Raw genomic sequence first — 57,671 nt, 5'->3', positions numbered from 1 at the left:
AGTTCCTTGGCCGCACGGGCCTTGGGATCGCCGCCGCCGTGGTCGCGACCAACATGCCCGGCCTGCTGACCTCCACCGCAGAAGCCGCCGAGCAAACCAGGCTCGGTGATCGCCTGTCGCTGGCGACCTGGCCGAACTACCACAGCCAGGAAAACCTCGACGCCTTCGGCAAGACCACAGGCGCCCGGGTGTCGATGAGCGTGTTCGGCTCCAACGAGGAAATGCTCGCCAAATTGCAGGCCGGCGGCAGTGGCTGGGACGTGCTGGTGCCGACCAACTACACCATCAGCACCTACGTCGGCCTGGGCCTGATCGAGCCGCTGGACCTATCGCGCATTCCCAACTTCGATGCCTCGGCGTTCCAGCAGAAGTTCATGGCACAGGGCACGGTGGACGGCAAGGTCTACGCGGTACCGAAAAACTGGGGCACCACCGGTATGCTCTACGACGCCGGCAAACTGAAAAACGGCCCAGCCAGCTGGAAGGAATTCTGGGCCGCCGCCCAAGGCCCGGCCAGTGGCCGGACGATGGTCCACGACTACCAGTTGACCGCCATCGGCAACGCGCTGAAAAGCTTTGGCTACAGCTTCAACTCCCTGGACCCGAAAGAACTGGCCGATGCCGAAAAGCTGCTGATCGAGGTCAAGCCACACCTGTTCGCGATCAACTCCGACATCCAGCCGTCGATGCGCAGCGGCGATGCCTGGCTGGCGATGTCCTGGACCGGCGATGCTTCGCAACTGCACCGCGACAATGCGCAAATGCAGTTCGAACTGGGCAAGGAAGGTGGCGAGTTGTGGAGCGACTTCTTCGCGATTCCCAAAAGCTCGGAGCACAAGGATGCCGCCTACGCGTTCATCAACTACTTGCTCGATCCGCAGCACAACAAGCTGGAAGTGCTGAGCCACGGTTACCCGAGCGGCGACAAGCGTGTCGACGCGCTGCTGCCTGTGGCGATGCTCGACGATCCGATCATGTACCCGGCCGCCGAGGCCCTGAGCCCGCTGGAGTTCGGTGCCGCCGCGACGCTGACCAGCCCGGCGCGCGCCGAACTGATGGCGCGATTCAAGTCCGCCTGATCGCTTGACCATGGCCAATGAGGAGTCACCCATGAATGCCGCCGCCCACCCGCAAACGGTGCAGCCGGGCCATGCCCTGTCGGTCGAGGTTCGCCAACGGCGCAGCCTCGGCCGGCGCATTACCCTGCTGATGCTCTTGCCTTCGACCCTGTGGTTCCTGCTGCTGTTGTTGATGCCGCTGGTGATCATCCTGGTCTTCAGTTTCGGCGAGCGCAGCGCCGTGGGCGGTTACGCCGGTGGCTTCACACTGGCCAACTACCTGAACCTCGGTTCTCGCGGTGCGGCCTTCAGCAACACGCTGATGTTGGCGCCGCTGGGCACGCTGGTGTGCCTGGTGGCGGCTTATCCATTGGCGTACTTCCTTGCGGTCAAGGTCACGAGGAACCGCTCGCTGTTGCTGACCCTGGTGATCGTGCCGTTCTGGACCAGTTTCCTGATCCGCACCTACGCGTGGATTTTCATCCTCAGCGGCAAGGGCATCCCGGCGCTGCTGGCCAGCCTGGGTCTTGAGGATATACGGCTGATCAACACGCCGTGGGCGGTGCTGATCGGCATCGTCTACGGCTACCTGCCGCTGATGGTGTTCCCGATCTACGTCAGCCTGGAAAAACTCGACAAACGCCTGCTCGAAGCCTCGGCGGACCTCGGTGCCAGCGCCTTCGAAAGCTTCCGCCGGATCACCCTGCCGCTGTCCGCGCCGGGGATCATCACCGGGGTGATGCTGGTGTTCATCCTGCTGATGGGCGAGTTCCTGATCCCGGCCATTCTCGGTGGCGGCAAGGTGTTCTTTGTCGGCAACGCGCTGGTCGACCTGTTCCTGCAATCGCGCAACTGGCCGTTCGGCAGTGCGCTGGCCATGACGTTGGTAGCGATGATGCTGCTGATCATCGGCGTGTATCTGAAACTGGTGGCGCGCTACGGCAGCCGCCCTGCCGACGGAGGCCTGTGACATGTGGCTGCGCAGCTATTCAACCTCGCTGTACCTGTTTCTCTACGCGCCGATTGCCTTGATCGTGCTGTTCAGCTTCAACGCCGGGCGCAGTGGCCTGGCGTTCCAGTGCTGCTCGGTGCAATGGTTCGGCACCGCATTCGGCAACCCGTTCATCATGGAAGCCCTGGGCAACAGCGCGCTGATCGCCTTCAGTTCGGCGGTGATCGCCACGCTGTTCGGCACCCTGGCGGTGTTCGGCTTGCAGCGCTGCGGCGCCAAGGTACGGATGCTGTTCGATGCGCTGACCTATTGCGCGATCATCGTGCCGGGCATCGTCATCGGCATCTCGACGCTGATTGCCTTCATCAGCCTGTTCGACCTGATCAACCCGTTGCTGGCGAGCTGGTTGCCAACGGTACCGAAGTTGAACATGGGGTTCTTCACCGTGATCGCCGCGCATTCGCTTTTCACCATGGCACTGGTGATGGTGATCGTGCGCAGCCGCGTCGATTCCCTGGACAAGGCCTTGCTGGAAGCCTCCGCGGACCTGTACGCGCCACCGATGGACACCTTCTGGCGGGTGACCCTGCCGCAGATCAGTCCTGCGATCATGGCCGGGTTCCTGTTGGCGTTCACCTTCAGCTTCGACGATTTCATCATCGCGTTCTTCGTTGCCGGTTCCGAAACGACGTTGCCGATCTACATCTTTTCCTCCATCCGCCGTGGCGTGACGCCGGAGATCAACGCAATTTCCACGGTAATCATCTGCGTATCGCTGGCCCTGCTGTTCACTTCCCGCCATCTGCAAAACCGCCGCACCGGCGTCCAGGAGTCGCACCATGCGTGATCAGCTCTATATCAACGGCGAATGGGTCAGCCCGGACCTGGGCGGCTATCTGGACGTGATTGATCCGGCTACCGAACAGGCCTTCCACCGCGTGGCGGCGGGCACCGAAGAAGACGTCGATCATGCCGTGCGTTCGGCCCGGCGTGCCTTCGACAATGGCTGGGGCCAGACCAGCGGCGCCGAGCGCGGGCAATGGCTGGAGGCGCTGGCCGATGAACTGGAAAGTGGCCAGCAGGCGCTGGCGGAACTGGAAGTGCGCGACAACGGCAAACCCTTGCCCGAAGCGCAGTGGGACATTGGTGACGCCATCGCCTGTTTTCGCTACTACGCCGGGTTGGCCCGCGAACTGGATCAGCAACAGGATCAGCCGCTGGCCTTGCCGGACGCGCGTTTCCGCTGCCGCATCCGCCACGAGCCGATTGGCGTGGCCGGGCAGATCATTCCCTGGAACTACCCGCTGCTGATGGCCGCGTGGAAGGTTGCACCGGCTTTGGCAGCCGGGGCCACTGTGGTGTTGAAGCCGTCGGAACTGACGCCGCTGACCGCCCTGGAACTGGCCGCTGCCGCCGATCGTATCGGCTTGCCCGCCGGGGTGTTGAACCTGGTCACCGGCCTCGGCGCCGATGCCGGTAGCCCGCTCACCGAGCATCCGGGGGTGGACAAACTGGCCTTCACCGGCAGCGTGCCCACCGGCGCGAAAATCATGTCGGCGGCGGCCCGCGACATCAAGAACATCAGCCTGGAACTGGGGGGCAAGTCTGCCTTTATCGTGTTCGATGACGCCGATGTCGAAGCTGCCGTGGAGTGGATTTTGTTCGGGATTTTCTGGAACCAGGGCCAGGTGTGCAGCGCCACATCTCGTCTGCTGGTGCAGGAAACCATCGCTGCGCGCCTGATCGAACGGCTGGTGGAGGAAACCCGCAAGATCAGCATTGGCCCAGGCATGCAGCCCGGCGTGCTGCTCGGTCCGCTGGTCAGCCAGGGCCAGTACGACAAGGTGCTCGGCTTCATCGACCAGGGCCTGGCCAGTGGCGCCCGTTTGCTCACGGGCGGACGGCGACCGGCGCACTTGCGCGAAGGTTACTTTGTCGAGCCAGCGATTTTCGACGAGCCTGGTCACAGCAGCATTCTGTGGCGCGAAGAAGTGTTCGGCCCGGTGCTGTGCATCAAGCGCTTCAAGATCGAAGAGCAAGCGCTGCAAATGGCCAACGCCAGTCGCTTCGGCCTGGCCGCTGCCGTGATGAGCGCGGACTTGCAGCGCACCGCCCGGGTCGCCAACCAGTTGCGCGCCGGGATCGTCTGGGTCAACTGCTCGCAACCGACCTTCGTCGAAGCCCCCTGGGGCGGCATGAAACACAGCGGCATCGGCCGCGAACTGGGCCAATGGGGGCTACACAATTACCTGGAGGTCAAACAGGTGACCGAGTACGTCAGCGACCAGCCTTGGGGGTGGTACTTGAAGTAAGCAGGTCAAACTGTGGGAGCCAGCTTGCTCGCTATAGCGGTGGGTCAGTCAATATCTCTGTTAAATGTGCCGGCCTCTTCGCGAGCAAGCCCGCTCCCACAGGGATGGTGACCAACCGCAGGATTGGCGTTCACTGAAAGTCAAAACTGTGGGAGCGAGCTTGCTCGCGATAACGGTGGGTCAGTCAACATCTTTGTTGAATGTGCCGGCCTCTTCGCGGGCAAGCCCGCTCCCACAGGGATTGTGACCAGCCGCAGGATTGGCGTTCACTGAAGATCAAAACTGTGGGAGCGAGCTTGCTCGCGATGGCGGAGGGTCAGCCAACATCTCTGTTGGATGTGCCGGCCTCTTCGCGGGCAAGCCCGCTCCCACAGGGATGGTGACCAGCCGCAGGATTGGCGTTCACTGAAGATCAGAACTGTGGGAGCCAGCTTGCTCGCGATAGAAGTGGGTCAGCCAATATTTCTGTTGGATGTGCCGGCCTCTTCGCGGGCAAGCCCGCTCCCACAGGGATGGTGACCAGCCGCAGGATTGGCGTTCACTGAAGATCAAAACTGTGGGAGCGAGCTTGCTCGCGATAGCGGTGGGTCAGTCAATATCTCTGTTAAATGTGCCGGCCCCTTCGCGGGCAAGCCCGCTCCCACAGGGATGGTGACCAGCCGCAGGATTGGCGTTCACTGAAGATCAAAACTGTGGGAGCGAGCTTGCTCGCGATAGCGGTGGGTCAGCCAACATCTCTGCTGGATGTGCCGGCCTCTTCGCGGGCAAGCCCGCTCCCACAGGGATTGTGAGCAACCGCAGGATTCGCGTTCACTGAAGATCAAAACTGTGGGAGCGAGCTTGCTCGCGATAGCGGTGGGTCAGCCAATATCTCTGTTGGATGTGCCGGCCTCTTCGCGGGCAAGCCCGCTCCCACAGGGATGGTGACCAACCGCAGGATTGGCGTTCACTGAAGATCAAAACTGTGGGAGCGGGCTTGCTCGCGATAGCGGTGGGTCAGCCAATATCTCTGTTGGATGTGCCGGCCTCTTCGCGGGCAAGCCCGCTCCCACAGGGATGGTGACCAGCCGCAGGATTAGCGTTCGCTGAAGATCAAAACTGTGGGAGCGAGCTTGCTCGCGATAGCGGTGGGTCAGCCAACATCTCTGTTGGATGTGCCGGCCTCTTCGCGGGCAAGCCTGCTCCCACAGGGATGGTGACCAGCCGCAGGATTGGCGTTCACTGAAGATCAAAACTGTGGGAGCGAGCTTGCTCGCGATAGAAGTGGGTCAGCCAACATCTTTGTTGGATGTGCCGGCCTCTTCGCGAGCAAGCCCGCTCCCACAGGGATGGTGACCAACCGCAGGATTGGCGCTCACTGAAAGTCTAAACATACAAGCGAGCTTGCTCGCGATAGCGGTGGGTCAGCCAATATCTTTGTTGGATGTGCCGGCCTCTTCGCGGGCAAGCCCGCTCCCACAGTGTCCCGGGATTAACTGACTGGCATTAGCCTCTGGAGAGCCGCTTTTTTTCAGGACTGTCCCGCCCTAAAAACCTTTATCAAAGCGGAATGAGGCGCCGTAGGCAGAGTCCGGTAAATGGCTGGCGCCATCGTCCCGTAACCGCGAACGGAAAGTACCGCTCTGTGGCTGGGTACGATACAAGCCGCGTTTTTGCAGTTCAGGAATGATCAGTTCAACGAAGTCCTCAAGGCTGCCCGGGCTGATCAGCGGGTTGAGCATGTAGCCGCTGGTGCCGGAAATACGGGCGTGTTCTTCGATCCGATCGGCCACTTGTTGCGGCGTTCCCACCAGAATCAGATCACTGCCCCGGGTGACTTTGGCAAAGCGCTGTTTGACATCACCGGCGGTCAAGGGCTTGCCACTGCCATCAGGACGCATCACATAGGAAGTCATGCCTTCGGTGTGAGTGGACAACGCGTCGCTGTCCGCGTAGCGGCTGATGTCGATACCGGTATCACCGGCATAACTCACCAGTTGCGCCTGCAAGTGATAGTTGCTTTGCAGTTCGTCATATTTGCGTTGGGCTTCGATCTCGGTCCTGGCTGTGACGATGCGAAGTACCGTCAGTGATTTGACATCCCCGGCATGACGCCCCCGTGCCCTGGCCTGCGTCCATATATCTTCCAATCCCTGGCGAATCTCCAGCGGGTTGGACTTGGCGATGAAAATCAGTTCGGCGTGCTTGGCCGCAAACTCGCGGCCGCGGCCTGACCAACCGGCCTGGATCAGCAAGGGTGTGCGTTGCGGTGACGGGGATGTCAAATGCGGCCCGGCCACCCGATAATGCTCGCCAACATGATTGATCGGTCGCACGCGATCGCCCTTGGCATAGACCTGGCGAGACTTGTCGGCAACCACGGCATCGTTTGCCCAGCTGCCTTCCCAGAGTTTGTAGACCACATCGAGAAATTCATCTGCGCGTTCATAGCGATCATCGTGCTTGATCATCTGCTCCAGACCGAAGTTGCGAGCGGCGCTGGTCAGGTAGGAGGTGACGATGTTCCAGCCGACCCGGCCATTGGTCAGGTGGTCCAGCGTGCTGAAGCGCCGGGCGTGGGTGAAAGGATGCTCGTAACTGGTGGTGACCGTGACGCCGAAGGCGAGGTTTTCCGTCACGGCGGCCAATGCCGGGATGATCATCAACGGGTCGTTGGCCGGTGCTTCCACCGCCCACTTCATGGCCGCGTCGGCATTACCGCCAAACACATCGTAGAAACCCAGCACATCACCAAAAAACAGCATGTCGAGATGAGCCTGGTCGGCGATGCGTGCCAGGTTCGACCAGTAGCCCAGCGAGTTGATGGTCAGTCGCTCGTCGGCCGGGTGCGTCCAGAGGCTCGGCGCGCCGCCACAGCCAACGCTGGCTTGCTCGTATAACGCAAACAACAGAGGTTTTGGATCGGACATCGTAGTACCTGTAAAAAGTCATTAAACGGACGGGTCAGCGCTGATGCTTGAAACCTTTGCCGTAGTGGCGTTCAAGACGGTTCTGTATCAACTCCAGTCCAATGGACAGGAGCCAATAGATAACGGCTGCGGTGGTGAGCATTTCGATGTAGCGGTAAGACGAGCGACCATACGACTGCGCCAGGAACATCACTTCCCAGACCCCCATCACCGATATCAACGACGAGTCCTTGAGCATTGAAATGAACTGACTGGTTGTCGGGGGAATGATCGTGCGCATGGCTTGCGGCAGGACGATGTGCAGGAACGTTGCCGCCGGCCCCAGCCCCAGAGCCATCGCCGCTTCGCGCTGTCCGGGTGCTACAGCCATGATGCCGGCACGAAAAATCTCGCTGAGGTAGGCACCGTAATTGAGCGACAGCGCAATGATTCCCGCGCTGATGGCGCCCGGCACTACACCCAACTGCGGCAGCCCCAGGTAGATCAGCAGGATCTGGATCAACAGTGGAGTACCGCGAAAGAAAGACGCATAGAAACTGGCAACGCCGAAAGCCACTGCACTGCGAGACAGGCGCGCCAGTGCCGTCACGAAGCCAAGGAGCAACGAAAGCCAGATCGAACAGAAGCACAGGAACAGTGTCAGCGCGGCGCCTTGCAAGAAACCGTCAGGCCCCAAATGCAGGCCGACCAGGTTGGGCAGCTTCTGCACAATGATCGAGAACTTCAGATCGAAGCTCATGAAAAACATGACGCACAGGCCAAACAGCACTACCCAGGTCAAATACAGGCGAGTGCGAAAACCAGGTATCGGGCTGAAACGACGCGTCTCGGTTTCAGGGGCGACAGCCGTCTTGGCCGGGTGTGGATTGAGGGCTGTCATTGGCTGATATCGGCACCGATCCACTTCTGTGAAATCTTGCTTAATGTGCCGTCGGCCTTGAGCTGGGTCACGACCTCAGTGACTTTGGCATTCCATTGCGGATCGCCCTTTTCGATCGCGACCACGTTGGGCTCCGCATACAGCGTGTCGCCGGCAATTTTGAAGCGAGGATCCTGGGCGATGCGTTCGCGAGCGGTGATGAGGTTAGTGACCATGGCATCCAGGCGCACGCCGGTGCCCAGGGCCAGATCCTGGAAGGCGACCGTTTCGTTGTCGTATGGCGCGACCTGGACGCTTTCGAATGGATAGCTCAACGGCTTGTCCTCGGCGCCCTCAATCACCAGATCCTTGTTCAAATAGGCTTCATAGGTCGACGCACTGATCACGCCGACTTTTTTACCTGACAGATCCTTGCCCGTGACAATGTTCTTGTCTTTGGCATTGACCACGATCACCGCCGGTGACTGGTAATACTCCACCGGAAAGTCGAACACTTCGGCCCGTGCCTTGCTCGGGGTCATCGAGCAGACGCAGATGTCATATCGTCCGTTCCAGTGGCCGGCAGCGATGACATCCCAAGACGGAGTCTGCAGCTTCAGCTTCACCCCTAGCCGTTGCGCAACGGCCTTGGCGACATCGACGTCAAACCCGTCCAGTTGGTTCTGTTCATTGAGAAAGGAGAATGGCGGATAGCTTTCCATCAGAACGCCGGTCAGCTCCCCGCTGCTGGTTACGCGATCCAGGGTGGCGCCCGCGAAAGCCGTCGAGCAGGTAGCCAGTAATGCCAAGCCAAATGGTAAAAGCGCCTTAGTGTTCACAGACAAGTGCTCCAATCGATTCAAAATACTGAATAGATTAAAACGCACTATAAAAATAGTTTGTACTAGCTTTATGGAATATACGACTGCGTTCAAGCTATATTGGATCAAGCGGTTCAGGTGCTTGAACCGCTGACTTTTGGTGGCAAGCAACACCCCGACAGATCCGGTCCGGGCGTTGCCCTTTGCTCAGCGATAGCAATCGAGCAGGCGTGCGGCAACTTCCTTCAATTGCGCTTCGGCCAGATGGTTGATCCCGGCAGCACGCTTGCGCCCGCCCCCCGTTGGAAACTGCCGGCAGAAGGCATCCGCCGTCAGCCCGGCCTCTTCCGGTACCCGCAGGCTGAACGCCCAGTCACCGTCCGCCCTGGCGCTGAGCAAGCCGATCGCCTTACGTGGCGCACCGGCCGCCAGCTGGTTGGCCAGCACACCACTGACCCGCCGCGCCCAGGGTTGCACGGGCAGGCGGTACAGCTGCGCGCCCCGTCCCTCGTGCCAGGGTTCAAGGCCTGCGGCTGCAGCCATGTCGGCAGAGTGGCCGGTGCGCAGGGTGGTGAAGCTTGTGCTGTGGCGGATGAAGTCCAGCGGGTCGTGGTAAGGCAGCAGCTCGGCGGCCAGCGCCAGCGGCTCGAAGTGCAGGTCCGACAGGCTGTCGCCATAGGCGTTGTAGTTGAGCAGCAGGCCCAGCTCCTCCAGGGCATGCACCTCATCGTCGGCCAGGCCATGCTGCGCCGCCAGCACCCGGGCCGGGCCGGCCAGGCCGTCACCAAAGGCGGCGGCCACCGCCCAGCGGTGATGACGCCCGTCCAGGTAGGTGTTGACCAGCAGGCTGGTGCACACCTGGGCGGCCGTGTCGATGAAGGACTCGAATGCCGGATGCCGCGGCAGTTCGCCGGCAAAGTGGTGGTCGAAGTAGCGTACCCGGGCGCCGGCGTCGAGCAGGCGCCGGGTGGCCTCGCGGTTCTGCTCGTGGGCCACGTCCAGCACAGTGACCCGCTCGCCGGGCCCGGCCTGGACCCGGCGCAACAACTCGATGTCGCGCTTGACCCCGCTGACCAGGCGCACCTGCGGATCCAGTTCACCCGCCAGACGCAACTGCTGCAGGGCGCACAGACCGTCGGCATCGCCGTTGAAAGCGCAGTGATCGATTGTGTTCATCTGCCCTGCTCCTCAGTACATGACTTCGCCGCCGTTGGCATCGAGTTGCGCGCCATTGATCGCACTGGCGTAGTCCGATGCCAGAAACAACGCAGCGCGGGCGCACTCCTCGTCGCTGCGCATGCGCCCGCCGGGGATACCGGCACTGAACTCAGCGCGCACCTGTTCTTCGCTGACACCCCGGGCGACAGCACTCTGGCGTACCAGGGCCTGCACCGGCTCGCCCCACATCCAGCCACAGGCCAGAGCGTTGACCCGCAAACCGTGGGCCGCCTGCTCGCTGGCCAGGTAGCGCACGCTGGCTGCCAGGGCGCTTTTCGACGCGGCATAGGCCGCCCCACCCTGATACGGTTTGCGCACGCCCAGGGTGTTGATCATGACGATCGCCCCCGCGCCCTGCGCGCGCATTGGCGCCAGCACCGCGCGGCTCATGTTCAGCGAGCCCAGCAGGTTGACCTCCAGGGCCTCGCGCAGCGGGTCGTTGTCCGCCTCGTCCACCGCCTGGAAACCGCCATGGGAAAAGGCGCTGTTGATCAGCGCATCGATACGGCCGAATTGCTCGAGGGTGGCTTCGGCGAAACGATTGCACGCCTGCACATCGGTGATATCGGTGGCCACGCACAGCACTTCGCAATGCCCGGCGACCGCCTTGATGCGCTGTTGTGCCTCAAGCAGGCGGCCCATGTCGCGGGCGCCGATGGCCACGGCCCGCGCCCCTTCGCGCGCGGCCTCCAGGGCCAGTTTGATACCCAGCCCGGGGCCGACGCCCGAGACCATCACGACTTTGTCTTTAAGCAGCATGGGATGAATCCTCTTATTGTTATGGGGCAGGCTCAGGCGCTCAGATGCCGGGCGCGGTACTCGGCGTAGTCACGCTGCAGCAGCGCGTCGCTGAGGCCGAACTGGTCAGGGCTGTAGTGATGGGCAGCGCGTTTTTCCCGGCCATTGACGGACAACCATTGGCCCATCTCTGCCTGAACCTTTGCCGTGCATTCAAGGCCGGCGAAGCGATAGATGCGCTCGACCACGGCCTGGGGCGCGGCCAGGGTGTCTTCGAACTGCACATCGAGAAAGCGCCCGGCCGGCATGCCTTCGCGCACCGCCATGGCATGGCGCAAGGCCCGCGCCATGCGCCGGTTCCACTGCTCGCCGACGGCTTGGGCATCGGCCTGGTCGCTGTACAACTGCCACAGGGTATGGATGAAGCTGGCCAGCGAGGGAATGGTCCTGGCCGGTTCGCGATGGGTGAGCACCACCTGCGCACCGGGGAACACTTCGAACAACAGCTCCAGGGTATGCAGGTGCTGCGGGCTCTTGAGCAGCCAGCGCCGGCCGGGGGCGATGCCACGACGTGCCTGCTGCCATTGCAGGAACTGCAGGGAGCGCTTGAGGTAACGGTAGACCTGGGTCTGGTCCTGACGGTCGAGCCAGGCGGTGTAGCTGGGGACGTTGACGTAGGAGTCCATGGCGCAGAGGAACGAGTGCTCCATCAGCATGAACTCTTCGTCGGGCTGCTCGGCGTCCAGTGGGTGAATGGCCAGCAGTTGCGGAAGGAACTCGACCATCGCCGCGACTTCGGCGCGCGCCCGACCTAGGCGCTGCAACGGCTGCTCCACGGTCTCCCCGTCGAGAGGCGCCGGGTAGCGGGTTTCCCACCACTGCGCCTTGCTGAACTGCGGGTCCACCGCCAGGGTGCGTTGCAGCAGCGTGGTGCCGGTGCGTGGCAGGCCGACGATCACCAGTGGGTCGTTGATTTCCAGCTCGAGGATTTGTGGGTAACGCCGACAGTGATCCTCGATGATCAGACGGTTGACCAGTTGCGCCAACAGTTTCTCACGCAACAGTCCGCGCCCCGACACGGATAGCCGCGCTTCTTTTTCCAGGGCGTCAGCCAGCACCACCAGGCCCTGGCGAAAGTCGCCGGGGCCGAAATCGTCGAGGCCGCCCGCACGTACGCAAGCTTCAGCCAGCAAGGTATCCAGGGCGAAGTCATTGGCACTCATCGCACAAGCTCCTTCAGATCATTGAGTTTGATCACGCGTGTCGTTGGCTGCACCGGCTGCTTTGCTCCCACCCATCGCAGGCAGAGGGTGCCATGGGGATGGCCGGCAGTTTCCAGCCAGTTCGCCAGACCGGGGTCAACGCCGCAGAGGATCATGCGCAAGCGGCCATCCGCCTCCAGTTGCGCCGACTGTTTGTTCAGACAGATGCGGTGGTAGCGGTAGTCGAGCGACTCCATCCAGTAGTTGTTGATCTGCACATTCCAGAAATCGCAGTCGGGCACCTGATCGACCTCGATCAGCAATGCCTCGTCATCAGCCAGAGCCCAGTAAGAGTGGTAATAGAAAATGTTCGGGTCGCCCCCCACCGACTGGCACAGTGCCTGGTCGGCGGCGGGCAGTTGATTGGTGTGCTTCTGATAACCCTGAGCCCAGTCGGCGAATAACCGCGCGGTGTTCTCGACGAAACTTCCCACCCGCTGCAGGCTTTGTTGCAAGCGCGGCGCATTCAGCGGTTCGGGTGTCTGGCGGGCATTGAGGCGTTCAATGCGCAGTTGCGCCGGCTGCTCGCTGCTACGGTCCAGAAAGGTTTGGCGGACAATCAAGGCATTGCTCTGCGGTTCGAGCCGCAGCCAGTTACCGATGCCGGGTGGATGCTGGCTGAGGATGATTTCGAAGTTGCCCTCGGCATCCGACTGCAACATGCCGGCATCGAGAAAACCGGTCTGGATCATCTTGCCATCCGTCTCGTAGCCCCCCTTCTGGGAACCGAAACTGAGGTAGGCAACACTGCCGCGCTGGCCGCTGACCCGATACTCGTGCGCGCCGTTGAGACGCGCATAGCTATACAGATTATCGGGGTTGTCGGCGCCAATTTTCGCGGTTTCATGGGAGGGGGTGATGAAGCCAGGGAAGTCCGGATCGGCAAATTCCAGGTGCATTTCCAGTGCAATGCGCAGCAAACGCGTGAGATAGCGAAATCCTTCGGCGCGGGTCTGCACATCGGTCGGAGCCTCGGCGCGCAATATTTGCTCGCCGCTACGCCGCAGTTGCTCGCAAAAGAGGTTCCAGCTTTCGCCGCTGAGCACCTCCTGATCGATCCTGTCTGTAACCATGTCGGTCTCCTCTGTTGGCGGAAAGCCCGCCGCTGCCAGTGACCTTAGGGAGCACCCCCTTGCCGATTCTTCGTCCAAGCGGACTAAATCGCCTGCTAGTCCGCACGGACGAGGAGCCGTGCGCCGTGAGCGGCGAGGATCGCGCCTGAGCCCATGGCTTACTTCCCGCCGCAGTTCGTGGCGCGCAGTCATCCTCAGAGGAGTTACCCATGACCGCAGAGAAAAATCTGGTCCGTTCAGTGACCGTGGACATCGCCGCACCGGCCGAATTTGTCTGGTCGGTACTGATCGACCTGGTGCGTTATCCGCAGTGGAACCCCTACACCGTCAAGGTCGAGTCCAGCTTGCGATTGGGCGAACCGGTCAATCTGTTTCTGCCCGATCCGGGACGACCTGGTGAACTGCTGCACGTGATCGAGTACCTGGCTGACTTCGAACCCCACCGGTTACTCGCCTGGGAGATGTATGCCAACGCCGACAATCCCGACGCTGCCCGTCGCGAGCAGCACATCGAGCCCACCGGCGCGGCCAGTTGCCGCTACCACACCACCGACCAGTTCCTCGGCGCCACCGCCGACCAGGTCATGACCAATCATGGCGCTTGGGTCAAACAAGGGTTCGATGCCGTTGCCCACGCCCTCAAGATCCGTGTCGAGACGCTGTACGCGTCCGTCGCGTGACCTGCAGCTGCCGGCGCCTCTTCGTCCAAGCAGACGAAGATGTGCCGGCGGTGCTTTACCTACCGTGGTGTTCAGCCGGCGCCAATCCCGGCAGAACTCGAGGAGGTATTCGATGTTGACTCATCTGCAATGGCTGGAAGCGGAAAGCATCCAGATCATCCGTGAAGTGGTGGCCGAGTGTGAAAACCCGGTGATGCTCTACTCCATCGGCAAGGACAGCGCGGTCATGCTGCACCTGGCGATGAAAGCCTTCGCCCCGGGCAAGCCGCCCTTCCCCCTGCTGCACGTGGACACCACCTGGAAGTTTCGCGAAATGATCGCCTTTCGCGACCAGACCGCCGAACGCCTGGGCCTGGAACTGCTGGTGCACATCAACCCCGAAGGCGTGGAAAAGGCCATCGACCCTTTCATCCACGGCTCGGCCTTGCACACCGATGTGTGGAAGACCCAAGGCCTGAAGCAGGCCCTGGACCACTACGGTTTCGATGCCGCGTTCGGCGGCGCCCGGCGCGACGAAGAAAAGTCGCGGGCCAAGGAGCGGGTGTTTTCCCTGCGCTCCGAGCAGCACCGCTGGGACCCCAAGCAGCAGCGCCCGGAGCTCTGGCACCTGTACAACACCCGCAAGCGCAAGGGTGAAAGCCTGCGGGTGTTCCCGCTGTCGAACTGGACCGAGCTGGATATCTGGCAATACATCTACCTGGAACAGATCCCCATCGTGCCCTTGTACTTCGCCAAGGAGCGCCCGGTGGTGCGCCGTGACGGCACGCTGATCATGGTCGACGACGAACGCATGCCGCTGCTGCCGGGAGAAACCCCGGAACTGCGCAAGGTGCGCTTCCGCACCCTGGGCTGCTACCCGTTGACCGGCGCCATCGACAGTGACGCCGACAACCTGCCGGCGATCATCGGCGAAATGCTGGTCAGCCGCACCTCGGAACGCCAGGGCCGCCTGATCGACAGCGACTCGGCGGGCTCCATGGAGAAGAAAAAACAAGAGGGGTATTTCTGATGAACGCAATCACCGACGCACGCAATGGCGACCTGACGCCCTACCTGCAACAACAGCAGAACAAGCAGCTGCTGCGCTTCATCACCTGTGGCAGTGTCGACGACGGCAAGAGCACCCTGATCGGCCGACTGCTGTATGAATCCAAGGTATTGTTCGAGGACCAGCTTGGCCAGCTCGAAGCCGACTCGAAAAAGCTCGGCACCCAGGGTGACGAACTGGATTTCGCCCTGCTGGTCGACGGCCTGAGCGCCGAGCGCGAGCAAGGCATCACCATCGATGTGGCTTACCGCTTCTTTGCCACCGATAAGCGCAAGTTCATCGTCGCCGACACCCCCGGCCACGAACAGTACACCCGCAACATGGTCACCGGCGCGTCCACCGCCGACCTGGCGGTGATCCTCATCGACGCCCGCCAGGGCTTGCTAACCCAGACCCGCCGGCACAGTTACCTGGTGTCGCTGCTGGGCATCCGCAAGGTGGTGGTGGCGATCAACAAGCTCGACCTGGTGGACTACTCCCAGGCGGTGTTCGAGCGCATCGAAGCCGAGTATCGCGCCTTCGCCGCACAGATCGGCCTGCAGGATATCCAGTGCATCCCGCTGTCGGCGCTGCGCGGCGACAACATGCTCCAGGCCAGCCCCAACACGCCCTGGTACCAGGGCCCGAGCCTGCTTGCCTACCTTGAAGACGTACCGCTGGAGCAGGACCGGCAGAGCCAGGCAGCGTTCCGTCTACCGGTGCAGTGGGTGAACCGGCCGAACCTGGATTTTCGTGGCTATTGCGGCAACGTCGTGGCCGGCAGCGTGCGCGTCGGCGAGCGCATCCGCGTGCTGCCCTCGGGCCAGCAGAGCGAGATCACCGGCATCCTTGGCAGCGCCGGGGAGCAGCAGCAAGCCCTGTGCGGCCAGGCCGTGACCCTGACCCTCAAGGACGAGATCGATATCAGCCGCGGCGACCTGATCGCCCTGGCCGACACCCCTCCGGCGGTGGCCGACCAGTTCGAAGCGACCCTGGTATGGATGGACGAACAGCCCCTGCTGCCGGGGCGCCCGTACCTGATGAAGATCGGTTGCCGCACCGTCGGCATGAGCTGCGCCAACCTCAAGCACCGGGTCGATGTGAATAGCCTCGAGCACCTGGCGGCCAAGACCCTGGAGCTGAACGGCATTGGCGTATGCAACCTGCACCTGGACCGGCCGATCGCCTTCGATGCTTATGCCGACAACCGCGATACCGGGGGCTTTATCGTTATCGACCGCCTGAGCAATCGCACGGTCGGTGCCGGCATGCTGCACTTCGCCTTGCGTCGTGCGCAGAACGTGCACTGGCAGGCCATCGACGTCAACCGCGAGGCCCACGCCGCGCTCAAGGGCCAGTCGCCACGGGTGCTGTGGTTTACCGGTTTGTCCGGCGCGGGTAAATCGACCATCGCCAACCTGGTCGAGCGCAAGCTGCATGCCCTGGGCCGCCACACCTATCTGCTCGACGGCGACAACGTGCGCCACGGCCTGAACCGCGACCTGGGCTTTACCGAAGCCGACCGGGTGGAAAACATCCGCCGGGTCGCGGAGGTGGCCAGGCTGATGCTCGATGCCGGACTGATCACCCTGGTCTCGTTCATCTCGCCGTTCCGGGCCGAGCGTGACATGGCCCGCAGCCTGGCCGGTGACGGCAACTTCCTCGAGATCTTCATCGATGCGCCGCTGGCCCTGGCCGAGCAGCGCGACCCCAAGGGCCTGTACCTTAAGGCCCGGCGCGGTGAGCTGAAGAACTTCACCGGCATCGACTCGCCCTACCAGCCGCCAGTGGCGCCGGATATCCATATCGACACCCGGCACGAGTCTGCCGAGGCCGCCGCCGAACGCATAGTCGAAGCCCTGCTGGCGCTGTAAGAGCTACCGGGCGCAGCCTGCCCCTTGGGCATGCGCTGCGCCCGTCAGTGCCTAGGCCAAACGGACGATTTTGCCGCCGTGACCCCGGTCGATACTCGCCCATGACAACACGCAGCCAAAGAGGCGCGCATGACCCTGCCCTTTTCCACCTGCCCGGACCTGCACGCCAGCATCGACATCCCCTCTGCCGAGCTCAGCAACCTGCTCGGGCTGGTCTACCACGGCACGCTGGAGCCCACGCCCTGGGCCAGTTTGCTGGAAGCCCTGCGCCAGCGATTCGCCGCCAGCTTCTTCACCCTGGTGCTGCGCAACCCCGACCATGAACGCCCCGGGCTGATCGTCAATGCCTCGGTGCATGGCGCGCTGTTGCCCGGCGAGCCCTCTTACAGCGAACACTTCTATTCGATCTGCCCGTTCCTCGACTGGCCCCCGGACCAGGTGGCCAGTGCCGACCAGGTGCTGGGCACGGAGGCCTGGCTGGCCCATGATTTCTACCGCAAATACCTGCACCCCCTGGACCTGCGCGATGTGCTGGTGGCCAACATGCGCACCGCCGCCGGCATGCACTGCGCGCTGTTCGCCTGCCGCGACCACGCCAGCGAAGCGTTCACCCCGGCGCAGATCAACCTGATCCGCCTGTTGCTGCCGCACCTGCAACAGGCAGTGGACCTGCACTCGGCGGTGGATCAACTGGATGCCGAACGCCAGCTCTACGCGGCAACCATCGACCGCCTGATGGTGGGCACGGCCATCCTCGACGAGAACGGCCGGATGATGCGCTGCAACCGTGCCGCCCAGCGCCTGTTCGACAGCCATGACGGTCTGGAGTGCAAGCACGACAAGCTCTGTGCCTTCGCCAACCATGAGAACCGCACACTGCAGCAGGCCATCCAGGCCGTGTTGAAACAACGCCCCCGCGGCCTCGACGACCTGCAAGTCCTGACCCTGTCGCGGCCCAGCGGTGAGATGCCGCTGAACCTGCTGCTGCGCCCGATTGCCATGAACTACCAGACCCACAACAGCGCCCGACGCCCGGCAGTGGTGGTGTTCATCCGCGATCCCGCCGACTCGCCACAAGCCTCGCGTGACCTGCTGCGTAGCCTGTTCCAACTGACCCGCACGGAAACCGAAGTGGCCATGCTGGTCATGGACGGCCAGACCCTCGATGAGACAGCCGAGGCACTCGGGGTTTCGCGCAACACCGTGCGCGCTCACTTGCGCGGTGTATTCGCCAAGACTGGCGCCACGCGCCAGGCGCAACTGGTCAAGACCTTGCTCAATAGCGTGGCGTCGTTGGGGTAGCTATCTTCATAAACTCAACCGCGCACCAGGTAGGCCCCCGGGGGAACCCGATGTCGCAGCTTCTTGCATTTGCCGGGTGCGGGCTGATGCCCCGCCGGGCGATCAGGAAACCAGATTCGGCATTTGCCCGGACGCGGCATATGGCCGCGGGGAATCTCGACCTCAGCGTACGCCCGCTCTGGCTCGACATTAGCCATTTGTAATTTTCCTTCGGGCCCGGCTCTGCCAGCCGACGACGCATCCAGAAGCCGATCTGCCTCCGCGCGAGCCAAGTTGCCAGCGTCGCTCCCAGTGTCCGGAGTGGATTGCTCAGCAACGGCCACTTCCGCTTCGCGACGCCTTTGGGCCTCCTCCTCCAGCCCCTTCTGTACTGCGACCACGTCCTCTTTTGCATTGGGTGGGGTACCCGAAGACTGGGCCTGCTGCGCCGCCTGGATCAATTGGAAGTTGCGGTTGCGTAACTCGACGTTGCGACCAACCCGTATGTTCGAGCGCGCCGCCAGGGTTTCAGCCTGCTGGTACTGCCCCTGCTGAAGGCGCAACACCCCCAGGTAATGCAGCGTCGCGGGATTGTTCGGCTGGATATGCAGGGCACGCTCCAGCGTGGCGGCAGCCTGGTCCAGTTGGCCATTTTCATACTGCCGCGAGGCGGTTTCGATCAGGGTGGTTGATGCGCTGTTACTCTGCGTCGGCGCGCTTCGTTCGGCAGCAACCGAACAAAGCGACGGGACAGTGCAGAACACCAGGATGAGGCCCGGCAGAAAACTCTTGGTTGGCATCAGGGGGCGGACTCGACTGAATTCAAACGGCACTGCCGTAAAACAGACCACAACGCTGCTCGGCATTTGCGATACAGGGCCGCTATTGACCTGGCCAATACCCTGAAGTTCCTGCTGCAACGACCGTCGCGACCAGTACCATTTTTTACCACCCCCAACATCCAGGCACGATCTGTTGCTGTTATTCACGCAGGGCGCAAAACGGCTGTGGATTCAACCGGTCGACGCAACAGATTGGCTAAATCGTTCCCCGGGCGTTTCGTAGTTTCGTGTTTTCCGAGGGCGGCCGTTTAGCTGCCTGGTCACTTAATCGAGCGTGTCTTGCGAGTGGTCCGCAACCGGCACTACCAGGTGAGTGGCGATTTTCAATCTCCTGCAAGTGCATGTTCCACCCTCGCTGACAGCAACCGGGCCTCGCGCTCAGGACAGTACAAGGCGACGAACATGTTCCGCAGGTGACATGTCGACCTGGATCAAAACTCGGGTTGAAGCTATACCGAAAGGGTTCAGAGTGGGGATGGACCACACGCTCGATTAACGACTGAGGAGAACTTCGCGGTGTCGAATCAGCTGGTCATACGCAACATGACCCGTCCCGAGCTGGACGAGCTCGTCGATTGGGCTGCCCGTGAGGGTTGGAATCCCGGTGTTCACGATGCCGAGCTATTCTGGGCGACGGACCCTGCCGCCTTCATCGCGGCGTCCCGGGGCGGCGAATTGATCGGCGGCGGTGCCATCACCTCCTACGATGGCGAATTCGGTTTCATGGGCTTTTTCATCGTCCGGCCTGAATATCGCGGTCAAGGTCTGGGCAATACCCTCTGGCACGCACGCCGCGAGCGACTCCTCGCCCGCCTGCGCCCAGGCTCGAGCATCGGTATGGACGGCGTCTTCGCGATGCAGGACTACTACGCCAAGGGCGGTTTCGTCTTCTCCCATCGCAACATGCGTTTTCGTGCCGAGATCACCGAACGCCCGGCGACCTCGCAATTAGACGACCAGGACATCGTCCCACTGGCCACTTTCCCGCTCGATCAGGTTGTCGATTACGACCGCACCTGCTTCCCCGCCGCGCGTGCAACCTTCCTGAGCGGGTGGATAACCCAAGCCGATGCACTCGCCGTGGGTTGCCGGCGCGACGGCAGGCTAAGCGGCTATGGCGTAGTCAGACGCTGCCGGGAAGGCTGCAAGATCGGCCCCTTGTTCGCCGATGACGCCCTGGCAGCCAATGCTCTCTACGCGCGCCTGGCGGAATTTGCACAGGGTGGCCCGCTGTTTCTCGATGCCCCGCAGAACAACCCCGCCGCGATGGCGCTCGTGCACCAACAGGGCATGATCGAAGTTTTCGGCTGCGCACGCATGTACCTCGGCCCTCCTCCGGCGATCGCGCACGAACGTGTGTTCGGCGTCACGACTTTCGAGCTGGGCTGATGTCCGCTCGCGACCTCATCGGTTATGGCGGCTGCCCACCCCACCCGCGCTGGCCCGGTGGGGCGCGCGTCGCGGTCCAGTTCGTACTCAACATCGAAGAGGGCGCGGAGTCATGCATCCTCAATGGCGATGCACAGTCGGAGGCCTGGCTTCACGAGCTACCGGGCCGTCCGCCGCGTGTGGGGGAACCGGACTTGAGCGTAGAGGGCATGTACGAATACGGATCGCGCGCAGGTGTGTGGCGCATTCTGGAGCTGTTCAACGCCCGAGGCCTGCCGCTGACCGCTTTCGCCGTCGGCCGGGCACTGGAACTCACCCCGGCGATTGGCCATGCGCTCTGCGCTGCCGGGCATGAGATTGCCGGGCATGGCTACCGTTGGCTGGACTATCGCGACATGCCTGAAGACCAGGAGCGGCGCCATATCCGCCTCACCCTCGACGTGATCGAGCAGATCTGCGGTAAACGCCCCACAGGTTGGTACACAGGAAGGGTCAGCCAGAACACCCGCCGCCTGTTGCGTGAGGAAGGTGGGTTTCTCTATAGCTCGGACGCTTACAACGATGACCTGCCCTATTGGCTCCCGGGCTCGCCCGCCCACCTGGTGATCCCTTACACGCTGGTCAACAACGACGCCCGCTATCTGCTGGCGAATGGTTTCGCCTCCGGTGAAGACTTCTTCCGGCTGCTCAAGGATGCTTTCGACCTGCTGTGGCAGGAGGGCGCGCACCACCCGAAGATGATGAGCGTCGGCCTGCATGGGCGGATCAGTGGCCATCCTGGTCGTGCGATGGCGCTGGCGCGTTTTCTGGATTACGTGCAAGGCCACGACGCGGTGTGGATCTGCCGGCGCGAAGAGATTGCCAGGCACTGGATTGCCCAATTCCCCGCCTGAGTGATAAGTGGCTCGGGACGGCCTGAGCCACGCTCAATGAAGTGGCAATATATTTCGAACCCCAGTACGCGACCGTGCTGGCTACAAACAAATCGGGTGGGCGCGCTATGCGGTTCAACACCTCAATCCGCTAATCCACAATGAACAACTTCGCTGCGGTGGTGGCGGGATCCACCGGCTGAACCCAGAAGAGATGACTGGTCATGCAAGCTTTATGGTGCCGCCCTGGATATCGTCGCGCGCCATCCGCAAGTCATTGGCATCGCGGTTGAGCTGGTGAATCATGTTGAGCAACCGCTGACGAAGCACCTCGTCCTGGAGCTGTTCTGCTGCGCGCATCACATCAAGCGCCGCTACCTCATTATTGGTTGCGACAGAGTCGAGCAGTTTGCGCATGCTTCTTGATGGCCGATTCATCTCCAACCCCCCAGGTTTCAGTGACGCGAATCATAAGGCTGGAATGTTTCGCCAGTGTTTCAGCTGCACGAACGGGTTCTGAATCACCGACTCCGGCTGAGTCGACGCTAGCCGGGGGGGCGATTACGCTTCAATCCATCAGTGATGAAGCTAAGCGGCCCGCTCCAGGGCATCCAGCAAGCCAACAAACTCCAGCGAAAGCCTGTGGCGAGGAGCCAAATGGACGAGGGGGACTGAAACTTCGTGAGATTCACGCATCTTGACGGAGCTGCTCAGGTAAACCGGTAGCAGAGGTAAACCCTCTGCCAACAGCTCATCAATGAGACTTTGGTGCATGCCAGTGCGCCCAGTGAACTGGTTAACCACCACCCCTTCCACTTCCAGTGATTCGTTGTGATCACAACGTAGATCTTCTACCTGCGCGAGAACGCGATACAGCGCCTGACGAGAAAAGCTGTCGCAATCGAATGGAATCAGTATTCGATCGGCAGCCACCAGTGCACTGAATGTGTAGAAATTCAGCGACGCAGGTGTGTCGATATAGATGCGTTCATAGTCCCCGGACAGCTCAACCAATAACTTGCGTAGCTTGTTGATCTTGAACTTGCTCTCAAGTTTTGCCTGAATGTCTGAGAGTTCAGGGCTGGCAGCCACCAGGTGAAGGTTGTCGTAATGGGTCTCGGTTATGGCCACTCGATTCCTTCTGCCTTCGAAGCCGCTGGACAGTGTCTGTTTGAAGAAATCGGCTATGCCTGCGGGAATGCGCTCGTTGAGTAGTCCCGTGAGGTAGTGAGTCGAGTTTGCCTGGGGATCGAGGTCAACCAGCAGCGTTCGGTAACCTTCGGCAGCACTTACAGCGGCAAGATTGCAGGCGATGCTGGATTTTCCAACACCACCTTTCTGATTGAATACGACACGACGCATCGGGCTTGCTCATCCATGAAAGTGGCCTAAGGCCAACTGAAGAAAATCTAAGTAGTCATTTCAATTCTATGACCGCAACATTACAGTTTTACGACAGTCAGTCCATCAGGCCAGCTTCAATCACTCGGAGTGCTGATGCACATCAATGACTAATCAGTACAAGGGGGACCGTTAAGCAACTTGCGCAGATAGTTCGCCGATGCAGGGCACAAATGCTTGAATTGAACTGTCTGGGTGATAGCCGCAGGCGCCTCGTCCCTGCCAAGCAGTTCGTATCCATTGGCAGAGAAAAAACCAGCAGCGCCTTGAGTCAACAGGTGCAATCGGACTGCGCCTTGAGAGACCGCATAGCGTTCCAGTTCAGACAACACCGCTTTACCCAGCCCCTCTCCACGATGCGTCTCACAAACGACTATTGAGCGAAGCAACAGATCGGAACCCGCACCTTCGAGCCCTCCATAAGCCACCCACTCCCCATCCACTTCGAACCGGTAAAACTGTCGATCTGGTTCACTGACATCACTGAAGGGCAGCCCTGCCTGGCTTAATGACTTACACAGATGATCAAGATCACTCGGCCCTACTTTTCTTGCCTGCATTGCCGCCCACCCTTGCTTCTGACTCACTGAGTTTCACGGTAGTAATTACCGGTGTCGACAAGATCACTGCGACGCAAGAGAGCGGTTAATGGCATGCTGACCTCGGTCTGTGATTGAGCACTCTCAAGATCGGTACCCATTTCTCATCCATGGTCAATAGGACACAGGGTCGGCAGGAGGCATGCAATGGAACTGAAGTTCAGTCACATCGATGTATTGGTCAAGAATCTCGACGAAGCCTGTGCTTACTACGTACAGATACTGAACGCCAGGATCTCCAAAACGCTCGTCTGGGAGCGAGGTGGTCTGCACGTGCGCTACGCGATTGCGCTGATCGGTCAAGAGCGTTTCATGTTAGTACAGCCGTTGGCCGGTAACCTGAGGGAGCTATTGGACTCCTCGGGTGAAGGGATGATTTATCGCCACTGCTATTCGACGCCGGACATCGAGAAGGCCTATGACGAACTGATGGTCGCCGGTGTTCAGCCAGAAGACGAAAACGGAAAGCCATTGGCCCGCGCGAACCTGCAATCCCCGTCCGGGACACGCATTATCTGGTTGCCCAAGCGCTTCGGGCACTTCTCTATCGAAATCCTGGAAGAAGAGGCGCTAGAGGCATTTGTAGAAGCTGCATTTGCCTGAGTGATGCGGCGATAAACGTCTGCTTGCTGTGGATTCAACGGTCATACCCATTTTTCGCATGCCCGAGAAGCACCTCCAAAACAGCACTGACAGACAGGGGAGCTACTTTTTCAACAGAACCGGTCAGAAGCAGCCTCCCCCCACAAAATCCTGAAATAAACAGAAGATGTGCCGCGCCGATCACAAAGGTAGCGGTCTGTCTTGAATGACCCGTTTCATGACCAGGGTCGAGGTGAGCCGTTGCACATTAGGCAATGTCGAGAGGCTCTCATCGTAAAGCCTTTGAAAGGCGGGCAAGTCCTGGGCAATGACGTGCAGCAGGTAGTCCGGCTCCCCAAACAACCTTTGGGCATCGACCACCTGAGGTATTTCAATGAGCGCCGCCTCGAACGCCTCGACGGCTTGCCGGTCACCCTCGCGGAGCGTGGCAAATACCATTGCGGAAAAATTCAGGCCCAGTGCACCGGGATCAAGCTGCGCACGGTAGCCCAGCAATACACCGGAGTCCTCCAGTGCCCGCACTCGCCGATGACAGGGTGAAAGGCTCAAGCCGACGCGTTCGGCAAGTTCAGTGACCGAAAGACGGCCATCCTTTTGCAGCTCGGCAAGAATCTTCCGGTCAGTTCTGTCCACGTAGAATAATCTCCCTCACTTCGACGAAAATACGACCACCTTTGAAAGTTAATTCTAACAATATTTCATTAATCTTCCCCCATCCATTAACAGCCTTACTCCTCTTCAGGAAACAAGAGGGGCGGCCTATGAGAGGCGGGATGATGAATAACGCGATGATTGATGAACGGGCGTGGGTGACGCCATGACCTTCAGTGTCTTTGTTGCCTTCTGGGCGGTGTCGTTTCTGTTCGTCGTTACGCCCGGAGCGGATTGGGCCTACGCGATATCCGCTGGCCTGAAGCATCGCGTCGTCATACCGGCTGTGGGCGGACTGCTGTCCGGCCACCTGATTGCCACATTGGTGGTAGCCGCTGGTGTCGGCACCCTGGTCGCCAACCATCCTGGGGTCATGTCAGTGCTGACGGTGTCCGGGGCGGGTTACCTGCTTTGGTTGGGCATCAACATGCTCATCCGTCCCTCCACACCCCACACCGATGAAGTTCAGGCGTCAGGCTCATGGTTGCGCTGGGCGCTCAAGGGGCTTTGCGTCAGCGGCTTGAATCCGAAAGTGTTCCTGCTTTTCCTGGCGCTCTTGCCCCAGTTTGCCGATGCCACTGCCCCCTGGCCTGTACCGACGCAGATGATTGCGCTCGGGCTCGTCCACACCGTCAGTTGTGGCGTTATTTATCTGCTGGTCGGTTTTGGCTCACAGGTTGTTCTAAAGGCACGCCCAGCCGCCGCTCAGTGGGTCAGTCGTTTCTCCGGAGCGATCATGATCATCATCGCCGTGACGCTGTTTACCGAACAGATGCCGGCTTGATTGCCTCATCAGGACAGGTCGTCGTTCTCATCCAGAGGTGATGATTGATGTGCGCATTCTCGTAGCCAGTTCATGAAAACCAGCAATCGCTTAGGGATAGTGCCGAGCGACGGGTGAACCAGATAGTAATCGTAGTGGCCTGAGCGGCTGAATTCAGCGAGCGGCAGGACGAGCTCGCCGCGATCAACCCGCTTCTGCACAAGCTGCTGACGGCCAATCGCAATGCCGGCGTGGTTCATGGCTGCGGTCACACATAAATCAGAGCGATCGAAGGTCAAGCTACGTTTGGGAAGTGCCGCGAGCATGTTGTGTTGCTCTGCCCAAAGCGTCCACTCGGCATCATAGGCCGCATGATCCCACGCCAGGGAGTCATGCAAGATTGTGCAGTTCCTTAAGTTGTCCGGGTTCTCCTCCAGGCGGTGGCGTCGCGCATACTCGGGACTACACACCGGGGCCAGCCGCTCGCGCATCAACCGATGGCTCGTCAACCCGGGAAACTCGCCATTGGCGTAGTACAGGGCCAAGTCGATTTTACGGGTTCGAAAGTCGACATTGTCATTGCCTACTCGCAGGTCCAATGACACCAAGGGATATCGCTCGATAAAATCCGCCAGCCTGGGAACCAGCCAGCATTGGGCAATGGAAGGCCTGACATAGAGCGCGATCGAGCCGGCAATTTCCGCCTGTGACGATTGCTCGAGTGCCTCGGACAATTCTCCCATCGCATTCTGGAGTATTTCGAAGATACGCTCGCCTTCGTCGGTCAGGCTGACCTGCCGGGTCAGGCGCTGGAACAGCTTCATGGATAAGGCGGTTTCCAGACGACTTATGCGGTGGCTCACGGCGCTTGCGGTCAAACACAGCTCCTCTGCCGCACGGGCGAAGCTCAGATGACGAGCGGCAACCAAAAAGGTGTGAAGGTTCGCGAACTGGCTGCTGTTGAGCCTGGAGCTGATACGTGGAGGAAGGTTGAGCACGACTGTTTTCCCTCAAACCCAAAAGCCGCCTTGCGTTGTACGCATTTCCAGCGGGCAAACGTAACGGATGTGGCAAGACGTTGATCTTGCCACATCCGGTTCAGGCTTAAATCAGCGAGAACTCTGTCGAGTCCAGGCAATTGGGGTCCATTCAGACCAGATTAACCTTTGGCGAGCAATTCACGGCCCTTGGCCAGATAAGCTTCCATCTCGTCGCAAGGCACCATATTGCCGCCCGTTGCCCAAACCAGATGGGTGGCTTGCACCATGGCCTGACGGTCCAGGCGCGCGCGCGCCAGGTAGCCCTGCTGGTCGGCCTGGACTCTGGCAATGCCGGGCACGCCGGCGAGCGCGGATGGCTCGAGGCGCACACCTTCGCTGCGCTCCATCAGTGCCAGCAAACTGTACATTTCCTCGTCGCTGACCGTGTAGAAACCATCAAGCAAGCGCTGCATGGCCTTGCCGACAAAACCTGAAGCGCGCCCGACGGCGAGGCCGTCCGCAGCCGTCACGTTGTCGATGCCGAAGTCTTGCACGCTCACTTCGTCGTGCAGGCCGGTATAGACGCCCAGCATCATGCATGGCGAGTGTGTGGGCTCGGCGAAGATGCAATGGACAGCGTCGCCAAAGGCTAGCTTCAGGCCGAAGGCCACGCCGCCAGGCGCGCCACCCACCCCACAGGGCAGATAAACAAACAATGGATGTTGCGCATCCACGGTGATGTCAGCCGCTGCCAATTGCTTTTTCAGGCGCTCGGCAGCCACCGAGTAGCCCAGGAACAGGTTGACCGAGTTTTCATCGTCCACAAAATGGCAGGCTGGATCGGACTCCGCTTGTTGACGGCCTTGCGAGACGGCCACGCTGTAATCGGAGGAGTACTCAATAACGGTAACGCCGTGTGAACGTAACTTGTCTTTCTTCCATTGCCGCGCATCCGCCGACATATGCACGGTCACCTGGAAACCCAATGCCGCCCCCATGATGCCGATGGACATGCCAAGGTTGCCGGTCGAGCCGACGGCTATTTTGTATTGGCCGAAAAAGGCACGCGCCTTATCGCTGTCCAGCACCGCGTAGTCGTCATCAAGCGTTAGCAGATTCGCGGCCAACGCCAGGTCTTCGGCATGCTTGAGCACTTCATAGATGCCGCCACGCGCCTTGATGGAGCCCGAAATCGGCAGATGGCTGTCCCGCTTGAGCCACAGCGTCCCTTGCAACGCCTGACCGTAGCGCTCGCCGAGCAATTGCTGCAGGTGTGGTACGGGCAGAATGTCCGATTCGATAATGCCGCCACTGCACTCCGTCTCCGGAAACGCGCGCCGCAGGTAAGAAGCAAAACGCGTCAGTCGCGCGCTGGCATCGGCGACGTCTGCGGCCGTCAACCCCACATCGCCAATCGATTCCGCGACCGGGGCCACGGCAGGGTTGAACCAAGTGGTTTCTTGCAGCGCGACCAGATCGCGAATCAAAGGATAACTGGCGTACCAGCTTTCAAGTGTCTTGCCCAAAATCATGGCGTGGTCCCTTTAAACAATCAGGCGGAAAATACGGGTTGAATCAAACGAATTGCGACAGCAGCAGGGTCAGGCCCAGCGCGATCAATGAAGCCAGTACGGTGGCCGAGGTGAATTTCTTCAACGCTTCGGCGAGCGAGACGCCCAGGTACTCCTTGACCACCCAGAAGGCCGAGTCCGTCACATGGGTCCAGCCAATGGCGCCGGCACCGATGGCAATGCAGATAATTTCCTTACTCACGGTGGGATGAGCGCTCAGCATCGGCATCACCATGCCGGCGGCGCTGATCATTGCCACCGTCGCTGAGCCGACGGCGAAGTGCATCAGCCCTGCCACCAACCACGCCAGGACGATGGGATTCATATTCAATTGCGTCAACGAGCCGGACAGCGCGTTACCCACGCCGCTGTCGACCAGGATGCCGTTGAATGCCCCACCGGCACCGATGATCAGCAGAATGCTGGCCAGCGGAGGAAAGCTCTTCTGAGTGTGCGCGAGCAAGTCAGGCATTGATAAGCCGCGGCGCAAACCCAGCGCCCAGTAAGCGAACACCACAGCGATGGACAGTGCTATCAGCGGCGTCCCCAGGAACGAAACGATGCTGAAGAGCCCTGAGTCATGGGGCAGTCCGGCCGCAAAACTTTTGCCGACCATCAGCAGCAGTGGCAGCAGGATGGTCAGCAGTGTCAAGCCAAGGCCTGGCAAGTCCCGGGTCGCGCTGTCAACGCAATGTTCGTCCAGAAAAGCTTCTTGAGTGTCGGGCGCTTCACTCTTGCAGACCAGCTTGATCCACAGCGGCCCGGCGATGATGGCGGTAGGCAGCGCGATAATGAGGCCATACACAATGACCTTGCCGACATCGGCGCCCAGCAGCCCGGTGATGGCCATCGCGGCAGGGTGCGGGGGCAACATGCAATGAACCGCCATCAGCGACACGGCCAAGGGCACGCCCAGGTACAAAAGGTTGATCCGGGTCTCTTTGGCGACCACATAGATCAGGGGAATCAGCAGAACGAATCCAACCTCGAAGAACACGGGGATGCCCGCGATAAACCCTACTAGCATCATGGCCCATGAGGCACGCTCTTTACCCAGGGTGCTCAATAGCGTCTGGGCAATGCGCTCTGCGCCACCGGATTCTTCCAGCATCTTGCCGAGTATGCCGCCAAGACCAATGATCGTTGCCAGGAATCCGAGTGTTCCACCGACACCTTTTTCATAGGAAGAGGCCATTTGCACCAGTGGCATGCCTGAACCGATGCCCACCACAAAGCTCGCTGCGGTCAAGGCCAGGAATGCGTGGACGCGCACTTTGACGATTAGAAAAACGATCAGAATGATGGCGGAAAACAACACCACCAATAGAGTGGGACCACTGTGCATACAATCTCCTGAAAGAGCTTTTATTGTTGAAATAAGTGATCTTGGTCACTCAGCTTTTCGGCATTAGAGAGCGCAACACAGGGGCCTGACAAAGGATGGATTTTCAAGGGATGGATGACATGAGGTCATCTATGGTGAGTGCATGGCGTGAAGTGATGAAAGTTCGAGCCATATCTACAAGGGACTGGAGGCTATCAAAGCCTGGAAGCAAGCCTCGCAGGCCAAGTGAACCTGAAGCGCGCGGCCAATGAGTTTTTTTATCATGTCAAGGAGCGCAAAATGAGCTGTCTGGCGTTCGAATGATGTGTCGCAGTCGGCTGGCGTGTAGACATCTCGGGCACCATGGGTAAGGACTTTCTCGAGTACGATGAGCGCGCTTGCTGTCGACTGCAGGGGCCGGAGGAGGCGTTTTGAAACCATTCGCGCTCAGACCTGGCGCCTCGACTCTGAACATGTTCCTGCAAGGGGGCTTGCCACGCCGTGATGCTGTGCCGCAAACGTTAACGGAAAAAGCGGTCATCCCTGGCATTCCCAATGCTCGCTATTGGTTGGACCACGACCTGACTCTGTTCATTCAGGATGCAACTGAGGGCAACAAACGCGAGAGCGATGCTCTCGCCAAGGCAGGGAAACCGAACAACATCCTGCCGCTGGCAAATATGCTGGCAGTTTCGGGAGGCGGTGACGCAGGCACATTCGCAGCAGGACTCATTACGGGGTGGACCACGCATGGGACTCGCCCCATGTTCAAGGTCGTCACGGGCATTAGCGCGGGCGCCCTGGTCGCCCCGTTCGCTTACCTGGGATCCGAGTACGACGAAGTCATTCGGTATATCGCCAACGCCATCGGTCCAAAAGACGTTTTTCATTCGCGAAACGTGCTGACCCGTCTTGCCAGCGACGGTATAGCGGACAGCAAACCACTGTCGCGGCTCATCACAAAGTACATCACCGCGGAAACTCTTGCGGCGATTGCGTCGGAATACGCCAAAGGGCGAATCCTGCTGATCGGCACAACCGACCTTGATTCAGGGCGGCCAGTCACTTGGAACATGGGCACTATTGCCGCAAGCGAAGCACCGGGAGCGCTCGACCTCTTCCGCAACATCATGATCGCGTCGATGAGTATTCCCGGCGCCGTCTCACCCGTCATGATCGATGTAGACGTTGACGGCAAACAGTTTCAGGAAATGCACGTGGACGGTGGGGTAATCACTCAGGTGTTCCTTTACCCACCTGGCACAAAGATGGCGCTGAACAGAGCCACCGGAGCACCTTTGCGACTCGAACGGCATTTCTATGTCATTCGTAACGGGACACTGGAGCCGCAATGGTCCGGGACAAAACGCCGTACATTGAGCATCGGCGGTCGAGCCATCAGTGCATTGATTCAAACTCAGGGGATCAGCGACCTGGAGCGAATTTACCGTATGGCGCAGCAGGATGGAGCGGATTTCAATCTTGCGTACATTGGCTCCGACTTTTACTTTCCGCGCAATAAGAAATTCGATGGCGAGTACATGAAGCGTTTATTCGATTACGCCTTTCAACTCGGCGCGAAGGGCTATCCGTGGCATAAATCACCGCCCTCGGAAAACTCTGAACTACGAAACACCCGCTGAACGATTGAGCCAATCTGTTGCGTCGACCGGTTGAATCCACAGCCAAGAGCAGACTGTCAAAAGTGTTTGAAACCCCAAGGGGAATTCATTATTGGACATTGCGGTTGGGCGGTAGCCGGATCGATACGCCGCTCGCGCCTAGCACATGGGGCCTAGGCGCTGCGCTGATAAGGATGCTCCCGGTCTATAGAGCCCGGAGAGATTCAATTTGTTGAGAAGTGTCGTCTATTTGGACGCAGTATCCATATAAGACTTTACCGCCGCGAGCCCAGGTTGACCTTCCACTGTTTGAACATCAAGCAACGTTCTATCAAGCCATTCGGGATGGGCACTCAGCCATTTTTTTACCGCAGAGCGTGGGTCAAGGCCACCATTGATCACGTAGTCCATCATGGTGTTTTCGGCATCAATGGAAAACTCCAGATTTTTCAGGAGCTGGCCCACGTTAGGGCATTCGTCCAGATATCCCGTACGCACGTCGGTCCGCACCGACGATGCGCCGAAATTTGCTCCGTAGTACTTGTCACCACCTGACAAATATTCAAGTTCAATATTCTTGTTCATTGGGTGAGGTGCCCAGCCCAGAAACACAATCCAGTCGTTCTTTCTGATTTGCCTGCCGACTTGTGTCAGCATGCCCTTCTCACTGGACTCAACCAGGCTCCAGCTACCCAGGTTATACGCGTTATCCGCGATGAGGTTCTGGATCGGTTTGTTTCCGCCTGGCTCTACTCCATAGATTTTCCCGCCAAACTTTGACTTGTAAGTGTCCAGGTCAGCATAGCTTTTTACGCCTTGCTCATAGACGTATCGCGGAACCGCCAAGGTAAATTTTGCGCCCGTGAGGTTCACTCGCACTGTCTGAATCGACTTGTTGTTGTAGTAAGGCTGAGCCGCCTCGATCAATGCGGGATCCCATGTTCCGAGGAACACGTCGATACTCTTGCCTTCCATCGCCTTGTAGGCAATTCCCGTCGATAACGTTATGACTTTTGGGGCGTAGCCCAGTCCCTCCAATACTGCTGTGGTCAAAGACGTCGTCAACGTGATGTCGGTCCATCCCACCTCTGCGAACTGAGGCGCGCGACACCCCACAGGGTCCGCGGCGCCGGCAATCCCCTGGAATGTCATCAACAGCACGGCACAACCGATAGCACTGCTTTTCATACCGGATCCCCTTGCGTTCTCTTGTTTTTTGGAGAATCTAGTGATAACTTTTTTTTCATTGAGTGTCCAATGAAAAAAGAGAGCCCCCCATGCCAAAGGTCGGAATGCAGGAAATCAGAAGGAAGCAGCTCGTTGAGGCGACGCTCACCCTCATTGGTGAGCAAGGCATGGCGGGTACCAGCATGGCTCAGGTCAGCGCCCGTGCGGGGTTGGCCAACGGCATCGTCCACCACTATTTCTCGGACAAGAATGCTTTGCTTGAAGCCACCTTGAGAGAGCTGAACAAACGCATAAATGCCGAGATCTTTGCGCGCCTACGCATGTCCGCAACACCCGCTGAGCGTGTTCTCGCGTTTGTGGACGGGAACGTCAGTGCCTTGAACCTGACGCGAGACAATGTCGCGGCCTGGCTCGCTTTCTGGGCCCAGGTACCGCAGTCCCCCAAACTGCAGCGGGTACAGAACATCGTTGCGCGCAGGAGCCACTCCTTACTTTTCCATGCCTTGTCAAAAAGCATGGACAAGGCAACAGCCCATTCCAAGGCGCAGATGATCGCGATCTTCATCGACGGCTTATGGTTGAGGGCTGCGGTCGATTGCAACCCGGACACGATCGATGATTCGCGTCGTTTGGCTTACGAGTTCCTCAACAACGTACTTGGTTATGATCTGGAGGCGTAGAAATGACACCTGAAGAGTTTAAAAGTCTTGATGCCGTGGGCCTCGTTCAACGGTTGAAGTCCGGTGAAGTCACTCCGCTGGAGCTGGTCAACCTGGCAGCCAGAGAAATTGAAATCCAGGACCCTGCCTTGGGCGCGGTCGTTGCAATCGATATCGAAGGCGCGCAACGAGCGGCGCTAGATCCCAAGGCAGGACCACTCGCAGGTGTACCGATCCTGATAAAGGACACCAATATCGATGTAAAAGGCTTTGCAACCAGGCACGGTTCGCGATTGTACGAAGATGCCGCCCCCGCTCAGGTCGACAGTGAGTTTGTGAGTCGATTGCGCAAGGCCGGGGCAATCATTCTCGGGAAAACCAAAACACCTGAGTTTGCAGGAGACTTTGTGACAGAGCCTGAATGGCAAGGCCCTTGTCGAAACCCCAGGAATCCGCAGTACGCTTCTGGTGGATCAAGTGGAGGATCCGCCTGTGCCGTGGGCGCAGGCATGGTGCCAGTTGCACACGGCACCGACTGTGGCGGGTCGATCAGGGTTCCGGCTTCCGTTTGTGGTGTGGTTGGGCTGAAGCCAAGCAGGGGACGCAACCCTGTAGGTCCTCATGTCGGCGAGTTTGTTGGTGGCCTTGATTCCGAGCATGTACTGACCAGGACCGTCCGCGATAGCGCATTGCTGCTGGATGTCCTGTCTGGCTATGAACCAGGCGCGCCTTATGCTGCTCCCCCCGCCCCTCCCTCTTGGCTCGAATGCCTGAAGACGAGGTCGCCACGACTCAAAATCGCCTTTGCCTGTGCCCGTCCAGATGGCTCGAGTATCGATGAGGCCATCCACAAAGCCATATTGAATGCTGTGGATTTTTTAAGTAAAGACGGCCATGAATTACGCCCGTTCAATTGGCCAGACATGACCAAAGCCGGTGCAGCTGCTGCATTATTCTGGCAGATGGAAATTGAGGCCTTGATGGAACACAAAGCCCAAACTCGCGGATATCCGATCTCGGCACAAGATGTTGAATGGATTACCTATGAGTTTTACAAATGCTCGACTCAGAGAACGGCACTGGATGTACACCATGCACGGGCCACCCAGAACAAAGTAAGCCACGATATGGCCGATAGCTTCACCGATATCGATGTCCTCATCACACCAACAGTGGCGCTTGCTCCACCGTTGATTGGTGGTTTTGTCGCCACGGGAGAAAGGCATCTGGACGAGTGGTATAAAAACGCTTACGCATTTTCTCCCTTCACCGAGGTTTTCAACTTGACCGGCCAGCCAGCCATCAGTATCCCCGTCGGGATCATGGAGAACGGCCTTCCAATCGGGATGCAGATAGTTGGCAAATTTGGTGACGAGGAAACCATCCTTAGACTTGCCAGTGAAGTTGAACGGAGCTTGTTAGCAACCACCCTGTTTGCAAAGGCATGATCACGCGCTGAACTACGACAGATTTTCTGCGCGTTGTCGCTGGCTCGCTGAATTGACCCAAACTCTATAGACACTTCCTGCAGGCAGCTATTGGTTCGTTGCCTGACGTGATTGGCTGCTTCACGGAGCAGAAGGAGAATTTTATGAGTGTCGGATTTGGGTCGATTCTGTTGAGAAAGTCAGCTTCGGTTTCCACCGCAGAAAAGTTCGCGCCTGAGTTCGCAATCCGTGTTTTGCGCAAAAAATTCAGGGCTCAGTGACATAGCCGCGTGCAAAAAAGACGCTCGCACTACTCACGCTCGGCCCAAATCACTTTTGATCTGCTTTGCGCATATGCCCATCTGCTTTGTGACCCAATCCCTGAAAGCGGTGCACTTGGCACTCTCCTCAAAAGGCCTGGGTGACAGCAGGCAATAGGCCGACCCGTCCTGGATAAAGCCAAACGGTGCGATCAGTTGTCCGGACCTGAGTTCATCCTGAACCATGAGAAAGGACACCACACTGATCCCCAATCCCGCTGCTGCTGCCTGAATACAAAGATAGAAATGCTCATAGTCGACCGAGCCAGCATTAGGCATAGCCATTTCCGAAAGGCGCAGCCAGTTGTCCCAGGCCAACGGGCGTGTCTGGCTGCGTAGCAAGCGCACTCCTTGCGATTTCCTTTTATCGGGACTATTGGACGGGGTGCACACAGGTCCAATCCATTCCTCACAAATCGTCACGCTGTGGATTGATTGATCCAAGTGAAAATCATCACGCCGGATGGCCAGATCCGCACCTGAGCGCGCGAAGTCTATAGGACCACCGGCCGCCAACAGTTGGACTTGAAGGTGCGGGTGAGCGGCATGGAAGTCAGGCAGTCGCGGGATCAGCCATTTCATTGCGATGGTAGGTTCACACGATAGTACGAGTACGTCCTCGCGGACTTCTCCCTGCAACCGGTAAACAGCACTTTCCAATTGTTCGAACATGGGCCCGGTAACGTCGTACAGAAGGCGGCCAGCACGGTTGAGAAAGATCGCACGGTTGCGCCGATCAAAAAGTTCGACCCCTATTGCCTCCTCCAACAATCGAACCTGGCGGCTGACTGCGCCATGGGTGACGTGCAGCTGCTGAGCGGCTCTCACGAAGCTTTGAGTCTGGGCCGCAACGTTGAAAAAACGAAACGCAGCCAAAGGAGGCAAATTCATATTGACGATGATTACTCACAGGTTTCGACGACTATAAATCGTTTTTTTTATCGGTGGCAATTCTCCATCATGACCTCCATTCGCCCTATCTGCACGCACAACTATCAATGATTAGAGGCATTCCATGAATACCATGCGAAGCCAAATACTACTGGGTGATGTAAGTGCCGCGAGCAAGTGAAGCTGCCACCCACCCTCAATCTGTGCAAAAACGTAGCGCAAATGCAATTACTGCCGTTCGCGGCATGGGCATCCATTGCGCCGGAGAGTCTTCATGAACGAATTGCTTCTAGTTGCTGCCATTTCCATCCTGGCAGTTATCAGCCCCGGGGCTGACTTCGCCATGGTCACCCGCAACAGTTATGCATATGGGCGACGCAGCGGTTTGATGGCCGCCCTGGGTATCGCCTGTGGCGTCCAGATTCACGTTTTCTACACAGTGTTCGGCGCTGCAGTGATCTTCACTCAATCACCCTTGCTGTTCATGGCAATGAAGTTGCTGGGCGCCGGATACCTCATTTATCTGGGTATCAAGTCCCTGACCAGTACTTCTTCGTTGACATTTGGTGGCGCCAACGCCTCAGCCCCTTCATCCTGGGAAGCATTTCGTACTGGCTTTTTCACTAACGCGCTCAACCCTAAAACCATGTTGTTCGTGGTGGCGACATATAGCCAAGTGGTGCACACAGGCAGTTCGCTAACCGCAAACTTTGCGTATGGCCTGTTTATGTCGTTCACCCATTGGGCGTGGTTCAGTTTCGTGGCACTGTTTTTCTCCGCTGAAGCGTTGCGCCGGCGAATGCTGGAAAAGCAGCAGGTTATCGACAGACTCATTGGCACGGCACTGATCGGCTTGGCGGCGCTTCTGGTCATTCCAGGGGTTGGAGGTTAGTGTCGGAGGAGTGTTATGAGGTCAGTGCGAAGGGCTCCTTATAGGCAGCAATCGGCTGACAATCGCATTCACTTTTGTATCACCGCTTGAACTGGCTGGGTGCTATCAGTGCAGTTACGGGTTGCGATGTTGTCCCGGGCAGTCGCCGCAGCCTGGTTTGGTCGCCGGCACCCCCGGCTTGCCGAGTCAGCCCGCCGGCCATACGATTCGACTATTCCTCAGGCGGAGGAGTCATTGTGAAGCCGGTGATGCTCCTGACGTGCATCCTGGCGCCTGCCATCGCTCTGGCGTTGGCATCTGCCGGTCTGCATGCCGACGACCCGTTCGCGCCGTTGCGCGATGCCATGGTGCGGGAAATCGCCAACATGTCGTCCGTCACCCGCGATGAAACCGGCAGGGTCGAGTTTGCCGCGCCGGTGATGGCCGCGATGGCCAAGGTGCCACGCCATAAGTTCGTCCCGCCCGACGAGGTGCCCTACGCCTACGAGAATCGTCCGCTGCCGATCGGCTACGGCCAGACCATCTCCCAACCCTACATCGTCGCCCTGATGACCGACCTGACGCAGGTCGGGCCCGGCGACGTGGTACTCGAGATCGGCACTGGCTCGGGCTATCAGGCGGCGATCCTCGCCGAGTTGGCGCAGGCGGTCTACACGATGGAGATCATCGAACCGCTGGTAGTGCAGGCCGGGGAGCGCTTGGGCCGTCTGGGATATGCGAAGGTGCAGGCCCGGCTGGGCGATGGCTACCACGGCTGGCCCGAGCACGGGCCTTACGACGCCATCCTCGTCACCGCCGCCGCCAGCCATGTGCCGCCGCCACTGATCGCCCAGCTCAAGGCCGGCGGACGGATGGTAATCCCGGTCGGCGCGCCGTTCATGATCCAGTACCTGCTGCTGATCGAGAAGGCCGGCGATGGCAGTGTGTCCACCCGGCAGGTGCTGCCTGTGAGCTTCGTGCCGCTGGTCGGAGGCGGTTGAGCATGCATTCGCCGCCCTTGCTCGCCCTGGCACTGCTGTCTGCCTCCGCGCTCGGCTATGAGGTGCTGCTGCTGCGACTGCTTTCGATCATCCAGTGGCACCATTTCGCCTACATGATGATCAGCGTCGCGCTGCTCGGCTACGGCGCTGCCGGCACCGCCGTGGCGCTGGCACGGCCTGTGCTGGCGCCGCGCTTCCACGGTGTGTTCATCGGCGGCGCGGTGTTGTTCGGGCTGAGCGCCATCGCCTGCTTCAGCCTGGCCCAGCAGGTTCCGTTCAATCCCCTCGAGATCCTCTGGGACGCGCGGCAGTCGGCGCGCCTGCTGATGATCTACCTGCTGCTGTTCGTGCCGTTCTTCTGCGCGGCGGTGTGCATCTGCCTGACCTTCACCTGCTTTCAGGAACAGATTCACCGGATCTACGCCTTCGACATTCTCGGCGCCGGCGTGGGCAGCCTGGCGGTCGTCGCCGCGCTGTTCGCCCTGACGCCCGTCGATGCGCTGCGGCTGCTGGGCGGCACCGGCATCGCCGCCGGGGCGCTGGCCGGAATGGCTTGCACCGGGCATAGGCGCTGGCTCGCGCCGTTGTTGCTGGCGGCGGCAGTCGCGGTGCCGGCCGGCGTGCCCGGGCGCTGGATCGCCCTGTCGCCCTCCGAGTACAAGGAACTGAGCCAGACGCTGCGTATCAAGGATGCGCGCGCAATCGCCCAGACCTGGAGTCCGCTGGGTCTGCTCACGGTCGTCGACAGCCCGACCATTCCCCTGCGCTACGCGCCTGGCCTGAGCCTCAACGCGACACAGGAACCGCCCGCACAACTGGCCATCTTTACCGACGGCGACGGCCTTTCCGTGCTGAACCGCTATGACGGGCGCCGCGAGCCGCTCGCCTACCTGGACTACCTGACCTCAGCTCTTCCCTATCACTTGCTGCGCCAACCCCGTGTGCTGGTGCTGGGCAGCGGCGCCGGAGCCGATGTGCTGCAGGCGATCTACCACGGCGCCAGCGCGGTAGATGCCATCGAACTGAACCCACAGGTGATCGATCTGGTCCAGCGCCGCTTCGCCGACTTCTCCGGCAAGCCATACAGCGCGCCCAACGTCCGTGTGCTGATCGGCGAGGCGCGCGGCCTGGTGGCTTCGCGCGGCGAGCCTTACGACCTGATCCAGATCGCCCTGCTGGACTCCTTCGGCACTGCCTCGGGCGGCCTGCATGCGCTGTCCGAGAACTACCTGTACACGGTGGATGCATTCGCCGAGTACCTGCGCCATCTCGCGCCCGGCGGCCTGCTGGCCATCACCCGCTGGGTCACCCTGCCGCCCCGCGATGTTCCCAGGTTGCTGGCCACCGCGGCCGCGGCCATCGAGCGCGACGGGCAGGCCAGCGCGGCGCGCCGCATCGTCATGATCCGCGGCTGGAAGACCGCGACGCTGCTGGTCAGCAACAGGGATTTCGACGACGCCGGCATCGCTGCGCTGCGGGAGTTCTGCCGAGCGCGCTCCTTCGACCTGGCCTACTACCCCGGGATGACCGTGGCCGAGGCGAACCGCTACAACCTGCTCGACCGGCCCTGGTTCTTCGACGCGGCGCAGGCCCTGCTGTCCGGCGAGCGCGCGGAGTTCCTGGCGCGCTACAAGTTCGACGTGCGTCCGACTACGGATGATCGGCCGTATTTCTTCCACTTCTTCAAGTGGCGCTCGCTGCCGGAACTGTTGGCGCTGAAGGCGCAGGGCGGCCTGTCAATGCTGGAGTGGGGCTATCCGGTGCTGATCGCCACGCTGCTGCAGTCCAGCGTGGCCGCCGTGCTGCTGATCCTGGCGCCGCTATGGGTGGCGCGGCGGCGCCAGCGACGCTCTCGGAATGCGGCTTTGGCCAGGTTCGAACTTCGGGTCGTGTCCTACTTCGCCGCCATCGGCTTCGCCTTCATGTTCGTGGAAATCGCCTTCATCCAGAAGTTCACCCTTTTCCTCAGCCACCCGTTGTATTCGGTGGCGGTAACGCTCAGCGCGTTCCTGATCTTCGCTGGCCTCGGCAGCCGTTACTCCGGTCGGCGGCGGGGGGACATTGGAACGGGTGTGGGGCCCCGTCATCCGCTCGCGCGGCCAGTCCTGGCGATCTGCGCGATCGCCCTGCTCTACCTGATCGCCCTGCCCCCATTGTTCCAGCTGCTGGCGCCGGTGGGGACCCTCGCCAGGTTCGGCATCTGCGCCGCGCTGGTAGCGCCGCTGGCGTTCGCCATGGGCATGCCGTTTCCGCTCGGACTCGGGCGCGTCTCCGCGCGCGCCGAAGCACTGGTGCCGATCGCCTGGGGCGTCAACGCCTGCGTATCGGTGGTGGCGGCCGTGCTGGCGACCCTGTTGGCGATCCACCTGGGCTTCACCGTGGTGTTGCTGCTGGCGTTACTGCTGTATCTCGCGGCGGCGGTCGCATTTCCCTGATCGCGGCGGTTCGCAGCAAAACGTCAACAGCCCCTGGTGAGACGAATGGCCTGTTGGAACGCCGCTTGCCGCAGTTCACACGTCTCGCCGTGTCGAGGAGCGAGGGTGACGCCTTTCCAGCTTCGAAGCTAAACATTTGAAAATGTGGACGTGTGCGTCATGCCAAAGATGAGAGGTTCCGTGCCGCAAGCAATTGGTTTTGGCCGACGCAGTCGAGTCGTAAGAGGTGGTTTTCATCCCATAGCTGCCGGTGGTGATCGGCAGAAACCGGCCAGAAGCTGTCGTTCGAACACCAAGGTTAAACGGGCTTGTTCAAGCCACCATTGCAACCTTACGGATTACTAATCCTTGCGAGTAAGGGCTAATGACGAAGCATCTAATGATGCCTCGTCTTGAAGCTTAGGCTGGCTTGAAACAGTACGCAGCCAGCTTGTTCCCATCGAGATCCCGCGCGTAAGCCGCATAGGCGTCAGGTGCCCAGCCTCGCGGACCCGGTGCACCTTCGTCGGTGCCGCCACTGGCCAGCGCCGCGGCGTGGAAAGCGTCAATGGCGGCACGATTCGGCGCCTCGAAGCTGATGGTGACACCATTACCCACACTGGCCGGGGCGCCGTTCGCCGGTTTCAGCACGAAGAAGGATGGAGCGCTCTCACCCCAGATCGAACCATTCTCGTCCAGATCAGCGATGCGTTTTTGGCCCAGGGTACCCAGGACATTGTCATAGAAGCTGCGCGCTTTTTGCAGGTCGTTGGTACCGACAGTCACATGAGTGAAAATGGTCATCTTTGTGCTCTCTTTGGTGTAGATACGGTGGGTTGATGTTGCAGGTTTTCGCGCCTTTGACTCGCCCTGACGGGCTTCGCCAATCTGTTGAGTCAGCGATCGAAATGGATAACGGTGCGGATGCTTTCGCCTTTGTGCATCAGGTCGAAGGCTCTGTTGATCTCGTCCAACCCCATGGTGTGGGTAATGAAACTGTCCAGCGGAATGTCGCCCTTTTGCGCGTTCTCGACATAGCTGGGTAGCTCGCTACGTCCTTTCACACCGCCAAATGCCGAGCCGCGCCAGACGCGCCCGGTCACCAGCTGGAAAGGACGGGTACTGATTTCCTGACCGGCGCCAGCGACGCCAATGATCACCGACTCACCCCAGCCCTTGTGGCAGCACTCCAGGGCGGCGCGCATCAGATGGACGTTGCCAATGCATTCGAAGGAATAGTCCACACCGCCCTCAGTCATCTCGATGATCACGTCCTGGATCGGCCTGTCATAATCCTTGGGGTTGATGAAGTCGGTAGCGCCCAGTTGCCTGGCAATCTCGAACTTGGCCGGGTTGATATCGATCGCGATGATCCGGCCGGCCTTGGCCATGGTCGCACCGATAATGGCTGCCAGCCCGATACCACCCAGACCGAAGATTGCCACGCTGGCTCCCTCCTCCACCTTGGCCGTATTGATCACCGCGCCAATGCCGGTGGTCACACCGCAACCGAGCAGGCAGACCTTCTCCAGTGGCGCATCCTTGGGGATTTTGGCCAGGGAAATTTCGGGAAGCACGGTGTATTCGGAGAACGTCGAGGTGCCCATGTAGTGAAAGACAGGCTGCCCTTCGTAAGAGAATCGGCTGGTGCCATCTGGCATCAAACCTTTGCCTTGAGTGGCACGGATTTTCTGACAAAGATTGGTCTTGCCGGAGGTGCAGAATTTGCACTCGCCACATTCCGGGGTGTAGAGCGGGATCACATGGTCGCCCACCGCCAGTGAAGTTACCCCCTCGCCAACCGCTTCGACGATACCGCCACCTTCGTGGCCAAGAATAACGGGGAAGATCCCTTCGGGATCGGCGCCCGATAACGTAAACGCATCGGTATGGCAGACACCTGTCGCAACAATGCGTACCAGCACCTCACCGGCTTGCGGCGGCGCTACATCGACTTCGACAATTTGCAGAGGCTGGTTCGCCGCGAAGGCGACGGCCGCTCGTGATTTGATCATGTTCGTGATTTCCCGGACGCAAAGAGGCGCCGTTCCTGTGTAGAAACAGTCAAGAGATTGTGTTCATAGGAGCGTTACAGAGGGCGGGCGTCCTTGCCCTTGAGGCCGATTAGAGCGATGCCTCGATCTTCTTTGCTGCGGCTTCGTCGACCCAGGCATGCCAGATTTCCGGGTGTTCCTTGAGGAACATCCTGGCCAGCTTCGGCGATTCGATGCGTTCCCGGGTCATCCTCGCCAGGTTCTGATTCAACAAGTCGATCGGAATGTTGACCTTCTCCAGTACTGCGACCAGTTCAGGAGCCTGTTCATGAAATGCCTTGGAGAGTCCCACCATGGTGATGACGTCTTTGTTGGCGCCGGTCTTTTCCTCCAGCCTTATCGCATCGATCTGCCCCATCAGCGGCGTCGGTGACCAGTAGTAGAACAGCACCGGCTCACCGCGTTTGTAACTGGACAGGACAGCCGCATCCAATGCCGCACCGGTACCTGGACGAAAGTTTGTGAACGTGTTTTCAAGACCATACTCTTTCAACATCTCGGTATTGTCCTGCTCACAGATCCAACCCGCAGGACAGTTGTAGAAACGGCCTTTGGACGGTTCTTCCGAATCGCGAAAAACACTCGCGTACTTGCTCAGGTCCGCGACTGTCCTGAGGTCGGGCGCCTGCGCCGGCCGGTTACGTTTGGCGTCCCCTTCAACGACGTAACGCGGCACATACCAGCCCTGAGTCGCACCAATGATCGGAGCGCCAACCCCGACAACCTTTCCGGCCGCCGCCGCCTTTTTCCAGACTTCGCTACGCTCCATCCACTCTTCGCCAAACACCTGAATGTCGTTGCCGGCCAGTGCGGTCTCGAGAATGATGGTGTTACCCACCAACTGATCCGTTGCACAGCCATAACCATCCTTGAGCACGATCATCATGATGTCGGTGAGGAGCATCCCGCTCTCCCAGTTCAACCCGGCAAATTTCACCGACTTGCCCGATTCACACCACCCTGAGGCCTGGCTTGAAGCACTACCGACAAGCAAGCCAAGGGTGAGCAAAGAGGCCAACAAACTCTTCCTGTTTTTCATGATCAGACGCTCCGAATCATTATTATTGGGGGCAGCGAACTGTTGTGTGCGACACAGGAGCAAACGAGTCCATCAGATTTAGCATGGACAAGTGCGTGCGCAAACACGTGAAACAAAGGCGTGAATCAATTGCATTTATTGTTATTGGCGAAGCTCAAGCTAATGGATCAACAGAAGTACGCCCGTAGAACAACTGGCGCGCATAGGCACTGAACTCGACATCGGGCTGGTCCACGTACGCAAACACCGCGTTGAGCCTCAACCTGTCCCCTTCCACCGGCGTGACCCGGTGCAATGAATAGCGGCCGCGGAACAATGTCAGGGTGCCGGGCACTTGAGGCAGAACCTCTACCTGCTGTGTTTGCGAGTCATCGAGGAATTGCCTGACCGCGTCATAGCAATCGTCACTTTCATTGCGCAGCATCCGCACATACTCGAAATCCCCACCGGTGCTTGCAGCCTGAAGCGACAGCGTGACGCTGAAGTCGGAACGATCAAAGTGCCACCCCAACTCCTGCCCTGCCGTGAAGCCCTGCAAGTTAAGGGCGGCTAATGGATCGGCATGACGATAGAGCGTGTCCAGAGCCAAAACATCTTTGATGAAAGCAAGGACTTCGTCCGATCCATAGATCTGCCGGATCAAATGGTCGGCAGGAATATCGGCATAGGCAACAGTGTCTTTTGCCGTGTTCATCAAGCGTCGTAGCGGGTGTTCCGGATCAACGCTTTCGTCCTGAGGTTTGAAATAAACCGTGTGGCTTTCCCGAAAATGAAACATGCGCGAGTGCAGTGCAAGTGTCTGCTGCGCCATCGCGACAACCGATGGATTGCGAACAAAACCCGGAAAGATCGCAACGCCCTCTTGTGCCAGCAACGACTGACTGTGAGTGACCAGTGCGAGATAAGCGGGGCTGGTGCGATCGGTGATTGGGTAACGCTCGAGATCGACGAGATCGCCCAGGGTTAGCGCAGGTGTGAAAGGCAGGGTAGTCATTGTTGTTGGTCTCCGTTGGCTCTGCTGGATTCAGATTGCATCGGCACCAAAAACAAGTCACGCTCATAATTTTACGCAATTTTGTGAATTATTTTCAGGTCGTATACCCATGAGACTGACGCTGGATCACTTGGTGATGTTGCAAACCTTGTCGGAAGTCGATTCGATCACCGCGGTGGCCGAACGTTTATGGCTGACACCTTCAGCCGTCAGTCACCGCATACGCGAAGCGGAGCGGCGGCTAGGTGTGAGCCTGACGGAAAGATCAGGAGGAAAGCTCAGACTCAGCCCTGCCGGCGTGCGCCTGGAACGGGCCGCCAAAGACATCATCGCCATACTCAATGAGGCTGAGTCCGAGGCCCGGTCCATGGCTGGTGGCGTCACAGCGTTTGTCCGTATGGGTGTCACCTCCTACGGCCCATTTCGCTGGATTCCAAAATTCATCAAGCACTACTCAAGTCTTCGGCCGGACATCGAAATCACACTGGTGACCGTGCCCCGTAACGACGTTTACGCGAGCCTGATGCAAGGCAGACTGGATGTGTCCATTATCGATGACGGCATGGTGCCTAGCGGTGTCGCGAAGTTGCCACTTTTTCGGGACGATTTGATTGCAATCATGGCAACCGATCATCCCCTTGCGGGAAGGAAAAATATCTATGCGGAAGACTTCAAGACTTACAACCTGGTGACGTATTCGACCGATCGCGCCAGTGGCTGGGAGTATGACCGTTTCTTCGCCCCCGCCAGCATCTTGCCGCGCCGCATGATCACGGTGGAGTTGATCGAAGCCATCGTTGAACTGGTCCGCTCAGGATACGGAATCAGCATATTGCAACGGGATTTGGTAACCCCCAGTCTTGAACGCGGGGAACTTGCGTGGGCCGCCCTGAATGACGGCCTGGATATCGCCTGGAACGCAATCGTTCGGCCCTCGGAACGGGAAGATAGCGAGGTCAGTAAAATGGTAACGGAACTTGATACCTGGATTAAAAACTCAGGAAAGACTGAACGCAGCTAATCGCTGGTTAGCGCGTAAAAATGGTTTTTTAGTCGATTGCAGCCCTTCGCGACGGGCAACAATCGGCCAGAAGCCGTCATGGGCAGAAAACACAGCTTGCCCGTCAGCCGACGAATTCTTAGGCACGCCAGGCGGGATTTTCGATCAGTAGCGCCATGCCCTGCCCACCGCCAACACAGGCCGCGGTAACCCCGTAACGCAGATTGTGCTCACGCAGTTGTCGGGCCAGGGTCAGCACCAGGCGCAAGCCACTGGCGGCCAAGGGGTGGCCGAGTGCCAACGAACCACCCTGGACGTTCAGACGCGAAGGGTCCAGCTCCAGCTCCTGAGCCACTGCCAGGACCTGGGCGGCCTGGGCTTCGTTGATTTCAAAGCGGTCGATCCGATCCAGGCTCAAGCCGCTGCGCTGCAGCAGCAGGCGAATCGCCGGTGCCGGACCGATGCCCATGAACTCCGGCGCCACCCCGACCACCGCGCTGGCCCGCAGCAAGGCCAACGGTGTATCCCGACGGGCCGAAGCGCGCCCGACCAGGGCCGCCGCCGCGCCATCGACCACCGCACAACTGTTGCCGGCGGTTTGCACCCCGCCTTCGTGCACGGTGTGCAACCGGGACAACGCCGCGATGTCTCCGGGCCGTGGGTGGCTGTCTTCACTCACCGTGTCGACGCCGCGTGACAGGCGGATGCCCCGTGGCTGATAGCCTTGCAGTTCGAACACCTGATGCCCCACGGCAACGAGCTCGGGTGCCAGCCAGCCCGCGTGTTGTGCCGCAAATGCCCGCTGATGACTGGCACAGGCGTATGCGTCCACCGCTTCTCGACTCAGCCCATAACGCCGCGCGAGGTTGTCGGCGGTGGTGATCATGTCCACCCCGGGAGCCGGGTCGTACAAGGCTTCCCAGAGAAAATCCTTGAACTGCACTTGCGCGCCAAGGCGGAAACCGCCTCGATGGGTATAGGCCGCAATCGGATTGCGCGACATCGATTCGGTGGCCACGCACAGGGCCAATTGCACGCCGTCATCCAGTTGCCTGGCGGCCTGGCGCAGCAGTTCGAAACCGGTGGCGCAGATCCGCTGCACCCCCAGTGCCGGAACCGATTGCGCCACGCCGCTGTAGAGGCCGATGTGCCGTGGCAGCATGTAGGCATCGAAACTGGCCTGGGCCATGGAACCCGCCAGCACGCTGTCGACTGCCAGCGGGTCAACTTGCGCGCGCGCCAGTACTTCGCGCCCGACCTTGATGCCCAGGTCGATCGGCGACACCTCGGCCAGTGCCCCACCGAGGTCCACCCACGGTGTGCGCACCGCATCGAAAATCGCCGCATCGGCAAAGGCCGAGTACTGCCCGCCGGTGTTCAGGACTTCGCTCACGACTTCGCCCCGGCGCGCAGGATGGCAGGATCAAGCCCGCGATACAGCGCCTCGACCTGCTCCGCGCGCCACTGCAATACCGCACGCTGGTTGATCGAACCCTTGTCGGTGATTTCCCCCCGATCGATGGACGCCGGCTCGTCAAGCAAGGCGATCCATTCCAGGCGACTGGCATTGCCCGTGGCCTCGCGATTGAATCGCTGCAACCAGCCGGCGAACCACTCGCGCACCGGCGCGCTGGCCAACACCTCGGCGTCGCTGGCACTGGCCGCCAGCCCTGACAGCCGTCGACATTCGAACATCCGCGCAAAGACCAGCGCGCCCAGGCACTCGCGATCCGGCGCGGTCACCACCAGGTCCTGGACATAGGGTGAACCTTCGAGCACCGCGCGGCTGCGCAACGGCCCGACGCTGACGAACACCCCGGATGACAACTTGAAATCTTCGGCGATGCGCCCGTCGAACATCAGCCCCAATTGCGGATCGCGCGGGTCGGCGAGCTTGAGCGCATCTCCGGAGCAGTAGAAGCCCTGCGAGTCGAACGCATCGTGGGTCTGCTGTGGTGACCGCCAGTAGCCGGGCATGATGTGCGGCCCACGAAAGCGTCCTTCGAGTTTGCCGTCCACCGGCACCAGGCGCACCTCACAACCTGGCGCCGGCAAGCCGACATAACCGGCCATGGACAACGGCCCGGTGGTGAAGGTGCAAGACGGCGAAGCCTCGGTCATGCCGAGCCCGGCCATCATGCGGATACGCTCACCGCAGTGCTGTTCGCTGATCCGGTCGAGGCGGTCCCAGACACTTTGCGACAGACCGGCGGCGGCAAAGAAAAACAGACTGATACGCTTGAAAAAGATCTCCCGCAGCTCCGCGTCCTGCTCCAGTGCCGAGGCCAATTCTTCCCAGCCTTTGGGTACGGTCAGGTAGGCCGTAGGCGACACGTCTTTGAGATTACGCAGGGTTTGCGCAAACCCCTGCGCCGTGGGTTTGCCGTCGTCCAAGTAAAAGCTGCCACCGTTGTAGAGCACGATGCCGACGTTATGGCTGCCGCCGAAAGTGTGGTTCCACGGCAGCCAGTCCACCAGCACCGGCGGTTCTTCGCCGAACACCGGAAAGGTCTGCAACAGCATCTGTTGGTTAGAGCACAGCATGCGCTGGGTGGTGATCACCGCCTTGGGCAGCTTGGTCGAGCCGGAGGTGAACAGGAACTTGGCGATGCTGTCCGACCCCGTGCCAGCAAAAGCGGCCTCGGCCTCGGCCCCGCCCGGTTGTTCAAGCAGGCTGGCGAAACTCACTTGGTGGCGTCCCGCGATTTCGCCCCGGACGGTAATCATGGGCGTTTCAGCGGGTATCACGGCATCGATGGCGCGCTGGTAGGCCACAGCATCACTGACAAACACCAAGCCAGGTTGCAGCAGATCGCAGACGTGACGCAGCTTGGCGAAATCCTGGGACAGCAGCGAATAGGCCGGCGACACCGGGCAGTAGGGAATGCCCGCGTACATGGCGCCGAAGGCGAGTTGCAAATGCTCGATGTCATTGCCTGAGAGCAACACCAGCGGTTTGTCTGCTGACAGGCCGTAGCTCAACAGGCTTTGGGCGATGGCCCGAACACTCTCGAGCATCTCGGCGTAACTGACCCGGCGCCAGTCACCGTCGGCCTGGCGGGCGGCGATAAAGGTTTGCTCGGGACGCACCTTGGCCCAAAGCACCAAACGGTCAAGCAGTCGCGATGGATACTCGGCCAATGGCTCCAGGGAACGCATGTGCAACGCGCCCTGCTGTTCTGTGACCTCAACCGCTGCGCGACCGATGGCCACGTGACGGTAGCGCGGCGCGCAGGCCTCGATGTGGGGTTGCGATCTGAATTCGGAACTCACGTGCTTGTTCTCCATCAAGGCACGCTACCACCAAGCCGCACGAATGGGCATGGCGGTGGCTACAGCCTTTTTTTATTGTTATTTCTGCGGTTCAGATCGGGTAGTGCCGCGGTCCATGCTGCAAAGTAACCCAGCGCAACTGGGTGAAATGCTCGATGGACGCCTTGCCGCCAAAGCTGCCGTAGCCGCTGGACTTGACTCCACCGAAGGGCATTTGCGCTTCGTCGTGCACGGTCGGGCCGTTGATATGGCAGATGCCCGACTCGACCCGTTGGGCCAGCGCCAGGGCGCGCCCGGTATCGCGGCTGAAGATCGCCGCCGACAACCCGAACTCGGAATCGTTGGCCAGACGCAGCAACGCTTCATCGCCCACCCCGCGCAACAACACCGCCACCGGGCCGAAGGATTCCTCGCGGTACAGACGCATGCTCTCGTCAACGCCATCGAGCAGGGTCGGCTGCAAAATGCTGCCGTCCAGCTGTCCACCGACCACCAACCGCGCGCCCTTGGCCAGGGCATCATCGATCAACCCCTTGATGCGCGTTCCGGCACTGGCATCCACCAGCGAACCGAGCACCGAATCCGCCAGCGCGGGATCACCGGCGCGCAGGGTCTCGACCTTGGCCGCCAGCTTTTCGACAAAGGCGTCGGCGACCTTGGCATCGACGATCAGCCGTTCGGTGGACATGCAGATCTGTCCCTGATTGAAGTACGCGCCGAAAGCGGCTGCCTCCACCGCCGCATCCAGGTCGGCATCATCGAGCACCAGCAATGGCGCCTTGCCGCCCAGCTCCAGCAAGGCTGGCTTTAGGTGGCGCGCCGAAAGCTCGCCGACGATGCGCCCGACATGGGTCGAGCCGGTGAAGTTGACCCGCCGCACCGCCGGGTTGGCGATCAGCCGCTCGACAATCGCCGAGGCATCCGCCGGGGCATTGCTGATGACGTTGACCACGCCGTCACCCAACCCTGCATCCTGCAAGACCTGGCCGATCAGACGATGCACCGCTGGGCTCAGCTCAGACGCCTTGAGCACCACGGTATTGCCGCACGCCAGCGGCATGGCGATGGCGCGGGTGGCGAGAATCACCGGGGCGTTCCACGGGGCGATCCCCAGCACCACGCCACAGGGTTGGCGCAGGGCCATGGCAAAACTGCCCGGCACATCCGAGGGAATCACTTCGCCATTGATCTGGGTGGTCATCGATGCCGCTTCACGCAGCATGTTGGCCGCCAGCCGCACGTTGAAACCGTACCAGTTGGCCATGGCCCCGGTTTCGCCGGCCGCCGCGATGAATTCGTCGCTGCGCGCCTGCAACTGCTCGGCCGCCTTGAGCAAACGGGTGCGACGTTCATTGGGCGCCAGGGCGGCCCAGGCGGGAAACGCTGCCTGGGCCGCAGCCACCGCGGCATCGGCATCTTCCAGGGTGGCGGCAGCAACCCGCGATACCAATTCACCGGTCACCGGGTTGCGGCGCTCAAAGGTTCGACCGTCGCGGGCAGGCAGCGACTGGCCGCCAATCAACAGGGGCACGTCCAGCATGGTGATTCCTCTTTATTGTCTTTGTCGGGAATGCATTCGAGCGATGCAGAGCGCCGGGGCGGACATGCACCCGGTGATCAGTCTCAGCGCTTGTAGGCCTGCAGACCGGGCTTGATGCTCTTGTCGTCGAGGAACTGCTTCATGCCCTGCTCGCGGCCACCCTCGGTGTCGAGCAGGCGCGACTGGTCAAGCTTGGCGTACAGGTAGTCCTCGTTCTGCTCCCAGGTCAGCTCGCGGCAGCGCTTGAAGCCATGCTTGGCCGCACGCAGTACCACCGGGTTTTTCTCCAGCAGGTTGCGCGCCAGGTCCACGGTGACTTCACGCAGTTGCACCAAGGGTACGCTTTCGTTGACCAGGCCCATCTCGGCGGCTTTCTGCCCACCGAAGGTCTTGCCGGTCATGATGTAGTACAGCGACTGACGATGGCCCACGGTGTCGGCCATGGCTTTGCTCACCAGGTTGCCCGGCGGGATGCCCCAGTTGATTTCCGAGAGGCCGAAGGTCGCTTCGTCGGCGCAGATCGCCAGGTCACAGGCCACCAGTGGGCTGAAGCCACCACCGAAACACCAGCCGTTGACCATGGCGATGGTCGGCTTGGTGTACATGCGCAGCAGTTTCCATTGCCACTGCGAGGCTTCGCGGCGGATTTTTTCCTGGAGGATCTCCGGGCCCGCGTCCACTTCGCGGAAGTATTCCTTGAGGTCCATGCCCGCGGTCCAGGCTTCGCCGGCACCGGTCAGCACCAGCACGCCGGCCGCCGGATCCTGCTCAAGGGTTTCCAGCACATCGATCATTTCCCGGTTGAGCGTCGGACTCATGGCGTTGCGTTTTTCCGGGCGATTGAGGATGACCCAGGCGATGCCTTCTTCGATCTCGACCTTGACGGTTGTCCAGCGACCTTCGTAATTGCTCATGGCGATACTCTCTTGTTCTTGGCTTGAAGATGACTGGAAATTAAAGGATCGATATAGTTATGTCAATTAACTATTAATCTAATTAACCATTTTTTATCCACCCGAAAATATCCTCCGTCCCCTTCACCATGAACGACGGGCATAGCTATCAGCGGCCAACCCCGGCAAACTAGATACACTTGTTAACCTCCATCTCTTCAGGATTCACCCGCAATGGCCAAGCCTTCTCCCCTCGCCGACCAGAACGAGTCCCCGTCCGCCACCGCCGAGCTGCAGGCACCGCTGGATTCGGCACTGGATGACCTGATCGGCTACGCGATGCGGCGCGCCCAACTCAAACTGTTCCAGAACCTGATCGGTCGCCTGTCAGCCCATGACCTGCGCCCCGCGCAGTTCTCGGCCCTGGCGATCATCGACCAGAATCCGGGGCTGATGCAGGCCGACCTGGCCCGGGCCCTGGCCATCGAGCCGCCGCAGGTGGTGCCGTTGCTCAATAAACTGGAAAGCCGCGCGCTGGCGGTGCGAGTGCGTTGCAAGCCGGACAAACGCTCCTACGGAATCTTCCTGAGCAAGACCGGCGAAACCTTGCTCAAGGAGCTCAAGCAGATCGCCGCGCAAAGCGATTTCGACTCCACTTCAGCGCTGACCGGCGAAGAGCGCGAAGAGCTGCTGCGCTTGCTGAGGAAGGTTTACCAGGACTGAACGCACGCTGCCGGCACGCTCCAGAAGGGGCGGCCGGCGGGGAACATCGAAGGGCCCGGGCTTACCAGATCGGCAAGGTATAGAGCACCTGGAACCGGGTCTGGTTTTCATCACGAAACGCCGTACCGCTCGGGAAGTCATTGCGATAGATCGCCTTGCGCGCCAACAGCCCGACGTTTTTCAGCGGGCCGCTCTGAATCACATAACCCAGTTCCATCTGGAATTCGCGCTCTTTGCGGTCCTCGGCGTTGAAGGCGGCCAACTCGATATTGTCGCCGCGCACGTAACGCAACCTTCCCTTCAAACCGGGCACCCCGGACGCGACGAAGTCGTAGTCATAGATCGCTTGCCAGGTGCGCTCCTTGGCGTTGAGAAAATCCGAAGCCATGGTCTGTTCGCTCATGCCCATCAACTCGGTGCCAGAGATGTACGGCGTCGCCGTGTCGCCGCTGGAGTGCATGTAGCCGAGGCTCACCCGGTGCCCGCCGAAGCGGTAGCCAAACAATGCCGAGAGGTTGCGGTTGTCCACCTCACCCGCTTTGGCGGCGCCATCCTCACGGCTGAAAAAACTGCGCAAGTCACTGGTGAACACACCGTCGCCAAGCGGCAGGTTGTGCAGCAGCGCCAGGGTGTCCTGTTGGTACAGCTCGGCCACCTCGGCATGGTAGGCGCGCAGACTGAGTTCTTTGTTGACCTGATAATCACCCCCCACGTACGCCAGATGCGAGCTGGTAGCGGCACCGTTGAATCGCCGGTTTGGCGTGGCGATGCTCATGGCCTGATAGTCCGTGGAATCGCGCTTGTTGATGCGATCGATGTAACCGGTGTTCAGGGTCAGGCCATCGAAATCCCTGGAGCTGAGCGTGGTGCCGCGGAAGGTCTGTGGCAGCAGCCGCGACGGGCTGGCAAAGGCAAACGGCAGGAAGATCGAGACATCGCCGCTCTTGACCGTTGTCTGGGCAAACCGCAGCTTGGCCGTCGGCGCCAGCCGCGAATAATCATCCGCCGCGCGCTTGTCGCTGGCCGACACCGGCAACAGTTCGGTGCCGCTGCGATCCGGGGCGGAGTCGAGCTTGACCCCCAGCAGCCCCCGCACATCCAGGCCAAAGCCTACAGTCCCTTCGGTATACCCGGACTCCATGCCCAGGATGAAACCCTGGGCCCACTCCCGTGCAGCAGACTTGGCCCCGCCATCCTTGTAGTCACGGTCCATGTAGTAATTGCGCAGGGTCAAGTTTGCGTGACTGTCCTCGATAAACCCCTCGGCCCGCAGCTGAGAGGGCAGAACGCTGACGCCTAGCAGTGCCACGACCCACCCTGGATGGATACTGCAAACGCAGGGAAGTGACGCTACGGAACCGGTGTTCATGGGGCGTTTTGGCATGTTCGATGTCCACTTTTTATTGTTGTTCGTGGGTGCCGGATCCGCACGGACTGCCGGCTTCACGACCAGAGAATGAAAACAGCCAAGGGTCGCCGTCAATCGCACATGACCGATAATCGAACATTAATATTATTATCTATTTCCACATATTCATATGAATGCATTCATAACAGTCTGTTTTCAAACACTTTATTTGTGATTTTTACAGCTTTTAGGACATCATTCTTTTTTTAGTTATCTTTGTTATCTTAATCGCCAGCGGTCACCGACGGCGCGCCCAACGCACGGAGGGTTCGACTGCATAAAAAAAACAACAATGAGGTTCACCCATGGACAGTCCATCGCGTCGCTCGACGCTGACAATCGCTTTGTGCTTTATCGTTGCGCTGATCGAAGGGTTTGATCTGCAGGCTGCCGGCACCGCTGCCGCAGGTTTGCGTCAGAGCTTTGCCCTGGACCCGAAGATGATGGGCTGGGTGTTCAGCGCCGGGATCATCGGCCTGCTGCCAGGTGCGTTTTTTGGCGGCTGGGTGGCCGATCGTATCGGCCGCAAGAAAATCCTCGTCGGCGCCGTGCTGCTGTTCGGTGTCTTCTCGCTCTGCACCGCCTATGTCGAGAGCTACTCCAACCTGCTGCTGGTGCGCTTCATGACCGGCCTGGGCCTGGGTGCCGCCCTGCCCAACCTGATTGCCCTGTGTGCCGAGGCCGTGAGCGAGCGCCATCGCGGCACCGCCATTAGCGTCATGTACTGCGGCGTGCCCCTGGGCGGCGCGCTGGCGGCCGTGGTGGCAATGTTTTCCAGTGAACACTGGCAAACCACCTTCATCATCGGCGGTCTGACGCCCATGCTCGTAGTGCCGCTGATGGCCCTGCTGCTGCCCGAATCCACTGCGTTCCGCCAACAACATGTCACCACCGGCAGCCCACGGTCGTCCACCGCCCAGGCGCTGTTCGGCGAAGGACGCGCACGCTGCACGCTGGCCTTGTGGTTGAGCTACTTCTTCACCCTGACCGTGATGTACATGCTGCTCAACTGGCTGCCCTCGCTGTTGCTGGAACAGGGTTTCACCAAGCCACAGGCAGGCATGGTGCAGATGCTGTTCAACATCGGCGGCGCCATTGGTTCGCTGCTCGGCGGGGTGATGCTGGACCGCTGCAACGGCCTGAAAGTGGTCCTGTTCGTGTACGCCGGGGTGTTGGCGGCGCTGGCCGGGGTCGGCCTGTCAGTGGGTATCGTGCCGATGGCCATCGCCGGGTTTGCCGTCGGGCTGTTCGTCATGGCCGCACAGCTTGTGCTGTACGCCCTGGCGCCCCCTTCCTACCCGACTTCGGTGCGCGCCACCGGTGTCGGCGCGGCCGTGGCCATCGGCCGGCTCGGTTCGGTGGCAGGCCCCCTGGCCGCCGGCCAGATTCTCGCCGCCGGTGCCGGCACCACTGGCGTGCTGCTGGCAACGTCACCAGGATTGGTAATCGCCGCGCTGTCGATCCTGACCGTGATCGCCCGCACTGGCGCGATCGCCGAGCCGCAACCGGAAGCGGCAAACTAAGCCCCGCTACAAAGGTTTCAGGAATGAAAATGCCCGGCAATTCGCCGGGCATTATTTATGGACATCAGACCAACTGCCCGGTTAGAGGTGCCTCGTACCGTGTTGGATGCGAGAAGCAGCAACCGGTTGAATCCACAGCCATAAGCAGTCACTCAGCGACATTCAATAATCTGTGTGCTTTCCCGGGTTTTTAAGTCCATATGCCCTGGTGAATCAAGATTGTACGGTCATCGTCTCAATGCTCTTTGACTTTCTTGATGCGAACCACAATCAACGTAAGAATGCCGATTGCAAGCGGCGTCATTGCGAGCATGGCCTCTCGCGGGGCCACCGCAACGCCGAGCAGGTGCAGCCCCGAGTAGCCAAGTTTGAGCAGGTTAAGCAGGTAGTAGGTAATAGCAATAATCGACAGCCCCTCCACTGCGCGCTGGATCTTGATCTGAGCATCGGCACGAGCATTCAGGCTTTTCAGGATTTCCGAGTTCTGTTCCTCCATTTCTACCTGAACCCGTGCTTGTAACAAATCGCCAAGGTTGGCCACGCTTTCGGCCAGGTGCTCCAGGCGCTGTTCGGTGGCGGTGCAGTACCTGACGGTAGGTTTGAAGCGGCGCTCGATAAATACGCCCAGGCGTTGGCAATCACCTACGTGACTTTCTCGCAGCTCCCCCAAACGTTCGAACACCAATTGCGCATAGGCTTGCGTGGCACTGAAGCGGTGCCGGGTTTTCGCAGAGCTGCTGACCACTTGGGCAGAAAGGTTGGAAATATCCGCAAGCAGGGCTTTCGCATTACTGCCGTCCGGGTCGGCGTTCTGTTCGGAAAGGGCGACCAAGGTCTTGTCAAAAACATCGAGCTGCGCGCTCAGGTCTTTGGCCATGGTCAACGATAACGAGGCCATCATCCTATAGGTCTCGATTTCCAGCAGGCGGCGTATCATCCGGCCCTGGCGGTAGGCATTCAGGCGTCGGTTGACGAACAATATGTGGTTGTTGCCCTCCTCGCTGAGACGAAAATCGCTCCAGACCATTGCATCGCCACCACCCACGCAAGAGCCGCTCGGATCCTTGAAGCCGTAACGGGACAGATCCAGGTTGTTTTCACCACGCACGACAATCTGCACCGAGTTGATCAAGGCCGGCAAATGCGCTTCGACCTTTGACGCCAGCACCTCGGGCAGCGTCGTCCAGGACAGGTCGTCACAGGATGAAGTGACCACCAGGGTCAGGGTGAAAAACTCGGTATGGCGCTCCCATTTCAGTGCATGGCCATCGAGATGGGTAATTCCTTGGGCGGCAGTCAGGTCGAGGGAAGCAGGGCAGCAGTTTTCAAGGAATGCATTACACTCCTGATCGCTGCCGAGGAACGCCAGATGAAACACATGGGCCGGCTCATCGAAGTACAGTGACGGGCGCGCGTGTAGTTCGTTGTGCAGGCTTTGTCGTAACGGGTGCATGTTGTAGGGCCATGTTGGAGTTGTTTTTGCCGCTTGCGATTAATACCCACCCGAGCCGGGCGCCAAGTCTTTCGGGGCATTATCGACTGCTGTTGTTGGTGGGACAGTTTGTCGAACTCACAAGTCACTGCCAGGCCATGAACGTTGGGAAGGTACGGCGCAGCCCGTCCGTGGGGAACCCACGTCTGGAGTCGAAAGAGCGAGACTCGAATGAGTAATCGAGTTTCCTTCGGCAGTAGAGAAGCACTACCGTCCCTGGCAGGCACCTCTCATACCGATTCCGTTGCCGGCGCTGTCGCTCACAAGCTCCAGTTCAGCTATGCCGATGACATCTGCTCGGGGTAGTAGCGCCGGGCTTGTTCGACCGAGATGTAGTCATTTTTTATATCATCCTGGATAGCCTCCAGGCTCCGCGCTTTTGCCGGCCCCCAACCACCGCCGTTGGCAGTGACCAGTCGCAGCAAATCGCCTTTTTCAAGCGCCACACGATTGGCTCGACTGAAGCGTTCGGTTGGCCCCTGTGCGCGAATTACTTCAGCGTAGTTGCACGAGCCTTCATGACCTGCGTCAATTCCCCACGGCGGGGTGATGCCGCGCCCGAAGAATGTCGACACCCAAGCCTTGGGCGACAGGATCCGATAATCGAGCATTACCCCTCTTCCGCCACAGTGACGCCCCGCGCCACCCTCTTCATGATGAAAACCATAGCGCTCGACTAATACCTCATAACAACGTTCGGTCAACTCGACCGGAATATTGCTGGTTTCACCATTTCCCACACAGAACTGACCGCTCTCTCCGTCCTTGTCATGTCCAGCGCCCCAACCGCCAACCAACGGCTGAACCATAAGGTACTCATCATTGGTAATGGAGTTGCGCCCGTTCAACACCATCGAGCACACAGAACCGAGTTGCCCTGCGATCAAGCGATCCGGCAGCGCTTGAGCCAATGCCCGACGTATCACATCGGCTGCCGCCACCATTGACTCGAAGTAAGCAGACACCGGCGCCGGGCGCTGGGCCGTGCAAATGGTGCCAGGCGGGCAGATCACCTCGATTGGGCGGAAACACCCGGCATTGGCCGCAATGCCAGGCCGCACGACCCCCATGAATACTTCGCGTACAGCAGACTGCAGACCGCACAGGGTATTGTTGATCGGCCCTTGCGCTTGCAGGCTTGATCCTGTGAAATCTGCCACGAAGCGACCTTCGCCGATCTCGACTTTGACTTTCACCGTGAACGGCCCATTGCCAAGGCCGTCTTCGTCGATGACGTCCTCAGCGTAAAAAACGCCCCTCGGCAGGCTGGCAAACGCCGCCAGCGTCATCGCCTCGCCATGCTCGAGCAACCGCTCGATGGCATCGAGGGTGGTTTCCTCACCGTACTTGGCCACGATCGACAACAGTCGACGCTCCCCTACGCGCAAAGCAGCGGCGCAGGCATGCAGGTCACCCAGCGTCATGTCTGGAAGGCGGACGTTGGCAGCAATGATGTCCACCACAGCCTGGTTGATCCGCCCCCGGTCAAAGATGCGTACGGTAGGAAACTGCAAGCCTTCCTGGTAAATCTCTGAGGCATCCGAACTGAAACTGCCGGGATCCTTGCCTCCCACCTCCGTCCAGTGCGCCTTGTTGGCCGTCCAGGCGATCAGGCGCTCCTTATGGAAAACCGGCATGATCATCGAGACATCCGAAAGATGCGTGCCACCTCCACCGTAAGGGTCGTTGGTGATGAACATATCGCCCGGCAAAATATCGGTTAGCGGGAATTTCTCCATCACGCTGCGTACGGCGCCATCGAGTGTGCCGATAAAGCCAGGAATACCGTTGCCTTGGGAAATCAACTGTCCTGTCGCATCAGTAAGACCAATGCCGTAATCCAGCGCTTCGTAGATGATCGGGCTCATGCTGGTGCGCTTGAGGGCAATGAACATCTCTTCGCCAATGGCAACCAAGGCGTTTTTGATGATTTCGCGGGTAAATGGATTGGCGTTGCTCATGCCGAAACCTCCTGCACACTGATATGGATATGAAGGCCACCGTACTTGTCGACCTCAAGTCGATCGGCTGGGCGAACGACTGTCGTTGTGGTCGCTTCTTCGATGATTGCCGGGCCATCGATCCGCATACCGCTGAGCAGCGCCGATCGTTGGTACAGGGGCGTCTTGACGGGTTGTTCAGGCTCGAACTCGACCCAGCGCCGCCCACTCAACGCAACTTCGGCTGTAGTCGAAGTGCTCACACCTATGGGCGCCATGGGCGATTTGGGTACTTCGCCAAACGCCACCAGATGGAGGTTGACAACCTCGATCGGCAACT

The 57,671-nt window shown here is 59.9% G+C and carries 49 protein-coding genes and 2 pseudogenes (2 of these 51 cut by a window edge); 22 read left to right on the top strand and 29 right to left on the bottom strand.

Features of this window, described 5'->3' with window-relative positions; translation table 11 throughout:
- The 4 genes in view from KGB29_RS01310 to KGB29_RS01295 are tightly spaced (at most 31 nt apart) and all read left to right on the top strand, a layout consistent with a single transcriptional unit that may run on beyond the window.
- A protein-coding gene (locus KGB29_RS01310) for a PotD/PotF family extracellular solute-binding protein (protein ID WP_150814506.1) crosses the window boundary here: on the top strand, positions 1-1,079 show its 3' portion. The gene continues 64 nt to the left of window position 1, outside the view; 1,079 of the gene's 1,143 nt are visible here — the last part of the coding sequence; its start codon lies off the left edge, out of view; it ends in the stop codon at positions 1,077-1,079.
- A gap of 31 nt (positions 1,080-1,110) precedes the next feature.
- Positions 1,111-2,028: an ABC transporter permease gene (locus tag KGB29_RS01305; protein ID WP_150814507.1), complete on the top strand. Its 918-nt coding sequence runs from the start codon at positions 1,111-1,113 to the stop codon at positions 2,026-2,028.
- Position 2,029: 1 nt separating this feature from the next.
- The gene (locus KGB29_RS01300; RefSeq protein WP_057715265.1) at positions 2,030-2,857 is read left to right on the top strand and encodes an ABC transporter permease; all 828 of its coding nucleotides are present in this window, start codon (positions 2,030-2,032) and stop codon (positions 2,855-2,857) included.
- Complete coding sequence (locus tag KGB29_RS01295) at positions 2,850-4,322, top strand: aldehyde dehydrogenase family protein (protein WP_150814508.1); 1,473 nt, start codon at positions 2,850-2,852, stop codon at positions 4,320-4,322. The genes KGB29_RS01300 and KGB29_RS01295 overlap by 8 nt, the downstream gene beginning before the upstream one ends.
- A gap of 1,526 nt (positions 4,323-5,848) precedes the next feature.
- On the opposite strand, the gene KGB29_RS01290 is transcribed toward KGB29_RS01295, so the two are convergent.
- The 7 genes from KGB29_RS01290 to KGB29_RS01260 form a co-directional block, all read right to left on the bottom strand.
- Positions 5,849-7,231 (bottom strand): LLM class flavin-dependent oxidoreductase, encoded by a 1,383-nt coding sequence (locus KGB29_RS01290; RefSeq protein ID WP_150814509.1) that lies wholly within the window; start codon positions 7,229-7,231, stop codon positions 5,849-5,851.
- 34 nt (positions 7,232-7,265) lie between these two features.
- Positions 7,266-8,111 carry an amino acid ABC transporter permease gene (locus tag KGB29_RS01285; RefSeq protein WP_150814510.1) on the bottom strand — a complete coding sequence of 282 codons (846 nt, stop codon included), beginning with the start codon at positions 8,109-8,111 and terminating at the stop codon, positions 7,266-7,268.
- On the bottom strand, positions 8,108-8,929 hold the full coding sequence (locus KGB29_RS01280) for an ABC transporter substrate-binding protein (RefSeq protein ID WP_102670069.1): 822 nt from the start codon (positions 8,927-8,929) through the stop codon (positions 8,108-8,110). Before KGB29_RS01280 ends, KGB29_RS01285 begins: the two co-directional genes overlap by 4 nt.
- 189 nt (positions 8,930-9,118) lie before the next feature.
- The gene (locus KGB29_RS01275) at positions 9,119-10,087 is read right to left on the bottom strand and encodes a DHH family phosphoesterase (protein WP_150814511.1); all 969 of its coding nucleotides are present in this window, start codon (positions 10,085-10,087) and stop codon (positions 9,119-9,121) included.
- A gap of 12 nt (positions 10,088-10,099) precedes the next feature.
- The gene (locus tag KGB29_RS01270) at positions 10,100-10,888 is read right to left on the bottom strand and encodes an SDR family oxidoreductase (RefSeq protein ID WP_150814512.1); all 789 of its coding nucleotides are present in this window, start codon (positions 10,886-10,888) and stop codon (positions 10,100-10,102) included.
- Between the two features lie 32 nt (positions 10,889-10,920).
- On the bottom strand, positions 10,921-12,090 hold the full coding sequence (locus tag KGB29_RS01265) for a sulfotransferase family protein (protein ID WP_150814513.1): 1,170 nt from the start codon (positions 12,088-12,090) through the stop codon (positions 10,921-10,923).
- Complete coding sequence (locus KGB29_RS01260; protein ID WP_150814514.1) at positions 12,087-13,202, bottom strand: DUF1214 domain-containing protein; 1,116 nt, start codon at positions 13,200-13,202, stop codon at positions 12,087-12,089. The genes KGB29_RS01265 and KGB29_RS01260 overlap by 4 nt, the downstream gene beginning before the upstream one ends.
- 209 nt (positions 13,203-13,411) lie before the next feature.
- Here KGB29_RS01260 and KGB29_RS01255 point away from each other — a divergent pair, with 209 nt between their 5' ends.
- The 4 genes from KGB29_RS01255 to KGB29_RS01240 all read left to right on the top strand — a co-directional run bounded on the left by KGB29_RS01255 (position 13,412) and on the right by KGB29_RS01240 (position 18,085).
- Entirely contained in the window at positions 13,412-13,882 is a 471-nt protein-coding gene (locus tag KGB29_RS01255) for an SRPBCC domain-containing protein (RefSeq protein WP_223616190.1), read from the top strand.
- Complete coding sequence (gene cysD / locus KGB29_RS01250; protein WP_317851340.1) at positions 13,797-14,891, top strand: sulfate adenylyltransferase subunit CysD; 1,095 nt, start codon at positions 13,797-13,799, stop codon at positions 14,889-14,891. The genes KGB29_RS01255 and cysD overlap by 86 nt, the downstream gene beginning before the upstream one ends.
- Entirely contained in the window at positions 14,891-16,783 is a 1,893-nt protein-coding gene (gene cysN / locus KGB29_RS01245) for a sulfate adenylyltransferase subunit CysN (RefSeq protein ID WP_057715276.1), read from the top strand. Before cysD ends, cysN begins: the two co-directional genes overlap by 1 nt.
- Positions 16,784-16,912: 129 nt before the next feature.
- Positions 16,913-18,085 (top strand): helix-turn-helix transcriptional regulator, encoded by a 1,173-nt coding sequence (locus tag KGB29_RS01240; RefSeq protein WP_150814516.1) that lies wholly within the window; start codon positions 16,913-16,915, stop codon positions 18,083-18,085.
- 14 nt (positions 18,086-18,099) lie between these two features.
- Here KGB29_RS01240 and KGB29_RS01235 read toward each other — a convergent pair whose 3' ends face one another.
- The gene (locus tag KGB29_RS01235; protein WP_150814531.1) at positions 18,100-18,864 is read right to left on the bottom strand and encodes a tetratricopeptide repeat protein; all 765 of its coding nucleotides are present in this window, start codon (positions 18,862-18,864) and stop codon (positions 18,100-18,102) included.
- Positions 18,865-19,422: 558 nt separating this feature from the next.
- Between KGB29_RS01235 and KGB29_RS01230 the strand changes: the two genes are divergently transcribed.
- The gene (locus tag KGB29_RS01230; protein WP_150814517.1) at positions 19,423-20,295 is read left to right on the top strand and encodes a GNAT family N-acetyltransferase; all 873 of its coding nucleotides are present in this window, start codon (positions 19,423-19,425) and stop codon (positions 20,293-20,295) included.
- A complete protein-coding gene (gene puuE / locus KGB29_RS01225) occupies positions 20,295-21,188 on the top strand; it encodes an allantoinase PuuE (protein ID WP_150814518.1) in 894 nt (297 codons plus the stop codon). Before KGB29_RS01230 ends, puuE begins: the two co-directional genes overlap by 1 nt.
- 201 nt (positions 21,189-21,389) lie before the next feature.
- On the opposite strand, the gene KGB29_RS01220 is transcribed toward puuE, so the two are convergent.
- From KGB29_RS01220 to arsN2, 3 genes are all read right to left on the bottom strand, one after another.
- On the bottom strand, positions 21,390-21,605 hold the full coding sequence (locus KGB29_RS01220; RefSeq protein ID WP_057715303.1) for a hypothetical protein: 216 nt from the start codon (positions 21,603-21,605) through the stop codon (positions 21,390-21,392).
- A gap of 150 nt (positions 21,606-21,755) precedes the next feature.
- Positions 21,756-22,529 carry a ParA family protein gene (locus KGB29_RS01215; RefSeq protein ID WP_150814519.1) on the bottom strand — a complete coding sequence of 258 codons (774 nt, stop codon included), beginning with the start codon at positions 22,527-22,529 and terminating at the stop codon, positions 21,756-21,758.
- 149 nt (positions 22,530-22,678) lie between these two features.
- The gene (gene arsN2, locus KGB29_RS01210; RefSeq protein WP_150814520.1) at positions 22,679-23,128 is read right to left on the bottom strand and encodes an arsenic resistance N-acetyltransferase ArsN2; all 450 of its coding nucleotides are present in this window, start codon (positions 23,126-23,128) and stop codon (positions 22,679-22,681) included.
- A 186-nt stretch (positions 23,129-23,314) separates the two neighbouring features.
- On the opposite strand from arsN2, the gene KGB29_RS01205 reads away from it, so the two are divergent.
- The gene (locus KGB29_RS01205; protein WP_150814521.1) at positions 23,315-23,770 is read left to right on the top strand and encodes a VOC family protein; all 456 of its coding nucleotides are present in this window, start codon (positions 23,315-23,317) and stop codon (positions 23,768-23,770) included.
- Positions 23,771-23,950: 180 nt separating this feature from the next.
- Here the strand turns inward: KGB29_RS01205 and KGB29_RS01200 are convergent, their stop codons facing one another.
- Positions 23,951-24,403 carry an Lrp/AsnC family transcriptional regulator gene (locus KGB29_RS01200; protein ID WP_090457843.1) on the bottom strand — a complete coding sequence of 151 codons (453 nt, stop codon included), beginning with the start codon at positions 24,401-24,403 and terminating at the stop codon, positions 23,951-23,953.
- Between the two features lie 184 nt (positions 24,404-24,587).
- Between KGB29_RS01200 and KGB29_RS01195 the strand changes: the two genes are divergently transcribed.
- Complete coding sequence (locus KGB29_RS01195) at positions 24,588-25,205, top strand: LysE family translocator (protein WP_223616188.1); 618 nt, start codon at positions 24,588-24,590, stop codon at positions 25,203-25,205.
- A gap of 8 nt (positions 25,206-25,213) precedes the next feature.
- On the opposite strand, the gene dsdC is transcribed toward KGB29_RS01195, so the two are convergent.
- From dsdC to KGB29_RS01180, 3 genes are all read right to left on the bottom strand, one after another.
- Positions 25,214-26,182, bottom strand: coding sequence for a DNA-binding transcriptional regulator DsdC (gene dsdC, locus KGB29_RS01190; protein ID WP_150814523.1), 969 nt, complete (start codon positions 26,180-26,182; stop codon positions 25,214-25,216).
- 161 nt (positions 26,183-26,343) lie between these two features.
- Positions 26,344-27,696: a D-serine ammonia-lyase gene (dsdA, locus tag KGB29_RS01185; RefSeq protein ID WP_150814524.1), complete on the bottom strand. Its 1,353-nt coding sequence runs from the start codon at positions 27,694-27,696 to the stop codon at positions 26,344-26,346.
- A gap of 43 nt (positions 27,697-27,739) precedes the next feature.
- The gene (locus tag KGB29_RS01180; protein ID WP_150814525.1) at positions 27,740-29,080 is read right to left on the bottom strand and encodes a gluconate:H+ symporter; all 1,341 of its coding nucleotides are present in this window, start codon (positions 29,078-29,080) and stop codon (positions 27,740-27,742) included.
- 452 nt (positions 29,081-29,532) lie between these two features.
- On the opposite strand from KGB29_RS01180, the pseudogene KGB29_RS28805 reads away from it, so the two are divergent.
- Positions 29,533-30,282 (top strand): annotated as a pseudogene (locus tag KGB29_RS28805) (patatin-like phospholipase family protein); the annotation flags it as partial.
- 322 nt (positions 30,283-30,604) lie between these two features.
- Positions 30,605-30,736, top strand: a pseudogene (locus KGB29_RS28800) (IS30 family transposase); the annotation flags it as partial.
- Positions 30,737-30,927: 191 nt separating this feature from the next.
- Here the strand turns inward: KGB29_RS28800 and choX are convergent.
- Entirely contained in the window at positions 30,928-31,869 is a 942-nt protein-coding gene (gene choX, locus KGB29_RS01170; protein ID WP_150814527.1) for a choline ABC transporter substrate-binding protein, read from the bottom strand.
- Positions 31,870-31,958: 89 nt separating this feature from the next.
- On the opposite strand from choX, the gene betI reads away from it, so the two are divergent.
- Together betI and KGB29_RS01160 are read left to right on the top strand one after the other, a co-directional pair.
- The gene (betI, locus tag KGB29_RS01165) at positions 31,959-32,549 is read left to right on the top strand and encodes a transcriptional regulator BetI (RefSeq protein WP_150814528.1); all 591 of its coding nucleotides are present in this window, start codon (positions 31,959-31,961) and stop codon (positions 32,547-32,549) included.
- 2 nt (positions 32,550-32,551) lie between these two features.
- Positions 32,552-33,976 (top strand): amidase, encoded by a 1,425-nt coding sequence (locus KGB29_RS01160; protein WP_150814529.1) that lies wholly within the window; start codon positions 32,552-32,554, stop codon positions 33,974-33,976.
- A 293-nt stretch (positions 33,977-34,269) separates the two neighbouring features.
- Here KGB29_RS01160 and KGB29_RS01155 read toward each other — a convergent pair whose 3' ends face one another.
- A complete protein-coding gene (locus KGB29_RS01155) occupies positions 34,270-35,166 on the bottom strand; it encodes a LysR substrate-binding domain-containing protein (RefSeq protein ID WP_057715284.1) in 897 nt (298 codons plus the stop codon).
- A gap of 274 nt (positions 35,167-35,440) precedes the next feature.
- Here KGB29_RS01155 and KGB29_RS01150 point away from each other — a divergent pair, with 274 nt between their 5' ends.
- The 3 genes from KGB29_RS01150 (at position 35,441) to KGB29_RS01140 (ending at position 39,473) form a co-directional block, all read left to right on the top strand.
- The gene (locus tag KGB29_RS01150; protein ID WP_150814530.1) at positions 35,441-36,058 is read left to right on the top strand and encodes a LysE family translocator; all 618 of its coding nucleotides are present in this window, start codon (positions 35,441-35,443) and stop codon (positions 36,056-36,058) included.
- A 236-nt stretch (positions 36,059-36,294) separates the two neighbouring features.
- A complete protein-coding gene (locus tag KGB29_RS01145) occupies positions 36,295-37,038 on the top strand; it encodes a protein-L-isoaspartate(D-aspartate) O-methyltransferase (protein WP_223473486.1) in 744 nt (247 codons plus the stop codon).
- A 2-nt stretch (positions 37,039-37,040) separates the two neighbouring features.
- Positions 37,041-39,473, top strand: a complete 2,433-nt coding sequence (locus tag KGB29_RS01140) for an SAM-dependent methyltransferase (RefSeq protein WP_154862262.1) — start codon at positions 37,041-37,043, stop codon at positions 39,471-39,473.
- A 399-nt stretch (positions 39,474-39,872) separates the two neighbouring features.
- On the opposite strand, the gene KGB29_RS01135 is transcribed toward KGB29_RS01140, so the two are convergent.
- The 4 genes from KGB29_RS01135 to KGB29_RS01120 form a co-directional block, all read right to left on the bottom strand.
- On the bottom strand, positions 39,873-40,256 hold the full coding sequence (locus KGB29_RS01135; RefSeq protein WP_102669643.1) for a VOC family protein: 384 nt from the start codon (positions 40,254-40,256) through the stop codon (positions 39,873-39,875).
- A 92-nt stretch (positions 40,257-40,348) separates the two neighbouring features.
- The gene (locus tag KGB29_RS01130; RefSeq protein WP_150813666.1) at positions 40,349-41,467 is read right to left on the bottom strand and encodes an S-(hydroxymethyl)glutathione dehydrogenase/class III alcohol dehydrogenase; all 1,119 of its coding nucleotides are present in this window, start codon (positions 41,465-41,467) and stop codon (positions 40,349-40,351) included.
- A gap of 109 nt (positions 41,468-41,576) precedes the next feature.
- The gene (locus tag KGB29_RS01125) at positions 41,577-42,545 is read right to left on the bottom strand and encodes an ABC transporter substrate-binding protein (RefSeq protein WP_150813667.1); all 969 of its coding nucleotides are present in this window, start codon (positions 42,543-42,545) and stop codon (positions 41,577-41,579) included.
- A gap of 154 nt (positions 42,546-42,699) precedes the next feature.
- Positions 42,700-43,539, bottom strand: coding sequence for a hypothetical protein (locus tag KGB29_RS01120; protein WP_150813668.1), 840 nt, complete (start codon positions 43,537-43,539; stop codon positions 42,700-42,702).
- A 109-nt stretch (positions 43,540-43,648) separates the two neighbouring features.
- Here KGB29_RS01120 and KGB29_RS01115 point away from each other — a divergent pair, with 109 nt between their 5' ends.
- The gene (locus KGB29_RS01115; RefSeq protein ID WP_150813669.1) at positions 43,649-44,560 is read left to right on the top strand and encodes a LysR family transcriptional regulator; all 912 of its coding nucleotides are present in this window, start codon (positions 43,649-43,651) and stop codon (positions 44,558-44,560) included.
- A 118-nt stretch (positions 44,561-44,678) separates the two neighbouring features.
- Here the strand turns inward: KGB29_RS01115 and KGB29_RS01110 are convergent, their stop codons facing one another.
- From KGB29_RS01110 to KGB29_RS01095, 4 genes are all read right to left on the bottom strand, one after another.
- Positions 44,679-45,920 carry a thiolase family protein gene (locus tag KGB29_RS01110; protein WP_150813719.1) on the bottom strand — a complete coding sequence of 414 codons (1,242 nt, stop codon included), beginning with the start codon at positions 45,918-45,920 and terminating at the stop codon, positions 44,679-44,681.
- Between the two features lie 8 nt (positions 45,921-45,928).
- Positions 45,929-47,812 carry a feruloyl-CoA synthase gene (locus tag KGB29_RS01105; RefSeq protein WP_150813670.1) on the bottom strand — a complete coding sequence of 628 codons (1,884 nt, stop codon included), beginning with the start codon at positions 47,810-47,812 and terminating at the stop codon, positions 45,929-45,931.
- Between the two features lie 91 nt (positions 47,813-47,903).
- The gene (locus tag KGB29_RS01100; RefSeq protein ID WP_150813671.1) at positions 47,904-49,352 is read right to left on the bottom strand and encodes an aldehyde dehydrogenase; all 1,449 of its coding nucleotides are present in this window, start codon (positions 49,350-49,352) and stop codon (positions 47,904-47,906) included.
- Between the two features lie 83 nt (positions 49,353-49,435).
- A complete protein-coding gene (locus KGB29_RS01095; RefSeq protein ID WP_150813672.1) occupies positions 49,436-50,266 on the bottom strand; it encodes a p-hydroxycinnamoyl CoA hydratase/lyase in 831 nt (276 codons plus the stop codon).
- 213 nt (positions 50,267-50,479) lie between these two features.
- On the opposite strand from KGB29_RS01095, the gene KGB29_RS01090 reads away from it, so the two are divergent.
- Entirely contained in the window at positions 50,480-50,968 is a 489-nt protein-coding gene (locus KGB29_RS01090) for a MarR family winged helix-turn-helix transcriptional regulator (protein ID WP_150813673.1), read from the top strand.
- A 61-nt stretch (positions 50,969-51,029) separates the two neighbouring features.
- On the opposite strand, the gene KGB29_RS01085 is transcribed toward KGB29_RS01090, so the two are convergent.
- Entirely contained in the window at positions 51,030-52,337 is a 1,308-nt protein-coding gene (locus KGB29_RS01085) for an OprD family porin (protein WP_371319481.1), read from the bottom strand.
- Positions 52,338-52,681: 344 nt separating this feature from the next.
- Between KGB29_RS01085 and mhpT the strand changes: the two genes are divergently transcribed.
- On the top strand, positions 52,682-53,899 hold the full coding sequence (gene mhpT, locus KGB29_RS01080) for a 3-(3-hydroxy-phenyl)propionate transporter MhpT (protein ID WP_150813675.1): 1,218 nt from the start codon (positions 52,682-52,684) through the stop codon (positions 53,897-53,899).
- 235 nt (positions 53,900-54,134) lie between these two features.
- On the opposite strand, the gene KGB29_RS01075 is transcribed toward mhpT, so the two are convergent.
- The 3 genes from KGB29_RS01075 to KGB29_RS01065 form a co-directional block, all read right to left on the bottom strand.
- Positions 54,135-55,352, bottom strand: a complete 1,218-nt coding sequence (locus KGB29_RS01075; RefSeq protein ID WP_150813676.1) for a DUF3422 domain-containing protein — start codon at positions 55,350-55,352, stop codon at positions 54,135-54,137.
- 317 nt (positions 55,353-55,669) lie between these two features.
- Complete coding sequence (locus KGB29_RS01070; RefSeq protein WP_150813677.1) at positions 55,670-57,352, bottom strand: hydantoinase B/oxoprolinase family protein; 1,683 nt, start codon at positions 57,350-57,352, stop codon at positions 55,670-55,672.
- Positions 57,349-57,671: the final stretch of a hydantoinase/oxoprolinase family protein gene (locus KGB29_RS01065; protein ID WP_150813678.1), read on the bottom strand. It continues 1,729 nt past the right edge of the window; only the last 323 of its 2,052 coding nucleotides appear in the window; its start codon lies beyond the right edge, outside the window; its stop codon occupies positions 57,349-57,351. Before KGB29_RS01065 ends, KGB29_RS01070 begins: the two co-directional genes overlap by 4 nt.

Source organism: Pseudomonas sp. BF-B-30 (assembly GCF_019956305.1).
Taxonomy (GTDB): domain Bacteria; phylum Pseudomonadota; class Gammaproteobacteria; order Pseudomonadales; family Pseudomonadaceae; genus Aquipseudomonas; species Aquipseudomonas jessenii.
The sequence above is the reverse complement of the archived record's forward strand: the minus strand, read 5'-3'. Positions and strand labels throughout refer to the sequence as shown.

Bases quoted from the DNA above. Each gene is read 5' to 3' on its own strand.
- KGB29_RS01305 (WP_150814507.1), top strand. From the start codon at position 1,111: ATGAATGCCGCCGCCCACCCGCAAACGGTGCAGCCGGGCCATGCCCTG.
- KGB29_RS01300 (WP_057715265.1), top strand. From the start codon at position 2,030: ATGTGGCTGCGCAGCTATTCAACCTCGCTGTACCTGTTTCTCTACGCG.
- KGB29_RS01295 (WP_150814508.1), top strand. From the start codon at position 2,850: ATGCGTGATCAGCTCTATATCAACGGCGAATGGGTCAGCCCGGACCTG.
- KGB29_RS01290 (WP_150814509.1), bottom strand. From the start codon at position 7,231: ATGTCCGATCCAAAACCTCTGTTGTTTGCGTTATACGAGCAAGCCAGC.
- KGB29_RS01285 (WP_150814510.1), bottom strand. From the start codon at position 8,111: ATGACAGCCCTCAATCCACACCCGGCCAAGACGGCTGTCGCCCCTGAA.
- KGB29_RS01275 (WP_150814511.1), bottom strand. From the start codon at position 10,087: ATGAACACAATCGATCACTGCGCTTTCAACGGCGATGCCGACGGTCTG.
- KGB29_RS01270 (WP_150814512.1), bottom strand. From the start codon at position 10,888: ATGCTGCTTAAAGACAAAGTCGTGATGGTCTCGGGCGTCGGCCCCGGG.
- KGB29_RS01265 (WP_150814513.1), bottom strand. From the start codon at position 12,090: ATGAGTGCCAATGACTTCGCCCTGGATACCTTGCTGGCTGAAGCTTGC.
- KGB29_RS01260 (WP_150814514.1), bottom strand. From the start codon at position 13,202: ATGGTTACAGACAGGATCGATCAGGAGGTGCTCAGCGGCGAAAGCTGG.
- KGB29_RS01255 (WP_223616190.1), top strand. From the start codon at position 13,412: ATGACCGCAGAGAAAAATCTGGTCCGTTCAGTGACCGTGGACATCGCC.
- cysD (WP_317851340.1), top strand. From the start codon at position 13,797: ATGGCGCTTGGGTCAAACAAGGGTTCGATGCCGTTGCCCACGCCCTCA.
- cysN (WP_057715276.1), top strand. From the start codon at position 14,891: ATGAACGCAATCACCGACGCACGCAATGGCGACCTGACGCCCTACCTG.
- KGB29_RS01240 (WP_150814516.1), top strand. From the start codon at position 16,913: ATGACCCTGCCCTTTTCCACCTGCCCGGACCTGCACGCCAGCATCGAC.
- KGB29_RS01235 (WP_150814531.1), bottom strand. From the start codon at position 18,864: ATGCCAACCAAGAGTTTTCTGCCGGGCCTCATCCTGGTGTTCTGCACT.
- puuE (WP_150814518.1), top strand. From the start codon at position 20,295: ATGTCCGCTCGCGACCTCATCGGTTATGGCGGCTGCCCACCCCACCCG.
- KGB29_RS01220 (WP_057715303.1), bottom strand. From the start codon at position 21,605: ATGAATCGGCCATCAAGAAGCATGCGCAAACTGCTCGACTCTGTCGCA.
- KGB29_RS01215 (WP_150814519.1), bottom strand. From the start codon at position 22,529: ATGCGTCGTGTCGTATTCAATCAGAAAGGTGGTGTTGGAAAATCCAGC.
- arsN2 (WP_150814520.1), bottom strand. From the start codon at position 23,128: ATGCAGGCAAGAAAAGTAGGGCCGAGTGATCTTGATCATCTGTGTAAG.
- KGB29_RS01205 (WP_150814521.1), top strand. From the start codon at position 23,315: ATGGAACTGAAGTTCAGTCACATCGATGTATTGGTCAAGAATCTCGAC.
- KGB29_RS01195 (WP_223616188.1), top strand. From the start codon at position 24,588: ATGACCTTCAGTGTCTTTGTTGCCTTCTGGGCGGTGTCGTTTCTGTTC.
- dsdA (WP_150814524.1), bottom strand. From the start codon at position 27,696: ATGATTTTGGGCAAGACACTTGAAAGCTGGTACGCCAGTTATCCTTTG.
- KGB29_RS01180 (WP_150814525.1), bottom strand. From the start codon at position 29,080: ATGCACAGTGGTCCCACTCTATTGGTGGTGTTGTTTTCCGCCATCATT.
- choX (WP_150814527.1), bottom strand. From the start codon at position 31,869: ATGAAAAGCAGTGCTATCGGTTGTGCCGTGCTGTTGATGACATTCCAG.
- betI (WP_150814528.1), top strand. From the start codon at position 31,959: ATGCCAAAGGTCGGAATGCAGGAAATCAGAAGGAAGCAGCTCGTTGAG.
- KGB29_RS01160 (WP_150814529.1), top strand. From the start codon at position 32,552: ATGACACCTGAAGAGTTTAAAAGTCTTGATGCCGTGGGCCTCGTTCAA.
- KGB29_RS01155 (WP_057715284.1), bottom strand. From the start codon at position 35,166: ATGAATTTGCCTCCTTTGGCTGCGTTTCGTTTTTTCAACGTTGCGGCC.
- KGB29_RS01150 (WP_150814530.1), top strand. From the start codon at position 35,441: ATGAACGAATTGCTTCTAGTTGCTGCCATTTCCATCCTGGCAGTTATC.
- KGB29_RS01140 (WP_154862262.1), top strand. From the start codon at position 37,041: ATGCATTCGCCGCCCTTGCTCGCCCTGGCACTGCTGTCTGCCTCCGCG.
- KGB29_RS01135 (WP_102669643.1), bottom strand. From the start codon at position 40,256: ATGACCATTTTCACTCATGTGACTGTCGGTACCAACGACCTGCAAAAA.
- KGB29_RS01130 (WP_150813666.1), bottom strand. From the start codon at position 41,467: ATGATCAAATCACGAGCGGCCGTCGCCTTCGCGGCGAACCAGCCTCTG.
- KGB29_RS01125 (WP_150813667.1), bottom strand. From the start codon at position 42,545: ATGAAAAACAGGAAGAGTTTGTTGGCCTCTTTGCTCACCCTTGGCTTG.
- KGB29_RS01120 (WP_150813668.1), bottom strand. From the start codon at position 43,539: ATGACTACCCTGCCTTTCACACCTGCGCTAACCCTGGGCGATCTCGTC.
- KGB29_RS01115 (WP_150813669.1), top strand. From the start codon at position 43,649: ATGAGACTGACGCTGGATCACTTGGTGATGTTGCAAACCTTGTCGGAA.
- KGB29_RS01100 (WP_150813671.1), bottom strand. From the start codon at position 49,352: ATGCTGGACGTGCCCCTGTTGATTGGCGGCCAGTCGCTGCCTGCCCGC.
- KGB29_RS01095 (WP_150813672.1), bottom strand. From the start codon at position 50,266: ATGAGCAATTACGAAGGTCGCTGGACAACCGTCAAGGTCGAGATCGAA.
- KGB29_RS01090 (WP_150813673.1), top strand. From the start codon at position 50,480: ATGGCCAAGCCTTCTCCCCTCGCCGACCAGAACGAGTCCCCGTCCGCC.
- KGB29_RS01085 (WP_371319481.1), bottom strand. From the start codon at position 52,337: ATGAACACCGGTTCCGTAGCGTCACTTCCCTGCGTTTGCAGTATCCAT.
- mhpT (WP_150813675.1), top strand. From the start codon at position 52,682: ATGGACAGTCCATCGCGTCGCTCGACGCTGACAATCGCTTTGTGCTTT.
- KGB29_RS01075 (WP_150813676.1), bottom strand. From the start codon at position 55,352: ATGCACCCGTTACGACAAAGCCTGCACAACGAACTACACGCGCGCCCG.
- KGB29_RS01070 (WP_150813677.1), bottom strand. From the start codon at position 57,352: ATGAGCAACGCCAATCCATTTACCCGCGAAATCATCAAAAACGCCTTG.